Below are 44,177 nucleotides of genomic sequence, written 5' to 3'. Positions count from 1 at the left end.
GTGCAGGCGCGCGGCCTCATCCTGGCCGGCTCTGCCGCCGGCATCGCCGCGGCATTCAACACGCCGCTCGCCGGCATCGTCTTCGCCATCGAGGAGATGAGCCGGACCTACCAGGCCCGTACCAACGGCATCGTGCTCTCGGCGGTCATCATCGCCGGCCTCGCCTCGTTGGCCATCGTCGGGAACTACACCTATTTCGGCTTCACCAACGCGACGGCCGAACTCAGGCGCGACGGGCTGCTGGTGCTCTGCTGCGGCGTCCTCGGCGGCGCTTTCGGGGCCTGTTTCAGCAGCGTCATGGTCGCGCTGACGCGGCGTATCCGACGTTGGCGGGCCGCGACCCCGCTCCGGCGCACCTTGATCGTCGCTGTCGCCGCCGGCTGCTTCGTCGCCGTCATCGGCGTCGCCTCGGACGGAACGACCTTCGGCACGGGTTACGCCCAGGCGCGCAGCGCCATCGAAGGCACGCCGCTACCGGCCTCCTTCTTCCTGGCGAAATTGCTACGGGACCGCGCGGCTGATCACGCGGGAGCCGCTCTATCACGCGCTGTCGCGCCTCTTCATCGCGGATGTCCTGCGCCAGCGGCGAGTCCAGGCGACGCCATCGGCGGCGTGAGCCCCGGCTTGCGGGAAGGCCCGGCGAGTGCCGAGCCTTCTTCACGCGGGCAGCGGCGCCCGATCAGATCGACGCGTCCTTCTGCCGCTCGGCATATTCGGCCTGGAGCCGCTCATGCACGGACCAGAAGCCGCGCGGCCTGGCGCCGGTGAGCTGATCCTCGAGCAGGCCCAGATGCAGATGCCAGCCGCTCGAGACCATCGCCATCCGGTCCTTCGTCGCCAGCCGGCGATGCGTCAGCACGAGGCGGACCTTGTCGCCAGCCTGCGACAGCGCGAATTCGACATCCGAATCCGGATCGCCCATGCCGGTCCAGTTGAAGGCGAAGCGATACGGCGGCTCCCAGGCCGTGACCGTGCCGGTCATCAGCTTGCCCTCGTCGTTCATCTTGCGGGCACTTTCCGGCGGCGGCTCGTCGGTGATCCGCGAATGCTTGAAGAACAGCGCGACCTCGCCGCCGACATGCGGCTCGACATCGCCGCCGCAGAACCATGTCGCCCGCTTGTCGCCTTCGGTGACATAGGCCCAGACCCGTTCGATCGGCCCCGGCAGCAATCGCTCGAAACGCACCGCGCCGCTTTCCAGAACAACACCATACGCGCTCATGGCTACTCTCCCTCGCCCGCATCGGGCTTTGCCAGTTCTTTCTCCAGCAGATCGAGATGCGCGCCCCAGAAGCCGCGCACCTTGCGCACCCAGGCCTCGAAGGCGTCGAGCCCAGCCGGATCGAGGCTGTAGATCCGCCTCTGCCCGGCCACCTCGACCCGCACGAGCCCCGCTTCCTTCAACACCTTGAGGTGCTGCGAGACAGCCGGCGCGCTCATCTGGAATCGCGCCACAATCTCACCCGCGGCCAGCGGCCTCTCTCCCAGCATCTCTACGATCTGGCGGCGTGTCGGTTCGGCGAGGGCGGCAAAACGATCCATGGACTGATAATTCATCATTCACTTAATTAAGTCAACAATTAAATTATGGCCTGCATGGCGCCATGCCGTCTGCCGGGGTTGCCAGTGCGCGGCGCCTGGGCCAGTGGAAGCGCGCCCGAGGAACCCTGCCCATCATGATCCCCCGCAACGCATCCCTGACCGGCATCGCTGTGATGCTGTTCGGAATCCTGCTGTTCTCCCTCAACGACGTGATGGGGAAATGGCTGGTTTCGACCTACACGCCCGGCCAGCTCATGCTGCTTCGCAGCGCCGCCGCGCTGCTCGTGCTCGCGCCCTTCATCCTCAGGCAGGGCATCCGCCGCACCTTGCGGCCCGAGCGCCCGCGCCTGCAGCTTCTGCGCATGGCGATCGGCGCGACCGAATCGACGCTCTTCTATGTCTGCGTCGCGCATCTGCCGCTGGCCGATACGATGACGCTCTGGATGGCCGCGCCGGTCTGGGCCGTCCTGCTCGCGGCTCTGCTGCTCGGCGAGCGTGTCGACCCCGCTCGCTGGGCCGCCGCCGGCCTCGGCTTCCTCGGCGTCTCGCTGGCGCTGGCGCCATCGGGCGCGAGCTTCTCGCCCCCGGCGCTGCTGGCGCTGACCGGCAGCGTGCTCTTCGCAGCGCTGCTGATCGCGGGGCGCAAGCTGCGCGGCACGCCCGACGTCACGCTGGTCGCCTGGCAGACCTTCGGCTCGCTGCTCCTCGGCACGGCCCTGCTGCCGCTCGGCTGGGTGATGCCCACCCCGCGCGATTTCGCCCTGCTCGGCCTGCTCGGCATCGTCGCCCTGCTGGGACATCTGTGCGTCACGCGCGCGCTCAAGCTCGCCGAGGCGTCGGTGGTCGCGCCCTATCAATACACCTTCATCATCTGGGCCCTGCTCTTCGGCTGGCTGTTCTTCGGCGACTGGCCGACGCCGCTGATGCTGTGCGGCGCCGCCCTGATCGTCGCAGCCGGCCTCGCGCTGATGCTGCTGGAGCGGCGCGCGGCGGGCATCGCCGGCCGAGCCGCATCCCGCGATCGGAGCGCACATGCCGGCAGCGCCTGAGACATCCCGCCGACTAGCCTTGCGACGCGCGGCCCCGCTTGTCGCCTGACCGCCCTGCGCTGAGTTCGTAGCGACGGGCTTGGCACCGACCCGCATGGCAGGCCAAGAATGCCCGATGCCCTGCCGCGCTCGCGAAGCGGACCGAATCCGGGGCCGGAGGAAACCATGGCGCTGATCACCTATCTCACGACGATCAAGTTCGGCTTCGGCGAGATCGCCGGCATCGAGGCCGATCTGGCCGGGCTCGGCATCGCCAGGCCGCTGATCGTCGCCGACAAGGGCATCGTCGCCGCCGGCCTCGTCGACGCGGTGAGCCGGCATGCCGGCGTTCTGAAGAACGCGCCCGTCTTCGGCGACACCCCCACAAACCCGACCGAGGAGGCGGTGGAAGCGGCGCTGGCGCTCTATCGCCAGCATGGCTGCGAYGGCCTCGTCGCCATCGGCGGCGGCTCGCCCCTCGACCTCGCCAAGGGCGTCGCCCTGCTCGCCACCCATGACGGCCCGCTGGAAACCTATGCGGCCATCCTCGGCGGTATTCCCAAGGTCACGGCCGGGGTCGCGCCGGTTGTCGCGATCCCCACCACCTCCGGCACCGGCAGCGAGGTCGGCCGCGCCGCGCTGATCACGCTGAAGGATGGGCGCAAGCTCGGCTTCATCTCGCCGCATCTGATCCCGCGCCTCGCCATCTGCGATCCTGAATTGACCATGGGCCTGCCGGCCTGGCTCACCGCCGCCACCGGCATGGACGCCGTCACCCACTGCATCGAGACCTATCTCAGCCCGCGCGAGAACCCGCCGGCCGAGGCGATCGCGCTCGACGGCCTCCGGCGCGCCGTCGCCCATATCGGCCGCGCCGTGAAGGACGGCTCCGACCGCGAGGCCCGCAAGGAGATGATGATGGCCGCCCTGCAAGGCGGCATGACCTTCCAGAAGGGACTCGGCGCCGTTCACGCCCTCTCGCACCCGCTTGGCGGATTGAAGGAGGTCTCGCTGCATCACGGCACACTCAACGCCGTGCTGCTGCCGGCCGTGCTGCGCTTCAACGCCCCCTCCGCTGAAGCGAAATATGCCGAGATCCGGCGCGTGCTCGGCCTCGCCCCGGACACCGACTTGGCCGACTGGATCGCGAAGCTGGTCGCCAGCCTCGGCATGCCCGCCACCCTCACGGCGATGGGCGCGCCGCGCAGCGTCATCCCGGCGATCGCCGAGGCCGCGACGCTGGACCATTCGAGCGCGACCAATCCGCGCCCGGCGACGGCGGCCGACTATGCCGCGATGCTCGAAGCCTCCTTCTGACGAAGAGCAGCCGCCTCAATAGAGGCGGCTGCGATAGGCCTCTTCGAGATTGCGATCGGCTTCCTCGGCCTCGACCATCCGGGTCTGCTCGGCGACGATGCGGCCGAGCGTCGGGAAGCTGTGGCGCGGCACCTGGCTGGACGGGTCCCACAGCTTCGCGCGGATCAGCGCCTTGCCGCAGTGGAAATAAGCCTCCTCGACCGTCACGATCAGCCCGGTCAGCGGCGGCCGCTGCTGCACCGTCGAGGGGGCGAGCAGCTCGGCATCGCGCGTCATCAGCGCCTTGCCGTTGACCCGCAGCGTCTCGTTGATGCCCGGCACCATGAAGACGATGCCGACGCCCGGCGAGGCCAGGACATTGCCGAAGCTGTCGACGCGATTGTTGCCGCGTCGGTCGGGGATGAGCAGCGTCCGCTCGTCGAGCACGCGCACGAAGCCGGGCCCATCGCCTCGCGGGCTCGCATCCACCCCACCCTCGCCGTCGCTGCTTGCAAGCACCAGGAAGGGCGAGAGCGCGATGAAGTCGCGGCAGAAGCGGTCGAGCCGGTCGAGCACCTTGCTCGCCGCCACCGGATTCACGGGGCCGATACGGCTGCGCAGCGAGGCGGCATCCTCGATGCGCGCTGCGGGGTCGTCGAAGCAATCGTCCATGTTACCTCCCTCGTTGCCGCGATTGTCACCCAAGCTGGCCTGTCCGGCCAGCCCGCGCGCGCTGCCCGCGCCCTACGCCGAACGCAAGGCTGGCCGGCGGGCGGGCCGAAATGCCACGGCCACGCAGCATCGCGGCCTCGCGAAGCGCGATGCCTTGACCCTTGCCGGGCGGAGAGCCATCGTAAGCGTAACCAGCGTTCTGCCTTTACGAGGCCTGATTCCATGCGCCGCGCCCTGCTCCGTACCGCCCTTGTCTCGCTCGCCTGCCTGGCGGGCCTCAGTGCCGCCGAGGCGGCCGGAGGTCGCTATGTCGCGCCGCCGGACCGCGCCGAGGCGCGCATCATCCCCATGTACGGCAATCTGCCGGGCTGCGACGACCCGGCGGTGCTCTCCCATCTGTCGAGCTGGTTCGATTCGCGCGAGGCCAAGTTCTGGGGACCGCTGCGGGCGCTCTCCTATGACCGCATCGCGCAGCTCGGCTTCCGCCCCTGGGGCGCCGACTTCATTCCGCGGCGCTTCTGCTCGGCCCGCCTGCTGCTGAACAACGGCATCTATCACCGTGTCGATTACTCGGTCCGCGAAAATCTCGGCCTGTTCGGCATGACCTGGAACGTGAACTGGTGCGTCGCCGGTCTCGACAGGGAGCGCTCCTACGCGCCCGACTGCAAGATGGCCCGGCCCTGAGCGTCCTGCGATGATCGGGCGCATCGCCCTGGCGGCCTTCGCCTGGCTCTGCCTTGCCGGCGCCGCGCAGGCGCAAGGCTTCGGCCAGCGCGGCGGCGCGCCGGGTGACTTCGATTTCTATGTGCTTGCGCTCTCCTGGTCCCCGGGCTTCTGCGAGCTCGATGGCGACCGCACGCGCAATCGCGAGCAATGCGCCGGGGGCAGTGGCCTGCGCTTCGTCGTTCACGGCCTCTGGCCGCAATATGAGCGCGGCTTTCCGAGCGATTGCGGCCCCTCCGGCCGGTCGCCCTCGCGCATGGCGATGACGGAGGCGGAGGGCGTCTATCCGACCGAGGGCCTTGCCCGCTACGAGTGGCGCAAGCACGGCACCTGCTCCGGATCCAGCCCTGCCGATTATTTCCGCGACGCCCGCCGCGCCCGCGACAAGGTCGTCGTCCCGCCGGCCCTCGCCAAGGCCGACAGCGACCAGAGCTGGACGGTCCTCGACCTCGAACGCGCCTTCGTCGCCGCCAATCCAGGCCTGCGCACGGACATGATGTCCGTCTCCTGCAAGCGCGGCGTGCTGCAGGAGGTCCGCATCTGCCTCAGCAAGGATCTGCGCGACTTCCGCACCTGCCAGGAGGTCGACCGTTCTGGCTGCCGGGCGCGCGAGCTCACCGTCGTCGCGCCGCGCTGACACGGATTATCGCCTCCGCGTCTCCGAAAACCGCATCCCACTTTTCGGGCGGATGCTCTAGAAGCGGCGCATGAACTACCGCCACGGCTTCCATGCCGGAAATTTCGCCGATGTGCTGAAGCACGCCGTCCTTGCGCGCATCCTGCTGCATCTCGACGCCAAGCCGACGCCTTATCGCGTCATCGACACCCATGCCGGCGTCGGCCGCTACGATCTCGGCTCGGAAGAGGCGCTGCGGACGCATGAATGGAAGGATGGCGTGGCGCGGCTCGACCGCTCGCCGCTTGCCCCCGCCGCCGAGGCGCTGCTCGCGCCCTACCGGGCAGTCCTTGCCGCGGTCCGCGCCGAGCATGGGCCGGATGCCTATCCGGGCTCGCCCTGGTTCTGCCGCCACGCCATGCGCCCGTTCGACCGGCTGATCGCCGCCGAGCTCCATCCGCCGACCTATCGCAGGCTCGCCGAGGTGCTGGGGCGCGATTCGCGGAGCAAGGCTCTGGCCATCGACGGCTGGACGGCGCTGCGCGCCAACACCCCGCCGAAGGAACGGCGCGGCCTCGTGCTGATCGACCCGCCCTTCGAGGAGAAGGACGAATTTGCCACGCTGACCACGCAGTTCATCGCCGCCCATCGCAAATGGCCGACGGGAATCTACCTGCTCTGGTATCCGATCAAGGACCGGCGCGCCGTCGAGACGATGATGGAGGAGGTGCTGGATGCCGGCATCGGCCGCCTGCTGCGGCTGGAGATCGATGTCGATCGCCCCGAAGCCGCCGGCGGTCTCGGCGCCACCGGCCTGCTGATCGCCAATCCGCCCTGGAAGCTCGCCGAGGAGATGCAGATCTTGCTGCCCGCGCTGACCGAGCGGCTCGCGCAGGGCCAGCGGCCGCGCTATCTATGCGAGCCGATCCGCTCCGACGGCTGACCGCCCTCTCCTTTTCCTCCAGGATTCCCGACCGATGCTCGTCCTGCGCTCCTCCCCCGCCTCGCCCTTCGGCCGCAAGGTCAAGATCGCGGCCCTCGAACTCGGCCTGATGGACCGTATCGAGATCGTCGTGGCTGACACCACCGATCCGGCGGAGCCGCTGCGCCGGCAGAATCCGCTCGGCAAGATTCCGACACTCGTGCTGGAAGACGGCATGACGCTGTTCGATTCGCGCGTGATCGTCGAGTATCTCGACCATCTCGCCGGCGGCGGAAAGCTCATCCCGGCCGGCGAGGCCCGCTTCGCTCAGCTCCGCCTGCAGGCCCTCGCCGATGGCATCTGCGACGCGGCCTTGCTGCAAGTCTATGAGGGACGCTTCCGGCCGGAAGCGGGCCGCAACGCCGACTGGCTCGCCCATCAGACCGGCAAGGTCTCGCGGGCACTCGCCACGCTGGAGACGGCCCCGCCCGCCTTCACCAACCGCCCGCGCATCGGCGAGATCGCGCTCGCCTGCGCGCTCGGCTATCTCGATCTACGCTTCGCGGGCACTTGGCGCGCCGACTATCCCAAGCTGGTCGCCTGGCTCGATGATTTCGCGGCCCGCGTCCCGGCTTTCGAAAGCACGCGCTTCAAGGGCTAGTGTCTGCTGCGTTTCATGGAAACGCGGGTCATCCCAGCCGGAGCGAAGCAAAGAGCCGGGATCCATGCCTGAACCTTGATCGGACGCTCCGGCGGGGATCCCGGGTCAAGCCCGGGATGACCACGTAGCTCTGTATCAATCGGCGTGCTCCAAGACGGTCCTGCTCTGCTCGCCAACGCTCCCCCGATCGAAAGAAGCCCGGCGCTCGCGAAAGCGCCGGGCTTTATTCTTGTGGCTTTGTCGAAGCGCATGTCTCGCGCACAACAAAAAACCCGGTGGCCGAGGCCACCGGGTTGCTCAAATCCGATGTGATCGGATCAGAACTTGTAGCTCAGGCGGGCGCGGACGACCGAGAAGTCGGTGCCGACCTTGGTGCCCGAGCCGGCGAGCACGCTCTTCTCACCGAGGTCGACGTAGAGGTACTCGACGCCGGCGATGATGTTGTTGGTGACAGCGTACTCAAGACCACCACCGATGACCCAGCCGTTGGTGTGGGTCTTGTCGGACGAGAAGCCGAGACCCGGGATCGAGGTCTTCACGTTGCCGTAAGCCCAACCACCGGTGATGTAGGGCAGGAACCGGTCGAAGGCGACGCCGACGCGGCCACGGACCGTGCCGAAGTAGTCGGTCTTGACGTTGATGCCGCTGAAGCTGTTGCCGCTGCTCAGGTCAGCGTACTGCAGGTCGGCTTCGAGGCCGAGCACGAACTGGCCCATCTGGTAGTTGTAGCCGATCTGGCCACCGCCGGTGAAACCATCGACGTCACCAACGTTGGTGAAGCCGTTGGCGTTCACGTTGCCCCAGCCGTAGCCGGCGTTGCCACCGACGTAGAAACCGGTCCAGGTGAAAACCGGCGGGATGTAGACCGGGGCAGCGACCGGGCCCTTGCGCGACGGCAGGTCGGCAGCCGAGGCGGCGCCGGCAGCGATGATGCCGAAAGCGGCAACGCTCGCGAGCAGATACTTCTTCATGACAAACTCCTTAGTCGTCGCGGTCGCCGGAAAGCCCGGCGGGTGATTTCGATGACGATGGTATAGAACCTGTCGTCGCTTTTGTCTGTTGCACCGGAAGCACATCTACCTTGCAGACCGCGGCAGAAATGCGGCACGAATGCGATAACTGAATGCAAATAGGTAAAGCCGAGTTAACCACGGCCGTGAAAGCCAGCATGGTAAATCGAATACTAATAGAACGCCGCTGGCATCTCGGCGGCCATGGAGAACCGGTCGAGAAACGCCCCCGCTTGCGCAAGGTTCCTCGACCGGTACGAATCTTTTTTCATGCGCGAAGAACCTCGGCACACTCGTCTTGCCGCCCTTCGTCAAGCGTGCTTAAGCGTTGAAATCTCAGGGATCGAACGAGACCGTGCCGCCTCTTTCCATTTTCATCATCGCGCTGAACGAAGCCGACCGTATCGGCCACACCATCACGGCGGCCCGCGCCCTGAGCGACGACATCGTCGTGGTGGACTCCGGCTCGACCGATGGCACGCAGGCCGTGGCGGAGGCGCTCGGCGCTCGCGTCATCTTCAATCCATGGCCCGGATATGGCCGCCAGAAGCGCTTCGCCGAGGATCAGTGCCGCCATGATTGGCTGCTCAATCTCGATGCGGACGAGGTGCTGCCCCCCGATCTCGCTGCCGAGATCGGGGCCCTGTTCCAGACCGGGATGCCGCCGGCCGACGCCTACAAGACGCGAATCGCGGAGATTTTCCCTGGCGAGAAGGCCCCGCATCGTTTCGCCTATGCCTTGGCGCCCGTCCGGCTCTACCGCAAGTCGAAGGGACGCTACTCGCTCTCCCCGGTCCATGATCGCGTCGATCTCGAGCCCGATGCGCGGGTCGGCAAGCTGAAGGGCACGATCCATCACTTCTCGGTGCGCTCGCTCGGCGAGCAGATGGAGAAGCTCAACGCCTATAGCGACGCTCAGGCGGACGACCTCGACGCGCGCGGAGAGACCATTTCGGTCTTCCGCCTCCTCGCCGAGTTCCCGGCGAACTTCATCAAGGCTTATATCGGCCGCCGGCACGCGCTGCGCGGGCTCTACGGCTTCATGACCGCGATGAACTTCGCCTTCTACCGCTACCTGCGCGCCGCCAAGCATTGGGAAAGACGCCTGCAGCGCGACGCTGGCATCACGCCGCCGGGCGCTTCCGCCGGCAAACGCGCGACCGATGACTGAGGTCGCGCTCGTCACCGGCGGGGCGCGGCGAATCGGGCGCGCCATCGTCGAGCGGCTGGCGGATGCCGGCTATGCCGTTGCGATCCATCACGGCAGCGGCCGYGGCGAAGCGCAGGAACTGGCGAATCGCCTGACGGCCGCGGGGCGCTCCTGCGGCGTCTTTCAGGCGGATCTCGCCGATGCCGAAGCGGTTCGCGCTCTGCTGCCGTCGGTCGAAGCCGCGCTCGGGCCGGTCACGCTGTTGGTCAACAACGCCTCGAGCTTCGTTATCGACGATGTGCGCTCGCTCGACGTCGCGATCTGGGATCGTCAGTTCGCGGTCAACCTGCGGGCGCCGTCCCTGCTGATCGGCGCCATGGCCGAGCGCCTGCCGCCGGATGCGAACGGGGCGGTCGTCAACATTGTCGACCAGCGCGTCTGGAAGCTGACGCCGCAATATTATTCCTACACGCTGACCAAGGCCGCCCTGCTGACGGCGACCGTCACGCTGGCCCAGGCGCTGGCGCCGCGCATCCGGGTCAACGCCGTCGGCCCCGGCCCGACCTTTCCCAACCCGCATGACGGACAGCGGCTGATGGAGCAGGAAGCGGCGGCGACGCTGCTCGGCCACCGCGTCGCCGCGGAGGAGATCGCCGAGGCAGTGCTGTATCTGGCCCGTGCCCGCTCGGTGACCGGGCAGATGATCGCCGTCGATGCCGGCCAGCATCTGGGCTGGCGCACGCCCGATATCGTCGACTGATCAGACCGCGCCGTCCGGCCGGTAAGGCGCACGACCGCTCGACAGCGCCGAGTCGAGCAGTTCGAGCCGATCCTGCCCCCAGAACACCTCGCCGTCGAGCACATAGCTCGGCGCGCCGAAGACACCGGCCGCCACGGCCTCCGAGAGCGTCGCCTCATAGCGTTGCCGCACGGTCTCGCTCGCGGCCTGCGCCAGCAGGGCCTCGCTATCGAAGCCCGCACGCACCGCGCAGGCCCGAATCGCCTCCGGTTCCCGCATATCCTCCTCGCGCGCCCAGACGCCGGCCATCACATCGGCGATGAAGCCGGCCGGATCGGCGCCGGCCGCGAGGATCGCGACAGCGACGCGATCCGCCAGCGAGGGATCGAACGGGAAATGCTTCGGCTCGAGCACGAGCGGCAGCCCGCGCCGCTCGCGCCAGCGCTGCAGATCGACCAGGCGATAGCGCTGGCGGACGGGATGCCGCTTCGGCAGCGGCAATCCGCCGGTCTCGTCGAAGACCGAGCGCAGCGGCATTGGGCGGTAGACGATGCTCGCGCCATGCCTGCGCGCGATCTCGTGGAAGAGCTCGTTGCCCAGATAGGTCCAGGGCGAATGCAGCGAGAAGTAATATTGGATTGAGCGTGGCACGACGGGACACCCGGCAGGAGCAGCGGAAACGCCGCAGCTTCGCAGCCGTCCCTGCGGTTGCGCAACGCCTGGCCGCGCAACCCCGCTCCGCGCAGCGTCCCCGAACGGGGACGCCGATGTGCCGGCGCCCTCAGGCCGCCTTGTTCTTCACGGCGCCGATGATCGCGGTCAGGACCGCGCCGCCGACGCCGCCGCCGATCAGGTTGGTGAGAATGCCGCCGACGCTGAGGTTTCCGCCTTGCGCGGCCGCGCTGATGGCCGGCAGCACCAGGGGGATGAGCTGGCCGAGCACGCCGCCGCCGACCAGCCCGGAAATCGTGTTGCCCAAAGTCCCGAGATCGAAGCTGGGAGTGGCCTTGCCGGCCGCGTTGCCACCGATCGCACCCGCGATCAGGTTCATCAGGATTTGTTCCATATCGGCCCCCGCAGATGAATGCACCGCGCCAAGAACGTCTCTGAGCCGGGGAAGCGATGCATTCCAGCCAGCTTGCACCGACGATGATGCCTCGACCTGGGGTTGTCGGCAAGCGGCGCGGCGGTTTCCTCAACCGCTTCCTGTTCAGTCGAGGGTGATCGCCGAGATCAGCCGGCCGTAATCGGGCTCGCCGCGATGCGTCGTGCGCCGATAGCTGAAGAAGCGCCGCTCGTCGCCATAGGTGCACAGTCCGAGATCGACGAATCGGCCGATGCCAGCTTCCTGCGCCTTGAGCCTGATGAAGGCAGGCAGGTCGAACATCGCATGGGCCGCGCGCTCGGATGGCGTGAAGAAGCGCGAATAGGTCCGGTTCTCGGCCTTGAAGCGCTCGATGAATTCCGGCCCGACCTCATAGGCCGCCGCGCTGATCGTCGGCCCGAGCACGGCAAGGATGCGCTCGCGCCGGGCGCCGAGCTTTTCCATCTCCTTCACGGTCGCGCCGACGACGCCGCCGAAGGCGCCCTTCCAGCCGGCATGGGCGGCGCCGATGACACGTGCCTCGCTGTCGGCGAAGAGAATCGGCCCGCAATCGGCCGTCGAAATGCCGAGCGCGACATTCTGCGAGATCGACACCATCGCATCCACCCGGGGTTTTTCGCTTTGCCAAGGGCCGGTGACAACGGCGACATCGGGTGAATGCACCTGATGCACGCTGACGAGCTGGTCGGGCTCGACATGGAGATGCCGCGCCATCCGCGCCCRGTTGTCCCGCACCGCAGCCGGATCATCCGAGGAGCCGAGCCCGCCGTTGAGCGAAGCGTAGATGCCCGTCGAGACGCCGCCCTCGCGTGTGAAGAAGGCGTGGCGGATACCGGCTTCGGCGGCGAGTTCGGCGGAGGTGATGAACATGGCGTCGTCCCGTCTGGCGCGAATCCCGGGTACCCCGGCCTTCGCAGCTCTCAGCCCTGCTCTGGCAGCCGATGAAGGTCAAATCCGGGCAGCAGCGGCAGGGCTGGATGAGAGAACGCCACAACCTTGAACAAATCGCCCATACCGGCCTCGCCCGGCGCAATCAGCCGGTCGAACGCATCCGATATCGCCTGGCGCTGCGCAGTGTCCGCCTTCTGAGACAGGGTCTGCGCGCGCTGCGCCAGCCCGAGCGCCAGCARRAAATCGCGCTGCGTCGCCGGCCCGTGCAGCGCCGCACCGGCCTTCAGGGCCGCTTGCCCCATTCGCTCGAAATCGACATGCACCGTCAAATCCGCCTCGCCCGGCTCGGCCAGCGGATCGACGAAGGCGTGCCGCTTCATCGCCTGCAGCGTGTCGCCGAGACCCGAATGCATCGAGCCGTAATCGATGAACAAGGCACCGCCGCCCGCATTCGCGAGATGGCGCGCAACCTCCGCAACGACGTCGAGCGCGGCAAAGGGCTGCTCGAAAACGCTGCCGGCCGGCGCGGCGATCTTCAGCGAATCCTCGCCGACCAGCGCCAGTCCGAAGGCAAGCCCTCCATGATCATCCAGCCCGACCAGCCGCTCATGCCAGCCTTCCGCCGTCATCACGAACTGGTCGAGCGGCAGCGCGTCGAGGAGTTCGTTGGCCAGCACGATCGCCGGCCCGTCGAGCGCCGTCGCGACGGTATCGTGCCAGACAGGCTCGGTTCCGCTCAATGTCGCGGCCTGCTTCGCCCGCAACACCGGGCTCGTCTCGACGAGATGGACCGAGAGCGCGGCGTGGAAGCCGGGCACGATCCGCGTCGCCCGCAGCACATCCGCCATCAGCGTACCACGCCCCGGCCCGAGCTCGACCAGCCGGAAGCGCGCGGGCGTACCCATCGCCTGCCAGAGATGCGCGGACCAGAGGCCGATAAGCTCGCCGAACATCTGGCTGATCTCGGGAGCCGTGGTGAAATCCCCCTCCTGCCCGAAGGGATCGCGCGTCATGTAATAGCCATGGCGCGGATGGCCGAGCGCCAGCGCCATGAAGCGCGAGATGGGCAAGGGCCCCTCGTCGCGGATCAGGCGGATGAGCTCCGCCTTGAGCGTGGTCACGCCGCCTCGCGCCGGCTCGTCGCGATCAGCCAGATCCCGGCGGCCAGCACCGGCAGGGACAGGAGCATGCCCATGGTGATGCCGCCCGAGAGCGCATCGACCGAGCGACCGAACAGGAAGCCGAGCTGCGGATCGGGTTCACGGAAGAACTCGCAGGCGATGCGAGCCAGCGCATAGCCGATGCCGAAGACGCCGGCGACGAAGCCGGGCCTGCGGAACCAGCCCGTCCAGACCAGCAGGTTGACCAGCGCGAAGAGCAGGATGCCCTCGGAGAAAGCCTCGAAGAGCTGGCTTGGATAGCGCGGCAACGGGCCACCATTCGGGAACACCATCGCCAGCGGGAAATCCGGTGCCACCCGGCCCCAGAGCTCGCCATTGATGAAATTGGCGATGCGCCCGAGGAAAAGCCCGATCGGCACCACCGCTGCGGCCAGATCGAACACCGACAGCACGGGATAGCCCCGCCTTTTGGCGAAGAGCCACAAACCGAGCGTCGCGCCAGCTCGACCGGTTTCGGCCGCGGCCGCTTGCCCCAGAGCCGGTCCGTCGCCACGAGCAGCCGGGCATACCACCAGCCGCCGAGCAGCCCGACGACATAGGCGAGCCCATACCATTTGATCGCGAGGGGCCCGATCTCGACCGCGACGGGGTCGATCATCGGGAAGGGAATGGCGAAGACGGGCATGGCGAGGTCCGATGGCGGGCGCATGGTGATGGCCGCGCGCCCGCTCAATGGTCAAGGAAAAAGGCTGGCGCGTGGCGCGCCGCGCCTCAAAGCTTGATGATCAGCTTGCCGAAGTTCTTGCCTTCCAGCAGGCCGATCAAGGCTTCCGGCGCGTTCTCCAGCCCCTGAACGACGTCTTCCTTGTATTTGACGCTGCCATCCGCGATCCAGCTCGCCATCTCCTTGCGGAAGGCCGGTCCCTGGGCTGCGACGAATTCGCGCTGGATGAAGCCGCGGATCGTCAGGCTCTTCGACAGCACCTCTCGCATCAGCATGGGCAGCCGGTCCGGTCCCGGAAATTCCCCGCTCGCATTGTATTGCGCAACAAGGCCGCAGACCGGAATGCGCGCGAAGGTGTTGAGCAGCGGAAAGACCGCATCCCAGACATGGCCGCCAACATTCTCGAAATAGACGTCGATGCCGTTCGGGCACGCAGCCGCCAGCTTGCCGGCCATGTCGGGATCACGATGGTCGATCACCGCATCGAAGCCGAAGGTCTCGCGCACGAAAGCGCATTTCTCCGGTCCGYCGGCGATGCCGACCGCCCGTGCACCCTTGATCCGCGCGATCTGCCCGACGGCCGAACCGACCGGCCCGCTCGCCGCCGCGACGACGACCGTCTCGCCCGGCTTGGGCTGGCCGATGGTGAGCAGCCCGGCATAGGCGGTGAACCCCGGCATGCCGAGCACGCCGAGTGCCGTCGTCACCGGCGCGCTCGCCGGGTCGAGCTTGCGCAATTGCGCGGCGCTGGCCGCGGCATGCGACTGCCAACCGGAATAGGACAGCACGATATCGCCGGGCTTGAAGGCAGGGTCGCGGCTTTCGATGACTTCGGCAACGGTGCCGCCTTCCATCACCTGCCCGATGTCGGTTGGAGCGGCATAGGATTTCGCCGCGCTCATCCGCCCGCGCATATAGGGGTCGAGCGAGAGATAGAGGATCTTGAGCAGCACCTGCCCTTCGGAAATCGCCGGGATGGCGGCCTGCTCGAGCCGGAAGTTCTGCGGCGTCGGACGTCCCTCCGGTCGTGAGGCGAGGACGATCCGGGTGTTTTCGAATTGCGACATGGATTGCGATCCTCCCTGACGAACGACGAAACGCTATAGCCTGCCAGTATGGCGCCGCCCCGCCGGATCGGCAGCTCAAAATCGGAGCTGTCGCCTCACCAGTTCGAATGTCGATGGTCGCGTACGCTGTTGCCAGGCGGCGATCACCTTGTCGGCGCTGTCCGAAACCTCGGCCATGCCGTCGACCTCGAAATCATAGGAGCTGTAGGAATGGACGCGCGAGAAATCGCGCCGCGCATCGCCGAGAGGCCGGTCACCGCGCGCGATCTCGCGTCGCTCCAGTTCCTCGAGCGCGCAATGCACGCCGACGAAGAACACGTCTTGCCCGGCGAGCGTCCTGACCAGACGCTCGAACCAGGCCGTGTTCTCCACGATATGCTCGACGATCAGGTCGTTGCCCGCCTCGACATAGGCGAGCAGCGAGCGCTCGAAGCCGATGAAGAACGGCTCGCGCATCGCCCGCCAGTCGAATTCCTTGCTGCGGATGCGCGCCGTCGGGAGCACGCCCGAATCGCGCAGATGGTCGATCGAGATATGCCAGAACGGCGTGTCGATCCGGCTCTGCAGAGCTCGCGCCAGCGAAGATTTGCCGCTGCTGGAGGCGCCGTTGAGCAGGATGATGCGGCCGCGGCGCGGCGGTTGCCAGGTCGTCATCGCCATCTTCCGCATGATCCTTCGGTCGGTTCCGTAGCGTTCCGCGTTGCATCCCGCCTTTTGACCCCGCCACCGGCGAGATCGTCCAGGCGCCGATCGAGCGTCAGACCGAGATCGTCCTCGACCAGATGAAGCTGTGTCTTGAAACCGCCGGCTCATCGCTCGGCAACGTGCTCAAATGCAACGTCTATTGCACCTCCGCCGCTCATTTCGCGACGGTGAACCAGGTTTACGCACGCTACTTTCCCAAAGACCCTCCAGCCCGCATTTTCCTCTGCGTGCCCGAGTGGTTCGGTCCCTTCGACATCGAGATCGATTGCATCGCGGCGGCGTGATCCAAGCGATATCGCGGGAAGACGCCGGCTCCTGACATGACGAAACGGCTCGTGCATCCTACATGAGCCCCATGAGTCGCGAACGTCAGGACGATCTACCGCAGGACGAGTTCGAGGACGAGGAGGACGCCCTCCCCGCCGAGCCGGCGCTCGACATTGCCGAGGCCGCCCCCGGCGCGCTCAAGGCCGGCATCGAGGTCATCCAGCAATTCGCCAAGCACCTGCCGAACAGGCCGGGCGTCTACCGGATGTTCGATCGCGCCGGCGAGGTGCTCTATGTCGGCAAGGCCAAGAGCCTGAAGAACCGCGTGACCTCCTACGCCCGCGGCATGGCGCACACCAACGCCGTGGCCCGGATGATCGCCGAGACGGCGAATATGGAGTTCGTCACCACCGGCACCGAGACTGAGGCGCTGCTGCTCGAATCGAATCTGATCAAGCAACTCCGGCCGCGCTACAATGTGCTGCTGCGCGACGACAAGTCGTTCCCCTATATTCTGCTGACAGGCGATCACGAGGCGCCGGCGATCCTCAAGCATCGCGGCTCGCGTCATCGCAAGGGCGATTATTTCGGCCCCTTCGCCTCGGTCTGGGCGGTCACGCGCACCATCGACGCGTTGCAGAAGGCCTTCCTGATCCGCACCTGCTCGGATTCCTTCTACGAGAACCGCACCCGCCCCTGCCTGCTCTTCCAGATCAAGCGCTGCTCCGGCCCCTGCACCGGCGAGGTCTCGATCCCCGAATACCAGGCGCTGGCCGGCCAGGCCCGCGATTTCCTCTCCGGCCGCTCCTCGGCGGTGAAGCAATTGCTTTCAACCCGCATGCAAGCCGCCGCCGAGGAACTGGAATTCGAGAAGGCCGCCCGCTACCGCGACCGTCTCGCCGCGCTCTCGGCCGTGCAGGCCGGGCAGGACATCAATACGCAGGGCGTCGAGGAGGCCGATGTCTTCGCCATCGACGAGCAGGCCGGGCAGTTCTGCGTCGAGATCTTCTTCTTCCGCAACCACCAGAACTGGGGCAATCGCGCCCTCTTCCCGCGCGCCGACCGCTCGTTGACCCCGGCCGAGGTGCTCGCCTCGGTGGTCGCCCAGTTCTACGACGACAAGCCGCCGCCGCGCCTCGTCCTGCTCTCGCATCCGGTCGAAGAGATCGAACTGATCGGCCAGGCGCTCTCGGCGAGGGCCGGCCGCAAGGTCGAGGTCGCCCATCCCAAGCGCGGCGAGCGCGCCGACCTGATGGCCCATGCCGTCAAGAATGCCCGCGAGGCGCTTTCCCGGAAGCTCGCCGACAATGCCGGCCAGAGCGCCTTGCTCGCCGCGCTCGGGGCGGCCTTCGGCATGGAGACCGCCCCGCGCCGCGTCGAGGTCTACGACAACTCCCACATCATGGGCACCAACGCCGTCGGCGGCATGATCGTGGCCGRCCCGGACGGCTTCGTGAAGAACCAGTACCGCACCTTCAACATCTCGACCGACACCATCGCCGGCGACGATTTCGGCATGATGCGCGAGGTGCTGACGCGGCGCTTCGCAAAACTGGCGAAGGAAGAAGGGATTTCTCTGAGCCCTCATCCTGAGGAGGTCGCGTCAGCGGCCGTCTCGAAGGATGCTCCAGAGGGCGACGGAGCCTCGACGACCATCCTTCGAGACGCGCCTGCCGACGCTCCTCAGGATGAGGGCTCGGGCGGAAAAAAACGAAAGGCGGCCAAGCCGCGCAAGGATGAGGATGGCTTCCCGTCCCGCCCCGACCTCGTCATCGTCGATGGCGGCAAGGGCCAGTTCGAGGCGGCCCGCAAGATCATGGCCGAGCTCGGCGCCGTCGACATCCCGCTTGTCGCCATCGCCAAGGGGGCCGACCGCAACGCCATGCGCGAGACCTTTCACATGGCCGGCAAGGAGCCGTTCAAGTTGCAGCCCCGCGATCCCGCGCTCTATTTCATCCAGCGCCTGCGCGACGAGGCCCATCGCTTCGCCATCGGCACCCATCGCGCCAAGCGCAAGCGCGAGACGATGAAGAACCCGCTCGACGAGATCCCCGGCATCGGCCCCTCGCGCAAGCGGGCGCTGCTGCTGCATTTCGGTACGGTGAAGGCGATCCAGCGCGCCAAGCTCGACGACCTCATGCGCACCCCCGGCGTCAACGCCGCCACCGCCAAGGCCGTGCATGATTTCTTTCACGATGCCTGAGCTTTCTGACGCCCTCGCGGTTTTGCGTGTTGACGCTGCGACCGCGGCCTTGCTTTGGTGTTCGCCGTGACAATTCTTCCAGACGCCATCAGGCGGCGGGGCCCCTGGTCGCTGCCAAACCTCCTCACCTACGGCCGGATCCTGGCGATTCCGGCGCTGGTGGCGATCCTGTTCTGGCCGCGCGACGACTGGATGCGCTGGCTCGCGCTGGGAATCTACACGGTCGCCGCCATCACCGACTATCTCGACGGCTACATCGCCCGCGCCTGGAGCCAGCAATCGGCGATCGGCCGCATGCTCGACCCCATCGCCGACAAGCTCCTCGTCGCCGCCTTGCTGCTGATGCTCGTCTATACCGGCCAGATCGAGGGCTGGACGCTCTGGGCGGCCATCGTGATCCTCTGCCGCGAGATCCTGGTCTCCGGCCTGCGCGAGTTCCTGGCCGATCTCAAGGTCAGCGTCCCCGTCAGCAAGGTCGCGAAATGGAAGACGACGGCGCAACTCTTCGCGCTGGGCTTTCTCGTTGTGGGCCCGGCCGGCGACAAGGTCCTGCCCGGCAACACGCAGATCGGCATCGTGCTGCTCTGGGCAGCGGCGGGCCTGACGATCTACACCGGCTGGGATTATTTCAACGCCGGCATCCGCCATCTCGTCGAGCAGGACGAGCGCATGCCATGAACGCCACCGCGCCCCTGGCGGGCACCCGCACCGTCAAGCTCGTCTATTTCGCCTGGATGCGCGAACGCGTCGGAGTGCCCAGCGAGACGCTCGACATTCCCGCCGATCTCGCCACGATCGCCGATCTCGTGCGCTGGCTGAAAACGCGTGGCGAGAACTACGAGGCGGCCTTCGCCAATGAGGCGGTGGTGCGCGCCGCGCTCGATCAGGTCCACGCCAAGCCGCATGCCGCGCTCGGCAGTGCCCGCGAGATCGCCTTCTTTCCGCCGATGACCGGCGGCTGAGGCCGCCATGACGCCCATCATCCGCATCCAGCACGAGGATTTCGACCTCTCGGACGAGATCGCGGCGCTGAGCTACGGCCGCGCCGATATCGGCGCTGTCGTCTCCTTCACCGGGCTCTGCCGCGACGAAGCCGGCACGCTCGCCGCGCTCGAGCTGGAGCATTATCCCGGCATGGCCGAGGCCGAGATCGCCCGTGTCGCGGCGGAGGCGGCGGCGCGCTGGCCATTGCTCGGCCTCGTCGCGATCCACCGCTACGGCCTGGTCCGCCCGGGCGAACAGATCGTAATGGTGCTGGCGGCCTCCGCACACCGCCGCGCCGCCTTCGAGGCMGCCGAWTTCMTGATGGAYTAYCTCAAGACCCGCGCCCCGTTCTGGAAGCGCGAGCACCGCGCCGACGGCACGCTCGGCGGCTGGGTCGAAGCCAAGGCGGGCGACGACGATGCGGCAGAGCGCTGGAGCCGGTAAAGCTCCGAACAGAACGAAGAGCCCCGGCCGGCTCGCCCTTGCGGCTGGCCTGTGGCTGAGCGCCGTTACCGCGGCCGTCGCGGCGAACGAGCCCAAGACCTTCCGCGACTGGATGGCCGGCTGCGACAACGTCAAGACCTGCACGGCGATGTCATTGCCGCCCGAGGCGGCCGAGACGGTCGCCTATCTGCGGCTCGAACGCCCTGCCGGCCCCGACGGCACGGCCCGCCTCCTGCTCAGGCTTCGCGGCGACTGGAAGAAGCCGCCCGCCACGATCCAGCTCAAGCTCGACGGCGCCGCCTTCCCGGCCGGCGGCAAGCCGCTTTCCGCAACGGCGGATGGCGATGTGGTCACGGTGACGTTCTCGGCCGAGGACACCGCCGCGCTGATCGAAGCTGCCCGCAAGGCGGCGAAGCTGACGGCAGCCGCACCCGGCGTGGCCGGCAGCGTCTCGCTCGCCGGCTCCGTCGCCGCGATGCTCTGGATCGACGAGCAGCAGGGGCGGCTCGGCACGACCACGGCGCTCGTCCGCAAGGGCGCGAATGCCACCGTTCCGGCTGCTCCCGCCCTGCCGGTGGTCACGGCCATGCCGGCGCCGCCCATGCTCGACATGAAGGCGGCGAAGCAGCAGGCCGCGCGGCTGCGCGCGGAGCTGAAGAAACGCAGCCCCGATGCCTGCGAGGATGCTGCGGCCAGTGATGACGAAGCCTGGGCGCTGAGTGACAAGCGGACCCTGGTGGCGCTCGCCTGCTCGCGCGGAGCCTACAATCTGTCGTCGTCGTTCTTCGTCATGCCCGAGAACGAGCCCGCCAAGGCGACGCCGCTGCGCTTCGCGGATGGCGACGGCAACGACGGCAACGAACTGACCAATGCCAGCTTCGATCCGCGCACCGGCCATCTCGCCTTCTTCGCCAAGGGGCGCGGCATCGGCGATTGCGGCGTGAGCGGCGGCTATGCCTGGACCGGCAAGGATTTCGCGCGCACCGAACTCGCCATGATGGGCGAATGCCGGGGCATCGCGCCCGAAGACTGGATCACGCTGTATCGCAGCGCGAACCGCTGAGGATGCCATTCCCGGAGCCGGCTGAAACGCCGGCACCGGGATATTCTGAAGGAGAGGCCCGGGTCAGACCCGGGCACAAGGGCGCTGTTTCACGCCGCCTTCGACTGCGGGCGCACCGCCGCCGAGTAATCTTCCATGATCACCTTGCCCATATTGCCGGTGATGAAGTTGTACGGACCCACCTCGGCGACCAGCGTCACCTCGGCGGCCGAGCCGGTGATGAAGCACTCGCTGAAGCCTTCGAGCTCCTCCGGCCGAATGCGCCGCTCCACCACCTCGAAGCCGCGCTGCCGGCACAGTTCGATCACCGACTGACGGGTCAGGCCGTTGAGGAAGCGGTCGGCCAGCGGGGTGTGGATCACGCCGTCCTTGATGAAGAAGATGTTGGCGCCGGTGCATTCGGCGACATTGCCTTCCCAGTCCAGCATCATCGCGTCGGCATAGCCCGCGCGCTCCGCCTTGTGCTTGGAGAGCGAGCAGATCATGTAGAGTCCCGCCGCCTTGGCATGGACCGGCGCGCAGGCCGGGTCCGGCCGGCGATAGTCGGCGATATCGAGGCGGATGCCCTTCAGCTTCGCCGCCATGTCGAACATGCTCGGCCACTCCCAGACCGCGATCGCGGTATGAATGGTGTTGTTGATGCCGGACACCGCCATCATCTCCGAGCCGCGCCAGGCGACCGGGCGGATATAGGCGTCCTTGAGCCCGTTTTCCTTCAGGCAGAGATACTTGGCCTCGTCGATCTCGGCGACCGAATAGGGGATGGTGAAATCCATGATCTCGGCGGACTTGTGGAAGCGCTTGGAGTGCTCCGTGCACTTGTAGATCACGCCGTCATAGGAGCGCTCGCCCTCGAAGATGCAGGAGCCGTAATGGAGCCCATGGGTCAGTACGTGAATCTTCGCGTCCTTCCAGGGCACGAGCTTGCCGTCGAACCAGATGACGCCATCGCGCTGGTCGAAAGGAATGACTGACATGGGACCTTCTCCTGGGTGCTTCCTCATCCGAACTCCGGCACAGCCGAATCCGGAACGCAAGCATGGGTCTAAAGCTGCGCTGCCACGACACGCTTTGAAATAATCGTTCGCTCAGCGCGCTTGACTGGTAATCTTCCGTCTGAGATATGTCAACAACGTTGACCTAAATTTCTGGAGAGCTTTTTTGGCCCAGAGCCAGACCCGCTCGGAACCGATCGTGCCAAAGGGGGCAGCCCCTTTGCCGGCGACGGCTGCGCCCGTCCCCTTCGACCTGATCGAATTGCTCTTCTTCGCCTATCGCGACTTCGTCGGCGATCCCGACCGTATCCTCGCCGATTACGGCTTCGGCCGCGCCCATCACCGCGTGCTGCATTTCGTGCAGCGCCGGCCGGGGCTGACCATCGCCGAATTGCTCGACATCCTCCAGATCACCAAGCAGAGCCTCAACCGCGTGCTGAAGGAGCTGGTCGAGAAGGGCTATATCGAGCAGCGCACCGGGCGCCAGGACAAGCGCCAGCGCCATCTCCACACCACACCGGCCGGACAGGATCTGGCGCAGCGCCTCGTCCAGCTCCAGTCGAAGCGGATCATGGCGGCGCTCGACAATGTCGGCCCCGAAGCGGCCGAGACCATCGCGCGTTATCTCGCCGCACTGATCGACCCGTCCGAACGTCCGAAGGTGCAGGGACTGCTCTCCGGCGCCTGAGCCGCGATGCCGCGCCGGCCCTGCGGCCACCGGGCAGCCGGGCTCCTGCGATCGATTGACGACCCCGTCATCGCCCTGTGCTATGAGGGCCGGAGGGTCGCGCCAAGGGATACGCGACGAATAGAGACGCTCGGATGATCGCAATGGAAGCCCCGGCGAAGCCGGCCCGCAAGATATTGCCCGATGAGGCCCCGCATGTGCTCGTCGTCGACGACGACCGGCGCCTGCGCGAATTGCTGGCGCGCTTTCTCGGCGACAACGGCTACCGCGTCACCACGGCCGCCAATGCCGCGGAAGCCGATACGCGCCTCGACAACCTCGTCTTCGACGCCATCGTGCTCGACGTGATGATGCCGGGCGAGAACGGCTTCGACTTCGCCCGCCGCTTCCGCGGCGGTTCCGCCGTGCCGATCCTGATGCTGACCGCCCGCGCCGATGGCAAGGACCGCGTCAACGGGCTGGAGATCGGCGTCGACGATTATCTGGCAAAGCCCTTCGAACCGCGTGAATTGCTGCTGCGCCTCGGCAATATCCTGAAGCGCACCGTGGTCGTCGAGGCCGCGCAATCCGGCACGCGGCCGGATTTCGTCCGCTTCGGCCCCTTCCTCTACGGGCTGGCACGCGGCGAATTGCGCAAGGGCGAGGAGACCATCCGCTTGACCGAGCGCGAGCGCGAAATCCTGACGGCGCTGGCCGAGCGCGCCGGAGAGGTCGTGCCGCGCGAGGAGCTGGCCGCGCAGGGTTCCGCCGCCAATGACCGCACCGTCGACGTGCAGATGAACCGATTGCGCCGCAAGATCGAGCGCGACCCGGCCGATCCGCTCTACCTCCAGACCGTCCGCGGCGTCGGCTACAGGCYGTTGACGGACAGGACGTGACACCGGTTCAGCAGGACGGAAAAGGACGAGGCGCGCTGCAGGTCGCGACGACCTGGCTCGCGCGCGCCCGCTCCGCCCTGCCCCGCCTCGCACACCGGGCCAACAGCGCCATCAAGCCGGTCCTGAGACAGATCGGCCGGCCGCTCCATATCGTCGCGCGCTACATGCCCAAGGGGCTTTACCCGCGCGCGCTGGTCATCGTCATCGCGCCTGTCGTGCTGCTCCAATCGGTCATCGCCTATGTCTTCATGGAGCGCCATTGGCAGCTGGTGACACAGCGGCTTTCCGCCGCCGTCTCGGCCGACATCGCCATGCTGATCGACGTCTATGAAAGCTATCCGCAGGATGCCGACATCACGACGCTCTCGCGCATCGCCGCCGAGCGSCTCGGCMTGGATGTCGACATCATYCCSGAYRCCGAYCTGCCSSCWCCGGGMCCCCGCCCSTTCTTCTCGCTGCTCGACAACGCGCTTTCGACCGAGCTCAGCCAGCAGGTCGCGCGCCCCTTCTGGCTCGACACGGTCGGCCGCTCCAGCCTGATCGAAATCCGCATCAAGCTCGGCAAGGACGTGATGCGCATCCTGACCCGGCGCAACGCGGCCTATGCCTCGAACAGCCACATCTTCCTGCTCTGGATGATCGGCACCTCGCTCATCCTCTTGACCATCGCCGTGCTGTTCCTGCGCAACCAGATCCGGCCGATCCTCAAGCTCGCCGATGCGGCGGAAGCCTTCGGCAAGGGACGCGACGCCGAGTTCCGCCCGCGCGGCGCCCGCGAGGTCCGCCGAGCCGGCAATGCCTTCATCGAGATGAAGCGCCGTGTCGAGCGCGCCATCGGCGAGCGCACCACAATGCTCAACGGCGTCAGCCACGACCTTCGGACCATCCTCACCCGCTTCCGCCTCTCGCTCGCGCTCCTGGAACGATCATCCGAGATCGAAGCGCTGGAGAAGGATGTCGACGAGATGAGCCGCATGCTGGAGGACTATCTCGCCTTCGCGCGCGGCGATGCCGGCGAGGTCCCCGTCGAGACCGATATCCGCGCCTTGCTCGAGGAGCTGAAGGCCGATGCCGAGCGGCAGGGGCACCAGACCGCGCTCGAGGTGATGGGCGACCCGCTGGTCGTCGTGCGGCCCGATGCCTTCCGTCGCCTGCTGACCAACCTCGTCTCCAACGCCGCCCGCTATGGCGACCGCATCGCGATCCGCGCCACCCATGACGCGCGCTATCTGATCGTGACCGTCGACGATGACGGCCCCGGCATTCCGCCGGACCAGCGCGAGGAGGTCTTCCGCCCCTTCTTCCGCCTGGATGAGGCCCGCAATGTCGATGGCGGCGGCACCGGCCTCGGCCTCGCCATCGCTCGCGACATCGCCCGCGCCCATGGCGGCGACATCATGCTCGGCGATTCCCCGCTCGGCGGCCTGCGCGCGACGGTGCGGCYGCCGGTCTGACGCAGCGGAAAGCGACTCGACACTTGTCGGCCCGGAGCCGTAACTGGTCTCAAAGTTTGCTTGTTGGGGCTCGCCATGCAGACATTCCGGATCGTTGCAGCGCTTCTGGTGGCGTCGCTCCTCCTTTCGATCGCCGCAGCCCGCGCCGAGGAGGTCGTCGATCTCGGCGGAGGCCTGTTCGGCGGAGGCCGGGCCCTGCTGGACAAGCCGGCCGGAAAGGCCCGCGCCGGCCTCGTGCTCCTCACGGGCGGCGACGGCTATGTCGGCATCGGCTCGGATGGCAGCGTCGCACGTGACGGCAACTGGATCGTCAGGACACGTAGCGCCTATCTGCGCAGCGGCATCGCCAGCATCACGCTCGACGCCAATGCCGACCCGGCCAAGGCGGTCGAATATATGCGCGCCATCGCGCCGCGGGTGATCGTCGTCGCGATGAGCCGCGGCGCGCTCAAGGTCGCGGGGACCTTGCCGGCGCGGCCTGACGGCATCGTCTTCGCCTCGTCGATGCTCGACGAGGCGCGCGGCATGATCGGCGATCCCGGGCGCCTGCCGCCGACGCTGATCATTCATCATCGCCAGGACACGTGCCGCGTCACCTTGCCGGAATCGGCCGTCGCCTTTCAGCAATGGACCGGCGGCAAGGCGCGCCTGCTCTGGATCGACGGCGGATCCTCGACGGGCAATCCCTGCCAGGCGCGCGCCTATCACGGCTTCATCGGCCGCGAGGGTCAGGTCGTTTCAGCGATAGCGAGCTTCGCCGGCTCGTTGCGCTAGAGCCTCCGATGCCGGAACGGTCTGCACGCCTTACGCGGCGCCGATCGGCGCAAGCTTCGGCAGGCGTTCGACCGCATGGTCGATGAAAGCACGCACCCGTGGCAGCGGGTGCCGGCCGCCGGGAGTCACCAATTGCACCGGCAGCGCCTCTGGCTCGAATTCCGGCAACAGGCGCACCAGCGTTCCGGCGGCGATGTCGTCGGCCGCCTGATAGGAGAGCGGGCGGGCCAGGCCTCGCCCTGCCCGTGCCGCGATCAGCACCGACTCGACCTCGTTGACGATCAGCCTGGGCGTGAGCGCCACACGGCTGCGCCGCCCGGCGCCGCCGAACTGCCAAGTCATGATCGGGGTCGCGGCGACACTGACGATCGTCTCATGGGCGGCGATGTCCGAGGGCCGCCGCAACGGCGGCGCCCCTGCCAGATAAGCCGGCGAAGCCACCAGGATGCGCTTGACTTCGCCGACCTTGCGCACGCGAAAACGCGAATGCGGCAGGGGCCCGATCCGCACGGCGACCTGCAGATCCTCCTCGATCAGGTCGAGATTGCGGTCGGCCAGCACCAGTTCGACCTGCACCTGCGGATAAAGATCGAGGAATTCCGAGACCAGCGGCGTGACATGGCGTCGCCCGAAGGAAAGCGGCGCCGTGATGCGCAGCAGTCCGCTGACCGGCGCCTCGGAGACGCCGCCGAGCGAAGCCGCGTAATCGCCGAGCACACGGCGCGCCGCAATAGCGAGTTCACGGCCGGCCTCGCTCGGCATGAAGCGGCGGGTCGAGCGCGTGATCAACCGCTGTCCGACGCGATCCTCCAGCGCCGCGAGCGCGCGGGTCACGGCCGGGCGCGAGCGGCGCAGGCGTCGCGCCGCGCCGGCAAGGCTGCCAGCCTCGATGATCGCGACGAAGATGGCGAGCTCGTCCAGCCGGTCCATGCCATTGTTTCAGATTTTGGAATTCTGATTTCAATTGATAGCAGATTTCGCTCGAATGGCGAAATGACGATCTTATCCCCGGCGCATATGGCGGCTGCAGGGAGATCGGCGATGCACACGGAGATCACGCTTCACGGCACGGCCCTCTCGGGTCACACCCACCGCGTCGAGCTGCTGCTGCGGGCACTCGGCCTGCCTTATCGCTTCGAGGCGGCCCCGGCCGATGTCCGCCGAAGCGAGGCCTTTCTCCAGCTCAATCCGCTCGGCCAGATTCCGGTGCTTCAAGACGGCGATCTCGCTCTCGCCGATAGCAACGCGATCATGGTCTATCTCGCGCGGCGCTATGATCCACRGGGTCCTTRGCTACCGCTCGACCCGCTGCAAGCCGCCCAGGTCCAGCGCTGGCTGTCCATTGCCGCAGGCGAGGTCATGCACGGTCCGGCGACGGCCCGCATGATCGTTCAGTTCGGCCTGTGCGACGACAAGGCAAGGGCCCGGCGCGTTGCCGAGCGCCTGTTTCCCTTCATGGAGGCGCATCTCAGCAAGCGCGGCTTCCTGGCAGCGGACCATCCGACATTGGCTGACCTCGCCTGCTATTCCTATGTCGCTCATGCGCCGGAAGGCGGGCTGTCGCTCGCGTCCTATCCGTCCCTGCGGGCCTGGCTCGCCCGCATCGAGGCCTTGTCCTTCTTCAAGCCAATCCCGCCTTCGCCCTTGCCCGAGGAGACCAGCGATGATTGACGCGTCCCTCACGCCCTTCCATGGCGGCGAGCTGGAGGTGCAGGCACGCGCCGGCCAGTTCTCGCGCGGCGGCGGCATCCGTGGCTTCATGCCGGATCAGCACCGCCTGTTCTTCGCCGAGCTGCCCTGGTTCTTCGCCGGCATTCTGGACGCGCAGGGCTGGCCGCTCGCGACAGTGCTGACCGGACCTCCAGGTTTGATCGAGAGCCCGACGCCGAACACCCTCATCGTCAGGGCGCTGCCCTCGACGCAGGACCCTGCCGCCGAGGCCTTCCAAGCTGGAGCGGGAATCGGCCTTCTCGGCATCCAGTTCGAGACGCGGCGGCGCAATCGCGCCAACGGAACGATCGCAGCGGTCGGAGAAACCGGCTTCTCCGTCGCCGTCACTCAGAGTTTCGGAAATTGCGCCAAATACATCCAGACCCGCACGATCGAAGGTTGGACAGTGCCGGGGTCGGCTGAAGCGGTAGAGTTCACCCGTCTCGACGCACCGGCACGACAGCTGATCGCGGCAGCCGATACCTTTTTTGTGGCGAGCGCTGCCGGGACGGATGCAGGTGCGGCCGCCGGTATCGACATGTCCCACCGTGGCGGCAGACCCGGCTTCGTCCGCATCGACGACGATGCGCTGACGGTGCCGGACTTCGCCGGGAACAGCTATTTCAACACCTTGGGCAATCTCCTGCGTGAGCCGCGCGCCGCATTGCTCTTCGTCGATTTCCGCACGGGCACGGTGCTGCAGCTCCAGGGTGCAGTCGAGATTCTCTGGAACGATCCGGAAGCCGCCCGCCTCGATGGCGCGGAGCGGCTCTGGCGCTTTCATGTCGGGCGCGGCTGGCGTCGTGAAAATGCGCTACCGCTGCGCTGGTCAGCACCGGCTTACGCGCCGACCACCTTGCAGACCGGCCTCTGGGACCAACCCGCTTTGGCCAGCGCTGTCTAGAACAGCCGCCCGCCATCCGGCACGGCATGGCCGGGGCCGATCAGCACGACCTCGCCATCGGCGTCGGGCATGCCCAGCGTCAGCACCTCCGACATGAATTTGCCGATCTGGCGCGGCGGGAAATTGACCACGGCGAGCACCTGCCGGCCGGGCAGATCCTCCGGCCGGTAATGCTTGGTGATCTGGGCGGAGGATTTCTTCCGCCCGATCGTGCCGCCGAAATCGATCACCAGCTTGATCGCCGGCTTGCGCGCTTCCGGATAAGGCTCCGCCTCGACGATSGTRCCGACRCGRATRTCGACCTTGAGGAAATCGTCRAAGCYGATCGTCGCGGCTGTTTCCTGGGACGCGCTCAAAATTCCTCCCACCCCTTGTCATGGGCATCGAGATCGGGCTTGCGGGCGGCAGCCGCCACGCCGGCGGAAACCTTTGCGACCCGTGGCGCAGCCGGGCGCGGTGCTGGTGGGGCCGGAGCGACCGCCGCCTGCATCGTCCGGGCGATCGCCTGCAGCCTGGCGGCATCGCCGCCGATCTGGAAGCGGGCGACGAGCGCCGAGAGCCGGTCGGCCTCCTGCGACAGCGMATGSGCCGCGGCGGTGGACTGCTCGGCCATGGCCGCGTTCTGCTGCGTCGCCTGGTCCATCTCGCCGACCGCGGCATTGACCTCCTGCAAGCCGGAGGCCTGCTCCTGTGCCGCGCCCGCGATCTGGGCGACAAGGCCGGTGGCACGCGCGATCTCGGAGGCCATGCGCTGCAGCGCCCCGCCGGTCTGCCCGACCAGCGCGACSCCCTTCTCGACCTCGAGGGTCGAAGCGTCGATCAGCCCCTTGATCTCCTTGGCCGCCGAAGCCGAGCGCTGCGCCAGGGCGCGCACCTCGGAGGCAACGACGGCGAAGCCCTTGCCGGCATCGCCGGCGCGCGCCGCCTCGACGCTCGCATTGAGCGCCAGCAGATTGGTCTGGAAGGCGATCTCGTCGATCACGCCGACGATCTGCGAGATCTCCTGGGCCGATTTCTCGATGCCGCCCATTGCCGTCACGGCATCGCGCACGATGCTGGTCGATTGCTCGGCCTCGGTCTTGACCTGCTCGGTCGCCTGGTTGGCGAGGCGCGCGCTCTCGGCGGTCTGGCGCACGGTGGCGGTGAGCTGGTCGAGCGCGGTGGCCGTCTCCTCGACCGAGGAGGCCTGCTGCTCGGTGCGGCCGGCGAGATCGTCCGCCGCCTGGCTGATCTCGACCGAGCCCGCCTTCATGCTCTCGGTATTGGTCGCGATCTGGCGCATCGCGTCCTGCAGCTTGGCGATGGCGGCGTTGAAATCATCCTTGAGCTTGACGTATTCGGCCGAGAACGCTTCGTCGATCCGATAGGTCAGATCGCCGCCGGCCAGATGCTCGAGCCCCGCGCCCAGCGCCTGGACGACATCGGCCTGCACACGCGCCTGCTCCACGCGGTCGGCCTCGTTGCGCCGCCTCTCGGTGTCGGCCGCACTGCGATGTCCGGCCGCTTCTTCCTCGGCGCGCAGCTTGTCCGCCTCCATCGCCTCCTTGGCCAGCGCCTGATCGCGAAAGACGACGAGCGCGCGCGCCATCGAGCCGATCTCGTCCGGCCGCTGCTGATGCGCGATCTCGGCCTGGAGATCGCCCGCCGCGAGCTCGTTCATCGAGGACGACAAAGCGGTCAGCATCCGCGAGGCGCGGCGGCTGAGGACGATGACGAGACCAAGCATGAGCAGGCCCAGCGGAACGAGGACTTTGGCGACGCCGCCGACCATGCCGAGGAAAGCCGCGTCGACATCCTGGACATGGGCGCCCGTGCCCACCACCCATTGCCACTTCGGAATGCCGATGACGTAGGAGATCTTCAGCGAAGGCTGGCTGTCGCCGATCTTGAGCCAGCCATAGTCGAGGAAGCCCTCGCCCTTCGCCTTCGCCAGCGCGACCATGTCCTGCACGAAGAACTTGCCGTCCGCATCCTTGAGCGGCTTCATGTCGGTCGACTGGATCTTCTTGTTGGCATGCAGCACGCTGATGCCGTCGTAATTCACAATGAAGTAGTAGTTGCCGTTGTCGAAGCGCGCATTGCCGATGGCCTCCATGGCCATCTTCCTGGCGTCGTCCTCCTTGAGCTCGCCGGCCTCGGCCCGCGCCAGATAGCTCTTCACCGTGGTCGCCGCGGCTTCGACCGCGTTCTTCATCTCGGCGCGCTTCAGGGCGAGCATTTCGGTGTGTGCGGCGTTCAGCGTGTAGCCGACGCCTCCGGCCGCGATAATGACGGCCAGGCCCGCGATCAGGGCGAAGGAACGACCGATCGATAGGGTCGCAATTTTCCGGAAGAACGACATCGCCTGTCCTGCACGCGAGGAGAAGTGTCGTCCTTTCCCATGAATTGCCTAAAGCGCGCTTAAAATCGTCGCGTTTCGGCCATGTTCGGGGGTTGCCGGCGCAGGCGGAAGCGACGCCCGCCCGCGGACCTTTCCGCAGAGGCAGCGCCGGTCAGATCGCCGGCGCGTAATCCTCGTTGTCCTCGCCACGCTCGGAAGCCCGCTCGCGCCGCCGCGCCTTCAGCGGGCGGCCCGAGCAGATCGCCCGCGCCAGCCCCCGGAACGGCGCCGTCAGCCGGTGCACATCCTCGACCCGCGCCATGATGCGGCCGGCGGTCTTCAGCTCGCGGTCAAGCCGCGCCATGGTCTTCGACAGCTCCGGCTCGTCGTCGTCCAGCCAGGTGTCGGAGACACGCGCCATCAGCAGCACCGCGCCCTGCACGCGCAAGGCCCCGAGCGAATCTTCCGTCGGGATGCCGACGGAGGCCAGCATGTAGCGCCAGGAATTCACCGCACCGCGATTGAGCGCCGCCAGCGTCAGCGGGTCGCGGCGGATGACCGGCACGATCCTGCGCAGAGCTGCCTTATAGGGCGCCATCGCGTCGAGCCGACGCATCACGAGATCGAAGAGCCGCTCGCGGATGGGCTCGCCGGCGAGATCGTCCGACACCCCCGCGAGCACGGCATCGTCCACGATACGGGTCACGCCACCCAGCATGGCGAGCTTGGACGGGAAAAGCCCACGCAGCTGCGCCAGCATCAGCCCCGCCTCGGTCGCGATATCAGGAAGCTCGATCTCGCCCCATGGCCGGCTTGCGGCCAGGTTCATCAGCGCATCGACAGCCCGCTTGCGCGGATCGGCCGGCTTGCTGGCTTCCTTGGCCGTCGCCTCGGCGGCTTCGGCCTTGGTGGAAACGGGTTTGCGGGCCATGGCTCTGCTCCTCTCGCTTCGCTCTCAAGAGAAGGTAAGCCGCCATCGTGGCAGGTGGAAGACCGCCCGGCGCATTTTCGGGCGACGCGGACGCCGGCTCGCGCGAAGGGAACCCCTCACGCAAGAGGCTGGAATCGCTCGCCTTTCGACAAAAAGCCGAACGGCGTCAGCCGGAAAGCTCGCCGGCGCGACGTTTGGCAGCAGCGACGGCCTTTCGCATCAGCGGCTTGAGGCCGTCCTCCGCCATCAGCACTTCGAGCGCCGCCGCCGTCGTACCGCCGGGAGAGGTCACGTTCTGGCGCAGCGTCCCGGGCGGCAGCGGCGACTGAAACAGCAATTCCCCCGCCCCTTCGACGGTGGCGCGCGCCAGCCGCTCGGCGACATCGGCCGGAAGCCCCGCCTCGACGCCGGCCGCGGCAAGACATTCGACCATATGGAAGACATAGGCCGGCCCCGAGCCCGACACCGCCGTGACCGCGTCGATCAGCGCCTCGTCGTCGAGCCATTCGACCTTGCCGATGCTGGCGAGCAGGGCGTCAGCGGTCGCGCGCTGCGCCGCACTGACGCCCTTGCCCGGCGCGGCCGCCGTCGCACCGCGCTGCACCGAGGCCGGCAGGTTCGGCATGGCGCGGATGATCGCGCCCGCATTTGGCAGCCGCGCGGCGAGGTCGCTCAGCGTCTTGCCCGCCAGGATCGAGATCAGCAGTGTCTTGGGATGGATGAAAGCCTGCACGGCCGGAGCGGCCGTGTCCAGCATCTGCGGCTTGGTCGCCAGCACGAGCACCTCGACCGGCGGGATCTCCTTCGCCGAGGGGTTCAGCCGCATCCCCTTCTCGCCCGCGAGCTCGACGATCTCATCCGACGGCTTGGGGTCGATCAGGCTGATGCCGGCCGGATTGATCCCGATGCGTAGCCAGCCTTCCAGCATGGCCCCACCCATCTTGCCCGCGCCGATCAGAACGAGCGATTGCGGCAAGGAAGCGGTCATGGCAGGCCCTCGGCGGCTGGGAACGAACATCATGTCTGGGCTTGCCCCAGGCATTTCAGGACCAGAGCCTGCAAGAGATGGCCGGGTCAAGCCCGGCCATGACGCGCGGTGCGGTGCCCTCAGGCCTCGCCCATCGTTTCCAGCATCGCGCCTTCGAGTCCTTCCTTGGCGGTCTTGCCGGCCCAGACGACGAACTGGAAGGCCTGATAGTAGCGCTCGCAGGCGTCGATCGCGCTCTTGATCAGGGCCGCGGCCTGCTCGTCCGTCGGTTCCGCGCCGCCGGAGAGGAGCAGCGCATGGCGATACATCACGATGCTCTCGCTGCTCCAGAGGTCGAAATGGCCGAGCCAGAGCTGCTCATTGACCAGGCTGACGAGTTGCAGCACCTCGCCGCGGCGCCGTTCCGGCACCTTGAGGTCAAAGGCGCAGGCGATGTGCAGGGCCTCCACCTCGGCGAGCCAGGTGATGGCGACATGGTACTCGGCCCAGCCGCCGGTCACCGAGACCGACAGCTCGTCCTCGCTGTCGCGATCGAAGGTCCAGTTGTTGAGGGAAGCGAGTCGTTCGAACAGGTCGAGAGGGTTGGAGGGCCGATCCGCATCGGCATCCATATCGAGATCCATCATGCCCTAGGTCCACCATCCGGATGCAGGCGCATCCGGCGCGTTCGAGAAGAGGAACACGGCGACTGGAAAGCCGAAGGAACGCAACTCACCTCCGCAACGCTCCGGGGAGGAGCGTTCCCGTCCGCCTCGGCAGAGCGAATCTGCTTAGCGAATCAATTCTTTCCACCGACGATAGCGCAGGCGCTGTGACGCTCCCAACACAGCGCCGAAGCTCCGCGGATTCGGGCGCCGGGCTCAATCCCTCGCAGGCTCTGTCCACAGCACTTGGCTGTGGACACGCAAACCTTAGGTCAGGGTGCCCCGGTCAGGACTTGGCGAGCTTCGCCTCGAGCTCCGCCAGGCGCGCCGCCAGCTTGTCGTTCTCCTCGCGGGCGATCAGGGCCATCTCGCGCACCGCCTCGAACTCCTCGCGGCTCACGACGTCGAGCTCGCGCAGCAGCTTCTCGATCTGCGTCTTGACGACGGTTTCGACCTCGCGGCGCACGCCCTGCGCGGCGCCGGCCGCATCGGTCGCGAGGCGGGCGATGTCGTCGAGGAAGCGGTTGCTGGTGCTGGCCATGGCTGTCTCCCGGGCGGATGGGGCATCCGCTTTCCGGCCTATATGGGAGAAGCCCGCCCGCATCGCAATCGAAAGCCACGGCCGGCGACGGACGGATCGCCTCACCGCCCGATCTGGACCTTGCCCGGCGATGCGCCTAGAAAGAGCGCACAGGGTAGTTCGCAGCGATCCACAGCCCAAAGGGCGGGAGGCGTCATGTTTCATCGTTTGAGCGGCCTCGCTCTGGGGCCGGTTTTTGCGCTTGCCCTCGCAGGCTGCCAGGAAACCACCCAGACCGCGGCCCGCCCGCGCGTCGACGCGCCCGGCGTCCCCGTCTCGGTCCAGAGCATCTCCGGCGCGCCCGACGACGTGACGACGAACTTCGCCGGCCTGCTCGGCGAGGCGGCGGCCGAGCGGAAGATGGAAATCGTGCCGGGCGACAAGCCGGCGCGCTTCCGCGTGAAGGGCTATCTCACCGCCCAGCCGACCGAGGACGGCCAGACCGCGCTCGCCTTCGTCTGGGACGTCTATGATTCGACCAAGCAGCGCGCCCAGCGCGTCCAGGGCGAGAGCATCGGCAAGCGCGGCGGCGGTTCCGATCCCTGGGCCGGCATCGACCAGACCGTGGTCGCCAAGGCTGCCTCGGATTCGATGGACGYGATCGCGGGCTTCCTCGTCACAACGCCTGCCGCCGAGGCCGCGCTGGGGCCGGCCGAGAAGAGCGGCGGCAAGGCGAAGGCCGGCGGCAAGGATACCGCGACCCACACCGCCTCGGCAGGCAACGGCAAGCGGCTCTGACATCGCCTCTTGGGACTGAGYCAACCGGCCCTCCCCGACAGCCGCATCCGAGGGCTTCATTCCCCGTTCCGCGGGCCGGACATGCCGCCGGCCCTTCTTTGTCATATGTTTTGCATGCGGATATTGCAGCGCAGCGGTCGACTCCATGCGGCGGCGCTGTTAAGAGCGCTTCCAACTGAGCCCGCCCTGCTGGCTCGCGCCCCGCCTCTTCCAACGGTACGCCACGGCATGGCCTCTCATTTCAAAGTCGTCGCCGGCAATTCCAATCGGCCGCTCGCCGAAGCCATCTGCAACCATCTCAGCATTCCGCTCGCCAAGGCGTCCGTCCGGCGCTTCGCCGATATGGAGGTCTTCGTCGAGATTCAGGAGAATGTGCGCGGGCAGGATGTCTTCATCATCCAGTCCACCTCCTTCCCCACCAACGACCACCTGATGGAGCTGCTCATCGTCACCGACGCGCTGCGCCGCTCCTCGGCCAAGCGCATCACGGCGGTGATCCCCTATTTCGGCTATGCAAGGCAGGACCGGCGCGCCTCCGGCCGCACGCCGATCTCGGCCAAGCTCGTCGCCAACCTGATCGCCCATGCCGGTGTCGACCGCGTGCTGACGCTCGACCTCCATGCCGGCCAGATCCAGGGCTTCTTCGACATCCCCACCGACAACCTGTTCGGCGCCCCCTTGATGGCGCGCGACATCAAGGACCGGCTGGAATGGAAGAACGCCATGGTCGTYTCRCCGGACGTCGGYGGCGTGGTCCGGGCSCGTGCRCTGGCCAAGCGCATCGACGCGCCGCTCGCCATCGTCGACAAGCGCCGTGACCGGCCGGGCGAGTCGGAGGTGATGAACATCATCGGCTCGGTCGAAGGCCGCTCCTGCATCCTGATCGACGACATCGTCGATTCCGGCGGCACGCTGGTGAACGCCGCCGAGGCCCTGCTCGATCAGGGCGCCAAGGAAGTCTTCGCCTACATCACCCATGGCGTGCTCTCGGGCGGAGCGGTGGCGCGTATCGCCAGCTCCAAGCTCAAGGAGCTGGTCATCACCGACTCGATCATGCCGACCGAGGCGGTCAAGGTCGCTCGCAACATCCGCGTCATCTCCATCGCCGCGCTGATGGGCGAGGCGATCGAGCGCACGGCGAGCGAGACCAGCGTCTCCAGCCTGTTCGACTGAGCCCGCCTTGGGAGAGTCGCGCGCCCTTGTGCTGTTCTCCGGTGGTCAGGATTCGACCACCGCGCTGGCCTGGGCGCTCGATCGTTTCGACGCGGTCGAGACGATCGGCTTCGATTACGGCCAGCGCCATCGCATCGAGATGGAATGCCGCCAGGCGATCCGGGCGAAGCTGCCCGCCCTCGCCGCCACTTATGCCGAGCGGCTCGGACCGGATCATGTCGTCGATCTCGCGGCGCTGGGCGCCATCTCCGAGACGGCGCTGACCCGCGAGACCGAGATCGTCTTCGCCGAGACGGGCCTGCCGACCACCTTCGTTCCCGGCCGGAACCTGATCTTCCTCACCTTCGCGGCGGCGCTCGCCTACCGGCGCAACCTGCGCCACATCGTGCTCGGCGTCTGTGAGACCGACTATTCCGGCTACCCCGACTGCCGCGACGACACCATCAAGGCGATGCAGGTCGCGCTCGGCCTGGGCCTTGACCGGCGGCTCGTCCTGCACACCCCGCTGATGTGGCGCGACAAGGCCCAGACCTTCGCTCTCGCCCGCGAGATCGGCGGCCAGGCCCTGCTCGACCTCGTTCTCGAAGAGACCCATAGCTGCTATCTTGGCGACCGGGCGACGCGGCATGGCTGGGGCTATGGCTGCGGGCATTGCCCGGCCTGCGACTTGCGTGCGAAAGGCTTTGCGGCCTATTTGGCCGCACCCGGCAACAGCGGACCATCTTATGACACGTGATCGTCAGCGGCTGACAGAGGGCGTCATCGCGCTCGTCCTGTTCGGCCTCACCATCCCGGCGGCGAACTGGATGATCGGCAATGTCGGCACGGTCTGCGTGCCGCAGGGCCCTTGCCTCGTCCCGGTCTGGCCCGGCATCAGCGCCCCGAGCGGCGTGCTGATGATCGGGCTCGCACTGGTGCTGCGCGACATCGTTCAGCGGCGCCTGGGCCCGGCCGCAGGCCTTGCCGCCATCGCGATCGGCACGCTGATTTCCGCGCTGCTGGCGCCATCGGCGATCGTGATCGCCYCCGTCGCGGCCTTCACCCTGTCGGAGCTCGCCGATTTCGCCGTCTATACGCCGCTGCAGCGCCGGCGCTTCGTCACCGCAGTCGTCGCTTCCGGTTTCGTCGGGCTGGTCGTCGACAGCGTCATCTTCCTGCATCTGGCTTTCGGCAGCCTCGACTTCCTCGCCGGCCAGGTGATCGGCAAGGCCTGGATGATCGTGATCGCCCTGCCCCTGATGCAGCTCCTGCGCCGCCGCGACGAACGCCTGGGCCTGGTCGCCGCCTGACCTCTCCGTCGTTCAGGCCGCCCCGGTTTCGAGACCGCGGCCTGAACGGACTTGAGATCGCGATGGTTTTCGCCTATGAGCAGCCACGCGCCCGGCTGACACCCTTGGAGGCTCTGGGCGCGCAATCCGATGGCCGCCACGAGGCGGCCTTGTCATTTTACAAGTCAAGGACATCCAACATGACCGCCGTGAAGCAAATCGAGGCTTCGGCGCGCGCACAGGTCGGCAAGGGGGCCGCCCGTGCTGTTCGCCGCCAGGGCCAGACGCCTGCCGTGATCTATGGTGGGGGCGCCGCTCCCGAAGCCATCGCGCTCGACGCCAACAAGACCCGCCAGCTGATTTTCGGCGGCCACTTCCTGACCACGATCTTCGAGATCGAAGTCGCCGGTGAGAAGCAGCGCGTCATTCCGCGCGATTACCAGCTCGACCCGGTCAAGGATTTCCCGATCCATGTCGACTTCCTGCGCGTCGCCAAGGGCCAGACCGTCACGGTCCAGGTCCCGGTTCACGTCGTCGGTCAGGAGCAGAGCCCCGGCGTCAAGAGCGGCGGCCTGGTCCAGATCGTCGAGCACGCCCTCGAAGTCACCGTCGAGCCCGACAGCATTCCGGAGTCCATCGACGTGTCGGTGGCCGGCCTGAACGTCGGCGACTCCATCCATGCCGACGCGATCAAGCTTCCGGCGGGCGCCAAGCTCACCGTTGGCGCTGACGCCACCATCGTCACGATCTCTGCGCCGACCGTCGAGGCCGAGCCCGTCGCTGCCGAAGCCGCGGAAGCCGCTCCCGAAGCCAAGGCCTGATGAAACGGCGCCGCCCGGCGCCGTTCACCTGGAACGATCACGAGACGGCCGGGCTCCCCCGGCCGTTTTGCTATGGCATCGGACCGAAAGTGCTTTGCGCTTTTCGGCCGAGCCCCATGCTGAATCGATAAGCCTGCCGGAGTCCCGCCATGCTGATCTTYGCCGGYCTCGGCAATCCCGGCGCGCGCTATGCCCGCAACCGGCACAATATCGGCTTCATGGCCGTGGACGAGATCGCCCGCCTGCATCGCGCCTCCCCCTGGCGCTCGCGCTTCCAGGCCGAGGCCTGCGAGGCGACGATCGGCACCGAGAAGGTCATCCTGCTCAAGCCGCAGACCTATATGAACGAATCCGGCCGCGCGATCGGCGAGGCCGYCCGCTTCTTCAAGATCGCGCCCGCCGATGTCGTCGTCTTCCACGACGAGCTCGACCTCGCCCCCGCGAAGCTGCGGATCAAACTGGGAGGCGGCAATGCCGGCCATAACGGCCTGCGCTCGACCACCGCGGCCATCGGCAACGATTATCGCCGCGTGCGGATGGGCATCGGCCATCCCGGCCTGAAGGAGCTGGTCCACGGCTATGTGCTGAACGATTTCGGCAAGGCCGAGCAGCCCTGGGTCGAGGATCTCTGCACSGCCTGCGCCGAYTWCGCCMCTCTSCTCGCCGCSSRYGAYGATGCYGGCTTCCAGAACAAGGTGCATCTCTTCATGGATGCGCGCGGCCACGCCGCCGTGAAACGGCTGGGCGAGAAGAGCGAAGGCTGACGTCCGGATCCGAAGAACGCCGTCGTTAGTCCGGAAATGACTTCGTCATTCCGGGCAAGCGAAGCGCAGAGCCGGAATCCATTGTAGAGCGCCGAACCCTCCGATGGGTTCCGGATCAGCGCTGCCTCGCCGCCTGTCCGGAACGACGGGGGGTCCTGCCGAAAAGATAATCTCTTTCAGTAAGGCAGCTTGGCACCCGATTTGGCGATGGTGATCCGGCTCGTGCTGTAGCTGCCATCGGCCTGGCGGCTTGCCGTCATCGCGACCTGCGCGCCGGGCTTGAGCTCCGCCGCATCGGCCGGCGCGGCCATCAGGATGGCAGCGTCCGGCGTGATCGTCACCTTCTGCTCGCCACCGGGATAGCTCAGCACGAGATTGGCACCATCGACCCGCGAGACCGTATCGGCCACGGTCGCATTGGTCATGGTCGCATCCGGCAGCACGCCCCATGGCCGATGACCCTCACCGGTCCCGCGCATCGCCTCGGGGAAGATCATCACCTGCACCGCCAGCAATGTCCCGTCAGGCTGCGGCTTGGCGCCGACGCCGATGAAGGCGCCCTTGGCGATGTCGGAGGCYTTGGCGGGCACCACGCCGCCGGCGGAGAAGCCCGGGGCCAGCGCAACCTTCGCCTCCCGGCCATCGGAGGTCTTGAGCGTCAGCACCGAACCGCTCATGGCCTCGACCTCGCCGCGCAGCCGCGTACCGGGCGTCTGGGCAAGTACTGCGGAGGTGGCCAGCAACGCGATGGTGGCAACGGATGGCAGGCGAAGCATGGGAGCGATCCTATCGAGATGTCTCGGCTGAGCGATCCAGCACGCGCCGTCGGCCGGTCGCCATGCACGTTCCCGTGAGGCCGCTGCCCTGCCATTCGGCCCTGCCCCTTGTGTTTACGGCGCTCTCCCCCCAATAAGACGCCATCATTTCTGCAACATCGCGCGCGCCCGCCTTTTCGGCCGCAGCAGCGCATCGGATAGGCGATCATGGGYTTCAAATGCGGWATCGTCGGCCTGCCGAATGTCGGCAAGTCGACCCTCTTCAACGCGCTGACGCAGACGGCGGCGGCGCAGGCCGCGAACTACCCGTTCTGCACCATCGAGCCGAATGTCGGCGACGTGGCGGTGCCGGATGAGCGGCTCGAGAAGCTCGCGGGCATCGCCGGCTCCAAGGAGATCATCCCGACGCGGCTCACCTTCGTCGACATCGCCGGCCTCGTGCGCGGCGCCTCGCGCGGCGAGGGTCTCGGCAACCAGTTCCTCGCCAACATCCGCGAATGCGACGCCATCGCCCATGTCGTGCGCTGCTTCGAGGACGGCGACATCACCCATGTCGAGGGCAAGATCTCGCCGATCGACGACATCGAGACGATCGAGACCGAGCTGATGCTGGCCGATCTCGAAAGCCTGGAGAAGCGCGTCCAGCCGCTCGAGAAAAAGGCGAAGTCCGGCGACAAGGAGGCCAAGGAACTGGCCGATCTGATGAATCGCTGCCTCGTGCTGCTGCGGGACGGCAAGCCGGCCCGTCTCGTCCAGGTCGCAGCGGACGAGCGTCGCACCTTCGAGCTTCTCGGCCTGCTCTCTTCCAAGCCCGTGCTCTATGTCTGCAATGTCGAGGAGGCGAGCGCCGACAAGGGCAATCATTTCTCCGAACTGGTGAAGGCGCGCGCGGCCGAAGAAGGCGCCGTCGCCGTCGTCGTCTCCGCCAAGATCGAGAGCGAGATCGCGGTGCTGCCGCCGGAGGAACAGACCGATTATCTCGAAGCGGTCGGCCTCGACGAGCCCGGCCTCAACCGCGTGATCCGCGCCGGCTACAAGCTGCTCAACCTCGTGACCTATTTCACCGTGGGCCCGAAGGAAGCCCGCGCCTGGACGATCGAGCAAGGCACCAAGGGGCCGCAGGCCGCCGGCGTGATCCATACCGATTTCGAGAAGGGCTATATCCGSGCCGARACCATCGCCTATGACGACTATGTCGCCAACAAGGGCGAGGCAGGCGCGCGCGAGGCCGGCAAGTTCCGGCTCGAAGGCAAGGAATACGTCGTCGCCGACGGCGACGTGCTGCATTTCCGCTTCGCGAACTGAGGCGCGAGCAGGGGGCCGGCCGATGCTGCAGTTCGAGGATTTCGTCGTCGGCGAAAGCGTCCATACGCGCGGCATCGCCGTCTCGCAGGACGACATCATCGCCTTCGCCTCGCGCTACGACGCGCAGGATTTCCACACCGACCCGGAAGCGGCGAAGGCGAGCTTCGTCGGCCGGCTGATCGGCTCGGGCTGGCATAGCTGCGCGCTGCTGATGCGGCTGATCGCGGAGGATTTCCTGCTCGGCTCGACCGCGATGGGCGCGCCGGGCATCGACGAGGTGAAATGGCTCAGGCCCGTCTTCCCCGGCGATGTCTTGAGCGCCCGGCGCACCGTGCTCGAAACCAAAGCCTCGCGCTCCCGTCCCGAGATGGGTTTGGTGCGCTTCCGCTTCGAACTGCTCAACCAGCGCGACGAGCCCGTCCTCGAACAGACCAACTGGATCATGTTCGGCCGCAGGGGTTCCGATGTCGCAGCCCAGCCCAGCGGCGACTGGCTTGCCCATGCGCCGCATTACGAACGCCCCGCCTCGGAAAGCCCGCTGATCGCGCCGGCCGAGGCCCCCGAACCGACGCGCTTCTTCGAGGAGCTGGAGATCGGCCGGCGCTACGAGCTCGGCAGCTTCGTCTTCACGCCCGACGAGATCGTCGCCTTCGCCCGCAGTTTCGACCCACAGCCCTTCCATATGGACGAGGTGGCGGCGCGCACCAGCCTCTTCGGCCAGCTCGCGGCCTCGGGCTGGCATACGGCSKCGGTCTGGATGGCRACSATGGTCKCKCAYCGCAARCGCCAGCTCGCCATGACGACCGGCCGCCCGGCGCGTCTTGGCCCCTCGCCCGGCTTCAGGAACCTGCGCTGGTCGAAGCCGGTCCTCGCCGGCGACCGCATCACCTATTTTTCCGAAGTCGCCGACAAGCGCGAAAGCGCCTCGCGCCCGCAATGGGGCCTGTTCTTCCACCGCAACACCGGCGTCAACCAGCGCGGCGAAGAGGTCTTCAGCTTCGACGGCTGCGTGTTCGTCGAGCGGAAGCCGGCGTAAGCGCATCGTCTCGGTCGCGGGTCCGAAGCGCGCGGGCAGTTTCCCCCGCATCGCCCCAATCGGCAATTTTGCGGCAGCCGACTTCTCAGCCTCGACCTTCTCAGCGCCGCCGAGCGCCATTCACATTAAAGTCGCGCCAAACCTGTCATACAGCTTGACAGACAAGCAAGCTCAAACGAGAACTCACGCCCTGAAACTCCGGGCGCGATCGCGTGAAACAGGTACGCATTTCAGATCAGGTCGCCGACTACATCGTCCGGCTGATCCTCGAGGAAGGACTCGGCCCCGGCGACGCCCTGCCGAGCGAGTCGGAGCTTGCACGCCAGTTCGAAGTGAGCCGGCCGGCCGTTCGCGAGGCGACGAATGCGCTGGCCGGACGCGGCCTCATCACCGTGTCGAGCGGGCGCAGCCCGACCGTCTCGGCCCTGGCGCAGGCGCCGTTCGCCAATTTGATGAATCATGGCCTCGCGATCGGCCAGGTCAGGATGCTGGACGTCATGAATGTGCGGCGCGGGCTCGAGGAGGTCGCGGCCGAGCTTGCCGCGCTGAACCGTAGCCCCGAGCAAGCTGCCGAGTTGAAAAGGCTGGCAGCGGCGCTCGGAGCAGCGCGCGGCGACGTCGAGACCTTCTGGCGCCTCGATATCCAGTTCCACAAGACCCTGGCCGAAGCGAGCGGCAATCATCTGCTCGCTTCATTGCTCGCCGGCATCAGCGAGGTCGCCAGCCGGTCGACCCGCAGCGGCCTCAGCCTCGCCCGCAATGCCGAGGAATGGGGCGTGATCGTCGAAGTCCATCTTGAAACGGCTGCCGGCGTCATCGCCGGCGATCCCGGACGTGCCCGCACCGGCATGGCCGCGCATTTCGCCTCCGCCATAGGCCGCTTCGAGCGCGCACTCACCCAGAACTGAGGACCATCATGACAGCCAATCCCGCTATCGCCTCGCCGGAGGAAGCCCTGTTCGCCGAGATCAAGGCCAAGCTGTACACCGCCGTTCTCGGCGACGTGATGGACGCGATGGGGCTGACGAGCCAGTTCCTTCCGCCCGAAATCAGGGCTCTGGTGCCCGGAACCGTCATCGCCGGCAGGGCCATGACGGTTCAGGAGGCCGATTGCGCCGGCGACACCGCCGCGCGCGGCGGCGCAGAGCCCTTCGGCCTGATGTTCGAGGCTCTCGACGATCTGAAGCCCGGCGAGATCTATATCTGCACCGGCTCCTCGCCGACCTATGCGCTCTGGGGCGGCCTGATGAGCACGCGTGCCGCCAAGCTCGGCGCGGTCGGCGCCGTGCTGGACGGCTACCACCGCGATACCCGCGAGATCCTGGGTCTGGGCTTCCCGATCTTTTCGGCGGGCAGCTATGCGCAGGACCAGCGTGTGCGCGGCCGCGTCATCGATTATCGCTGCCCTCTGCGCTTCGGCAATGGCTGCCGCGTCGAGAACGGAGACCTCGTCGTCGCCGATATCGATGGTGTCGTCATCGTCCCGGCCAGGCACGAAAAGGACGTTCTGGCGGCAGCTTTCGACAAGGTGCGCGGCGAGAACGATGTCCGGGACATGATCCTGGCGGGCGAGACGACGACCGCGATCTTCGCCAAGACCGGAATCATGTGAGCGGGCGCCGCGAACGGACAGAATCAAAAGAGGAACGCCCACAGATATGACGACGACAGACGCTTCCACGCCGGCGGCGACCGAGGCCGGCCGGGCGAATCTCGGCAAGGCCGTGACCGCCGCGACGGTCGGCACGGTGATCGAATGGTACGACTACGCGCTCTACGGCGCCGCCTCGGGCGTGATCATCAACAAGCTGTTCTTTCCCAACCTCTCGCCGACGACCGGTGTGCTGGCCGCCTTCGCGACCTTCGCGGTCGGCTATTTCGCGCGCCCCGTCGGCGGCATCGTCATCTCGCATATTGGCGACACGTTCGGCCGCAAGCCGGCCCTGATCCTGACCATCACCCTGATGGGTCTGGCGACCGTGCTGATGGGCCTGCTGCCGACCTATGAAAGCATCGGCCTTGCAGCACCGATCCTGCTCGTGCTCATGCGCCTGATCCAGGGCTTCGGTGCGGGCGCGGAGCTCGCCGGCGCCATCGTCCTCGTCGCGGAATACGCGCCGCCCAGCAAGCGCGCCTTCTACACCGGGCTGCCCAATGCCGCGACGCTCGTCGGCATCATGCTGGCGACGCTCTCTTTCTTGCTGATCTCCTATCTGCCCGAGGATGTGCTGCTGGGCTGGGCCTGGCGCGTTCCCTTCCTGATCTCGGGCGCGCTGTTCCTGGTCGCGTTCTATATCCGCAAGCATCTCGACGAGACGCCGGAATATGTCGCGGCGATGGCCCGCGCCGAGGCGAAGCGCCACGAGCAGCGCGTGCCGCTCGGCGAGCTCTTCCGCAAYAGCCCGCGCGAGGTCCTGTTCGGCTTCCTGAGCGTCACCGGCCACAATGCCAACGCCTATATCCTGAGCGCCTTCTCGCTCAGCTACATGATCAACAC

The 44,177-nt window shown here is 67.2% G+C and carries 49 protein-coding genes and 3 pseudogenes; 32 read left to right on the top strand and 20 right to left on the bottom strand.

The genetic code is table 11. The features are described 5' to 3' along the window. Positions 1–616: pseudogene (locus tag AB4Y99_RS06120) on the top strand (chloride channel protein); the annotation flags it as partial. Positions 617–679: 63 nt separating this feature from the next. On the opposite strand, the gene AB4Y99_RS06115 reads toward AB4Y99_RS06120, so the two are convergent. Further along, positions 680–1,222 (bottom strand): SRPBCC family protein, encoded by a 543-nt coding sequence (locus AB4Y99_RS06115; protein ID WP_038359165.1) that lies wholly within the window; start codon positions 1,220–1,222, stop codon positions 680–682. A 2-nt stretch (positions 1,223–1,224) separates the two neighbouring features. Further along, the gene (locus AB4Y99_RS06110; protein ID WP_038359166.1) at positions 1,225–1,542 is read right to left on the bottom strand and encodes a metalloregulator ArsR/SmtB family transcription factor; all 318 of its coding nucleotides are present in this window, start codon (positions 1,540–1,542) and stop codon (positions 1,225–1,227) included. Positions 1,543–1,676: 134 nt separating this feature from the next. Here AB4Y99_RS06110 and AB4Y99_RS06105 point away from each other — a divergent pair, with 134 nt between their 5' ends. Both AB4Y99_RS06105 and AB4Y99_RS06100 read left to right on the top strand, forming a co-directional pair. After that, a complete protein-coding gene (locus AB4Y99_RS06105) occupies positions 1,677–2,591 on the top strand; it encodes a DMT family transporter (protein ID WP_441522702.1) in 915 nt (304 codons plus the stop codon). 165 nt (positions 2,592–2,756) lie between these two features. Further along, complete coding sequence (locus AB4Y99_RS06100; RefSeq protein ID WP_112762742.1) at positions 2,757–3,887, top strand: iron-containing alcohol dehydrogenase; 1,131 nt, start codon at positions 2,757–2,759, stop codon at positions 3,885–3,887. A 15-nt stretch (positions 3,888–3,902) separates the two neighbouring features. Here AB4Y99_RS06100 and AB4Y99_RS06095 read toward each other — a convergent pair whose 3' ends face one another. Continuing rightward, a complete protein-coding gene (locus tag AB4Y99_RS06095; protein ID WP_441522701.1) occupies positions 3,903–4,538 on the bottom strand; it encodes a pyridoxamine 5'-phosphate oxidase family protein in 636 nt (211 codons plus the stop codon). A gap of 222 nt (positions 4,539–4,760) precedes the next feature. On the opposite strand from AB4Y99_RS06095, the gene AB4Y99_RS06090 reads away from it, so the two are divergent. From AB4Y99_RS06090 to AB4Y99_RS06075, 4 genes are all read left to right on the top strand, one after another. Continuing rightward, entirely contained in the window at positions 4,761–5,222 is a 462-nt protein-coding gene (locus AB4Y99_RS06090; RefSeq protein WP_133562862.1) for a hypothetical protein, read from the top strand. Positions 5,223–5,232: 10 nt separating this feature from the next. Continuing rightward, entirely contained in the window at positions 5,233–5,898 is a 666-nt protein-coding gene (locus AB4Y99_RS06085) for a ribonuclease T2 family protein (protein ID WP_113252604.1), read from the top strand. A gap of 70 nt (positions 5,899–5,968) precedes the next feature. After that, on the top strand, positions 5,969–6,820 hold the full coding sequence (locus AB4Y99_RS06080; RefSeq protein WP_441522700.1) for a 23S rRNA (adenine(2030)-N(6))-methyltransferase RlmJ: 852 nt from the start codon (positions 5,969–5,971) through the stop codon (positions 6,818–6,820). A 34-nt stretch (positions 6,821–6,854) separates the two neighbouring features. Next, a complete protein-coding gene (locus tag AB4Y99_RS06075) occupies positions 6,855–7,460 on the top strand; it encodes a glutathione S-transferase family protein (RefSeq protein ID WP_191123851.1) in 606 nt (201 codons plus the stop codon). Positions 7,461–7,777: 317 nt separating this feature from the next. Here AB4Y99_RS06075 and AB4Y99_RS06070 read toward each other — a convergent pair whose 3' ends face one another. Continuing rightward, complete coding sequence (locus tag AB4Y99_RS06070; RefSeq protein WP_038359178.1) at positions 7,778–8,431, bottom strand: outer membrane protein; 654 nt, start codon at positions 8,429–8,431, stop codon at positions 7,778–7,780. 394 nt (positions 8,432–8,825) lie between these two features. Between AB4Y99_RS06070 and AB4Y99_RS06065 the strand changes: the two genes are divergently transcribed. Then, positions 8,826–9,641, top strand: coding sequence for a glycosyltransferase family 2 protein (locus AB4Y99_RS06065; protein ID WP_441522699.1), 816 nt, complete (start codon positions 8,826–8,828; stop codon positions 9,639–9,641). Continuing rightward, positions 9,634–10,380, top strand: coding sequence for an SDR family oxidoreductase (locus AB4Y99_RS06060; protein WP_441522698.1), 747 nt, complete (start codon positions 9,634–9,636; stop codon positions 10,378–10,380). Before AB4Y99_RS06065 ends, AB4Y99_RS06060 begins: the two co-directional genes overlap by 8 nt. Here the strand turns inward: AB4Y99_RS06060 and AB4Y99_RS06055 are convergent, their stop codons facing one another. From AB4Y99_RS06055 to AB4Y99_RS06025, 7 genes and pseudogenes are all read right to left on the bottom strand, one after another. After that, on the bottom strand, positions 10,381–11,010 hold the full coding sequence (locus tag AB4Y99_RS06055) for a 2-hydroxychromene-2-carboxylate isomerase (RefSeq protein WP_441522697.1): 630 nt from the start codon (positions 11,008–11,010) through the stop codon (positions 10,381–10,383). It abuts the gene before it with no gap. A gap of 130 nt (positions 11,011–11,140) precedes the next feature. Further along, entirely contained in the window at positions 11,141–11,410 is a 270-nt protein-coding gene (locus AB4Y99_RS06050; RefSeq protein WP_318652234.1) for a hypothetical protein, read from the bottom strand. Between the two features lie 159 nt (positions 11,411–11,569). After that, entirely contained in the window at positions 11,570–12,334 is a 765-nt protein-coding gene (pgeF, locus tag AB4Y99_RS06045; protein ID WP_441522696.1) for a peptidoglycan editing factor PgeF, read from the bottom strand. Between the two features lie 50 nt (positions 12,335–12,384). Beyond that, entirely contained in the window at positions 12,385–13,476 is a 1,092-nt protein-coding gene (locus AB4Y99_RS06040) for a class I SAM-dependent methyltransferase (RefSeq protein WP_191123848.1), read from the bottom strand. After that, positions 13,473–14,161, bottom strand: a pseudogene (locus tag AB4Y99_RS06035) (prolipoprotein diacylglyceryl transferase). The gene AB4Y99_RS06040 and the pseudogene AB4Y99_RS06035 overlap by 4 nt, the downstream one beginning before the upstream one ends. An 86-nt stretch (positions 14,162–14,247) precedes the next feature. After that, positions 14,248–15,267: an NADP-dependent oxidoreductase gene (locus AB4Y99_RS06030; protein WP_441522695.1), complete on the bottom strand. Its 1,020-nt coding sequence runs from the start codon at positions 15,265–15,267 to the stop codon at positions 14,248–14,250. A gap of 75 nt (positions 15,268–15,342) precedes the next feature. Continuing rightward, positions 15,343–15,921: a chloramphenicol phosphotransferase CPT family protein gene (locus AB4Y99_RS06025; protein ID WP_441522694.1), complete on the bottom strand. Its 579-nt coding sequence runs from the start codon at positions 15,919–15,921 to the stop codon at positions 15,343–15,345. A gap of 50 nt (positions 15,922–15,971) precedes the next feature. Between AB4Y99_RS06025 and AB4Y99_RS06020 the strand changes: the two are divergent. The 6 genes and pseudogenes from AB4Y99_RS06020 to AB4Y99_RS05995 all read left to right on the top strand — a co-directional run. Next, positions 15,972–16,256: pseudogene (locus AB4Y99_RS06020) on the top strand (Rid family hydrolase); the annotation flags it as partial. A gap of 71 nt (positions 16,257–16,327) precedes the next feature. After that, entirely contained in the window at positions 16,328–18,442 is a 2,115-nt protein-coding gene (gene uvrC / locus AB4Y99_RS06015; protein ID WP_441522693.1) for an excinuclease ABC subunit UvrC, read from the top strand. A gap of 66 nt (positions 18,443–18,508) precedes the next feature. Then, on the top strand, positions 18,509–19,120 hold the full coding sequence (gene pgsA, locus AB4Y99_RS06010) for a CDP-diacylglycerol--glycerol-3-phosphate 3-phosphatidyltransferase (protein WP_038360155.1): 612 nt from the start codon (positions 18,509–18,511) through the stop codon (positions 19,118–19,120). Beyond that, positions 19,117–19,404 (top strand): molybdopterin converting factor subunit 1, encoded by a 288-nt coding sequence (gene moaD, locus AB4Y99_RS06005; RefSeq protein WP_441522692.1) that lies wholly within the window; start codon positions 19,117–19,119, stop codon positions 19,402–19,404. The genes pgsA and moaD overlap by 4 nt, the downstream gene beginning before the upstream one ends. A gap of 7 nt (positions 19,405–19,411) precedes the next feature. Further along, entirely contained in the window at positions 19,412–19,870 is a 459-nt protein-coding gene (locus AB4Y99_RS06000) for a molybdenum cofactor biosynthesis protein MoaE (protein WP_441522691.1), read from the top strand. Continuing rightward, entirely contained in the window at positions 19,845–20,933 is a 1,089-nt protein-coding gene (locus AB4Y99_RS05995) for a DUF1176 domain-containing protein (RefSeq protein ID WP_441522690.1), read from the top strand. The genes AB4Y99_RS06000 and AB4Y99_RS05995 overlap by 26 nt, the downstream gene beginning before the upstream one ends. An 89-nt stretch (positions 20,934–21,022) precedes the next feature. Here AB4Y99_RS05995 and AB4Y99_RS05990 read toward each other — a convergent pair whose 3' ends face one another. Beyond that, positions 21,023–21,910, bottom strand: a complete 888-nt coding sequence (locus tag AB4Y99_RS05990) for a branched-chain amino acid aminotransferase (protein WP_038359202.1) — start codon at positions 21,908–21,910, stop codon at positions 21,023–21,025. Between the two features lie 184 nt (positions 21,911–22,094). Here AB4Y99_RS05990 and AB4Y99_RS05985 point away from each other — a divergent pair, with 184 nt between their 5' ends. The 4 genes from AB4Y99_RS05985 to AB4Y99_RS05970 all read left to right on the top strand — a co-directional run bounded on the left by AB4Y99_RS05985 (position 22,095) and on the right by AB4Y99_RS05970 (position 25,722). Continuing rightward, positions 22,095–22,616 (top strand): MarR family winged helix-turn-helix transcriptional regulator, encoded by a 522-nt coding sequence (locus tag AB4Y99_RS05985; protein ID WP_081925153.1) that lies wholly within the window; start codon positions 22,095–22,097, stop codon positions 22,614–22,616. 143 nt (positions 22,617–22,759) lie between these two features. After that, the gene (locus AB4Y99_RS05980) at positions 22,760–23,494 is read left to right on the top strand and encodes a response regulator (protein WP_441522689.1); all 735 of its coding nucleotides are present in this window, start codon (positions 22,760–22,762) and stop codon (positions 23,492–23,494) included. Between the two features lie 164 nt (positions 23,495–23,658). After that, positions 23,659–24,948: an ATP-binding protein gene (locus tag AB4Y99_RS05975; RefSeq protein WP_441522703.1), complete on the top strand. Its 1,290-nt coding sequence runs from the start codon at positions 23,659–23,661 to the stop codon at positions 24,946–24,948. A 75-nt stretch (positions 24,949–25,023) separates the two neighbouring features. Beyond that, on the top strand, positions 25,024–25,722 hold the full coding sequence (locus tag AB4Y99_RS05970) for an alpha/beta fold hydrolase (protein ID WP_142021669.1): 699 nt from the start codon (positions 25,024–25,026) through the stop codon (positions 25,720–25,722). Positions 25,723–25,752: 30 nt separating this feature from the next. On the opposite strand, the gene AB4Y99_RS05965 is transcribed toward AB4Y99_RS05970, so the two are convergent. Then, positions 25,753–26,652, bottom strand: a complete 900-nt coding sequence (locus AB4Y99_RS05965) for a LysR family transcriptional regulator (RefSeq protein WP_441522688.1) — start codon at positions 26,650–26,652, stop codon at positions 25,753–25,755. Between the two features lie 111 nt (positions 26,653–26,763). Between AB4Y99_RS05965 and AB4Y99_RS05960 the strand changes: the two genes are divergently transcribed. Both AB4Y99_RS05960 and AB4Y99_RS05955 read left to right on the top strand, forming a co-directional pair. After that, entirely contained in the window at positions 26,764–27,393 is a 630-nt protein-coding gene (locus AB4Y99_RS05960) for a glutathione S-transferase (protein ID WP_441522687.1), read from the top strand. Beyond that, positions 27,386–28,336 carry a pyridoxamine 5'-phosphate oxidase family protein gene (locus AB4Y99_RS05955; protein WP_441522686.1) on the top strand — a complete coding sequence of 317 codons (951 nt, stop codon included), beginning with the start codon at positions 27,386–27,388 and terminating at the stop codon, positions 28,334–28,336. The genes AB4Y99_RS05960 and AB4Y99_RS05955 overlap by 8 nt, the downstream gene beginning before the upstream one ends. Here the strand turns inward: AB4Y99_RS05955 and AB4Y99_RS05950 are convergent. From AB4Y99_RS05950 to AB4Y99_RS05925, 6 genes are all read right to left on the bottom strand, one after another. Then, entirely contained in the window at positions 28,333–28,692 is a 360-nt protein-coding gene (locus tag AB4Y99_RS05950; RefSeq protein ID WP_441522685.1) for a tRNA-binding protein, read from the bottom strand. The genes AB4Y99_RS05955 and AB4Y99_RS05950 overlap by 4 nt on opposite strands. Further along, positions 28,689–30,677 (bottom strand): methyl-accepting chemotaxis protein, encoded by a 1,989-nt coding sequence (locus AB4Y99_RS05945; protein ID WP_441522684.1) that lies wholly within the window; start codon positions 30,675–30,677, stop codon positions 28,689–28,691. The genes AB4Y99_RS05950 and AB4Y99_RS05945 overlap by 4 nt, the downstream gene beginning before the upstream one ends. Positions 30,678–30,828: 151 nt before the next feature. After that, complete coding sequence (locus tag AB4Y99_RS05940) at positions 30,829–31,587, bottom strand: TetR/AcrR family transcriptional regulator (protein WP_441522683.1); 759 nt, start codon at positions 31,585–31,587, stop codon at positions 30,829–30,831. Positions 31,588–31,753: 166 nt separating this feature from the next. Beyond that, positions 31,754–32,575 (bottom strand): pyrroline-5-carboxylate reductase, encoded by an 822-nt coding sequence (gene proC, locus AB4Y99_RS05935; RefSeq protein WP_113252624.1) that lies wholly within the window; start codon positions 32,573–32,575, stop codon positions 31,754–31,756. Between the two features lie 119 nt (positions 32,576–32,694). Beyond that, positions 32,695–33,201, bottom strand: a complete 507-nt coding sequence (locus AB4Y99_RS05930; RefSeq protein WP_038359216.1) for a type III secretion system chaperone family protein — start codon at positions 33,199–33,201, stop codon at positions 32,695–32,697. A 304-nt stretch (positions 33,202–33,505) separates the two neighbouring features. After that, the gene (locus AB4Y99_RS05925; RefSeq protein WP_038359218.1) at positions 33,506–33,760 is read right to left on the bottom strand and encodes an accessory factor UbiK family protein; all 255 of its coding nucleotides are present in this window, start codon (positions 33,758–33,760) and stop codon (positions 33,506–33,508) included. Between the two features lie 195 nt (positions 33,761–33,955). Between AB4Y99_RS05925 and AB4Y99_RS05920 the strand changes: the two genes are divergently transcribed. From AB4Y99_RS05920 to pth, 6 genes are all read left to right on the top strand, one after another. Next, the gene (locus tag AB4Y99_RS05920; RefSeq protein ID WP_441522682.1) at positions 33,956–34,537 is read left to right on the top strand and encodes a hypothetical protein; all 582 of its coding nucleotides are present in this window, start codon (positions 33,956–33,958) and stop codon (positions 34,535–34,537) included. Between the two features lie 228 nt (positions 34,538–34,765). After that, positions 34,766–35,710 carry a ribose-phosphate pyrophosphokinase gene (locus AB4Y99_RS05915; protein ID WP_112762763.1) on the top strand — a complete coding sequence of 315 codons (945 nt, stop codon included), beginning with the start codon at positions 34,766–34,768 and terminating at the stop codon, positions 35,708–35,710. A 7-nt stretch (positions 35,711–35,717) separates the two neighbouring features. Then, the gene (gene queC / locus AB4Y99_RS05910) at positions 35,718–36,446 is read left to right on the top strand and encodes a 7-cyano-7-deazaguanine synthase QueC (protein WP_441522681.1); all 729 of its coding nucleotides are present in this window, start codon (positions 35,718–35,720) and stop codon (positions 36,444–36,446) included. Next, positions 36,436–36,999, top strand: coding sequence for a VUT family protein (locus tag AB4Y99_RS05905; RefSeq protein ID WP_441522680.1), 564 nt, complete (start codon positions 36,436–36,438; stop codon positions 36,997–36,999). Before queC ends, AB4Y99_RS05905 begins: the two co-directional genes overlap by 11 nt. Positions 37,000–37,178: 179 nt before the next feature. Further along, the gene (locus AB4Y99_RS05900) at positions 37,179–37,799 is read left to right on the top strand and encodes a 50S ribosomal protein L25/general stress protein Ctc (protein ID WP_441522679.1); all 621 of its coding nucleotides are present in this window, start codon (positions 37,179–37,181) and stop codon (positions 37,797–37,799) included. Positions 37,800–37,948: 149 nt separating this feature from the next. Further along, positions 37,949–38,563 carry an aminoacyl-tRNA hydrolase gene (gene pth / locus AB4Y99_RS05895; RefSeq protein ID WP_441522678.1) on the top strand — a complete coding sequence of 205 codons (615 nt, stop codon included), beginning with the start codon at positions 37,949–37,951 and terminating at the stop codon, positions 38,561–38,563. A gap of 176 nt (positions 38,564–38,739) precedes the next feature. On the opposite strand, the gene AB4Y99_RS05890 is transcribed toward pth, so the two are convergent. Next, positions 38,740–39,339, bottom strand: coding sequence for a DUF5666 domain-containing protein (locus AB4Y99_RS05890; protein ID WP_038359231.1), 600 nt, complete (start codon positions 39,337–39,339; stop codon positions 38,740–38,742). 207 nt (positions 39,340–39,546) lie between these two features. Between AB4Y99_RS05890 and ychF the strand changes: the two genes are divergently transcribed. The 5 genes from ychF to AB4Y99_RS05865 all read left to right on the top strand — a co-directional run. Beyond that, a complete protein-coding gene (ychF, locus tag AB4Y99_RS05885; RefSeq protein ID WP_038359234.1) occupies positions 39,547–40,644 on the top strand; it encodes a redox-regulated ATPase YchF in 1,098 nt (365 codons plus the stop codon). Between the two features lie 22 nt (positions 40,645–40,666). Next, positions 40,667–41,680, top strand: coding sequence for a MaoC family dehydratase (locus tag AB4Y99_RS05880; RefSeq protein WP_441522677.1), 1,014 nt, complete (start codon positions 40,667–40,669; stop codon positions 41,678–41,680). A 212-nt stretch (positions 41,681–41,892) separates the two neighbouring features. Further along, positions 41,893–42,588: a FadR/GntR family transcriptional regulator gene (locus tag AB4Y99_RS05875; protein WP_441522676.1), complete on the top strand. Its 696-nt coding sequence runs from the start codon at positions 41,893–41,895 to the stop codon at positions 42,586–42,588. 8 nt (positions 42,589–42,596) lie between these two features. Continuing rightward, positions 42,597–43,292, top strand: a complete 696-nt coding sequence (locus tag AB4Y99_RS05870; protein WP_441522675.1) for an RraA family protein — start codon at positions 42,597–42,599, stop codon at positions 43,290–43,292. A gap of 46 nt (positions 43,293–43,338) precedes the next feature. Continuing rightward, positions 43,339–44,177: MFS transporter (locus AB4Y99_RS05865; protein WP_441522674.1), on the top strand; the 839-nt coding region annotated here is incomplete at its 3' end.

Origin of the sequence: Allobosea sp. TAB14 (genome assembly GCF_052113865.1) — a bacterium.
Classification (GTDB): domain Bacteria; phylum Pseudomonadota; class Alphaproteobacteria; order Rhizobiales; family Beijerinckiaceae; genus Allobosea; species Allobosea spartocytisi.
Note: the sequence above shows the minus strand (reverse complement) of the source record. Positions and strands in the feature narration are given on the sequence as shown.

What these genes read in the sequence shown, in the direction of transcription:
- AB4Y99_RS06115 (WP_038359165.1), bottom strand. Translation starts at nt 1,222, where the DNA reads ATGAGCGCGTATGGTGTTGTTCTGGAAAGCGGCGCGGTGCGTTTCGAG.
- AB4Y99_RS06110 (WP_038359166.1), bottom strand. Translation starts at nt 1,542, where the DNA reads ATGGATCGTTTTGCCGCCCTCGCCGAACCGACACGCCGCCAGATCGTA.
- AB4Y99_RS06105 (WP_441522702.1), top strand. Translation starts at nt 1,677, where the DNA reads ATGATCCCCCGCAACGCATCCCTGACCGGCATCGCTGTGATGCTGTTC.
- AB4Y99_RS06095 (WP_441522701.1), bottom strand. Translation starts at nt 4,538, where the DNA reads ATGGACGATTGCTTCGACGACCCCGCAGCGCGCATCGAGGATGCCGCC.
- AB4Y99_RS06090 (WP_133562862.1), top strand. Translation starts at nt 4,761, where the DNA reads ATGCGCCGCGCCCTGCTCCGTACCGCCCTTGTCTCGCTCGCCTGCCTG.
- AB4Y99_RS06085 (WP_113252604.1), top strand. Translation starts at nt 5,233, where the DNA reads ATGATCGGGCGCATCGCCCTGGCGGCCTTCGCCTGGCTCTGCCTTGCC.
- AB4Y99_RS06080 (WP_441522700.1), top strand. Translation starts at nt 5,969, where the DNA reads ATGAACTACCGCCACGGCTTCCATGCCGGAAATTTCGCCGATGTGCTG.
- AB4Y99_RS06075 (WP_191123851.1), top strand. Translation starts at nt 6,855, where the DNA reads ATGCTCGTCCTGCGCTCCTCCCCCGCCTCGCCCTTCGGCCGCAAGGTC.
- AB4Y99_RS06070 (WP_038359178.1), bottom strand. Translation starts at nt 8,431, where the DNA reads ATGAAGAAGTATCTGCTCGCGAGCGTTGCCGCTTTCGGCATCATCGCT.
- AB4Y99_RS06050 (WP_318652234.1), bottom strand. Translation starts at nt 11,410, where the DNA reads ATGAACCTGATCGCGGGTGCGATCGGTGGCAACGCGGCCGGCAAGGCC.
- AB4Y99_RS06025 (WP_441522694.1), bottom strand. Translation starts at nt 15,921, where the DNA reads ATGACGACCTGGCAACCGCCGCGCCGCGGCCGCATCATCCTGCTCAAC.
- moaD (WP_441522692.1), top strand. Translation starts at nt 19,117, where the DNA reads ATGAACGCCACCGCGCCCCTGGCGGGCACCCGCACCGTCAAGCTCGTC.
- AB4Y99_RS05995 (WP_441522690.1), top strand. Translation starts at nt 19,845, where the DNA reads ATGCGGCAGAGCGCTGGAGCCGGTAAAGCTCCGAACAGAACGAAGAGC.
- AB4Y99_RS05990 (WP_038359202.1), bottom strand. Translation starts at nt 21,910, where the DNA reads ATGTCAGTCATTCCTTTCGACCAGCGCGATGGCGTCATCTGGTTCGAC.
- AB4Y99_RS05970 (WP_142021669.1), top strand. Translation starts at nt 25,024, where the DNA reads ATGCAGACATTCCGGATCGTTGCAGCGCTTCTGGTGGCGTCGCTCCTC.
- AB4Y99_RS05965 (WP_441522688.1), bottom strand. Translation starts at nt 26,652, where the DNA reads ATGGACCGGCTGGACGAGCTCGCCATCTTCGTCGCGATCATCGAGGCT.
- AB4Y99_RS05955 (WP_441522686.1), top strand. Translation starts at nt 27,386, where the DNA reads ATGATTGACGCGTCCCTCACGCCCTTCCATGGCGGCGAGCTGGAGGTG.
- AB4Y99_RS05940 (WP_441522683.1), bottom strand. Translation starts at nt 31,587, where the DNA reads ATGGCCCGCAAACCCGTTTCCACCAAGGCCGAAGCCGCCGAGGCGACG.
- proC (WP_113252624.1), bottom strand. Translation starts at nt 32,575, where the DNA reads ATGACCGCTTCCTTGCCGCAATCGCTCGTTCTGATCGGCGCGGGCAAG.
- AB4Y99_RS05930 (WP_038359216.1), bottom strand. Translation starts at nt 33,201, where the DNA reads ATGATGGATCTCGATATGGATGCCGATGCGGATCGGCCCTCCAACCCT.
- AB4Y99_RS05925 (WP_038359218.1), bottom strand. Translation starts at nt 33,760, where the DNA reads ATGGCCAGCACCAGCAACCGCTTCCTCGACGACATCGCCCGCCTCGCG.
- AB4Y99_RS05900 (WP_441522679.1), top strand. Translation starts at nt 37,179, where the DNA reads ATGACCGCCGTGAAGCAAATCGAGGCTTCGGCGCGCGCACAGGTCGGC.
- AB4Y99_RS05870 (WP_441522675.1), top strand. Translation starts at nt 42,597, where the DNA reads ATGACAGCCAATCCCGCTATCGCCTCGCCGGAGGAAGCCCTGTTCGCC.